Annotated in this window: 51 protein-coding genes, 3 pseudogenes and 1 riboswitch; of the genes and pseudogenes, 14 read left to right on the top strand and 40 right to left on the bottom strand. The window is 62.9% G+C overall.

From position 1 onward, the window contains the following. Window positions 1-111, top strand: a pseudogene (locus O7A61_RS11390) (IS630 family transposase); the annotation flags it as partial. Window positions 112-123: 12 nt separating this feature from the next. On the opposite strand, the gene O7A61_RS11385 reads toward O7A61_RS11390, so the two are convergent. Together O7A61_RS11385 and O7A61_RS11380 are read right to left on the bottom strand one after the other, a co-directional pair. Beyond that, window positions 124-675 carry a hypothetical protein gene (locus O7A61_RS11385; RefSeq protein ID WP_337129858.1) on the bottom strand — a complete coding sequence of 184 codons (552 nt, stop codon included), beginning with the start codon at window positions 673-675 and terminating at the stop codon, window positions 124-126. A gap of 32 nt (window positions 676-707) precedes the next feature. After that, window positions 708-2,150 (bottom strand): DUF6035 family protein, encoded by a 1,443-nt coding sequence (locus O7A61_RS11380; protein ID WP_337129857.1) that lies wholly within the window; start codon window positions 2,148-2,150, stop codon window positions 708-710. Between the two features lie 126 nt (window positions 2,151-2,276). Here O7A61_RS11380 and O7A61_RS11375 point away from each other — a divergent pair. Next, window positions 2,277-2,749: pseudogene (locus tag O7A61_RS11375) on the top strand (DUF2938 domain-containing protein). A 2-nt stretch (window positions 2,750-2,751) separates the two neighbouring features. On the opposite strand, the gene O7A61_RS11370 reads toward O7A61_RS11375, so the two are convergent. The 13 genes from O7A61_RS11370 to coxB form a co-directional block, all read right to left on the bottom strand. Then, window positions 2,752-3,336 (bottom strand): histidine phosphatase family protein, encoded by a 585-nt coding sequence (locus O7A61_RS11370; protein WP_337129856.1) that lies wholly within the window; start codon window positions 3,334-3,336, stop codon window positions 2,752-2,754. Between the two features lie 41 nt (window positions 3,337-3,377). Continuing rightward, entirely contained in the window at window positions 3,378-3,911 is a 534-nt protein-coding gene (rnhA, locus tag O7A61_RS11365) for a ribonuclease HI (RefSeq protein ID WP_337129855.1), read from the bottom strand. Further along, window positions 3,908-4,870, bottom strand: a complete 963-nt coding sequence (locus tag O7A61_RS11360; protein WP_337129854.1) for a homoserine kinase — start codon at window positions 4,868-4,870, stop codon at window positions 3,908-3,910. The genes rnhA and O7A61_RS11360 overlap by 4 nt, the downstream gene beginning before the upstream one ends. A 6-nt stretch (window positions 4,871-4,876) precedes the next feature. After that, window positions 4,877-5,887 carry a 4-hydroxy-3-methylbut-2-enyl diphosphate reductase gene (ispH, locus tag O7A61_RS11355; protein ID WP_337129853.1) on the bottom strand — a complete coding sequence of 337 codons (1,011 nt, stop codon included), beginning with the start codon at window positions 5,885-5,887 and terminating at the stop codon, window positions 4,877-4,879. 70 nt (window positions 5,888-5,957) lie between these two features. Next, window positions 5,958-6,713: an SURF1 family protein gene (locus O7A61_RS11350; RefSeq protein ID WP_337129852.1), complete on the bottom strand. Its 756-nt coding sequence runs from the start codon at window positions 6,711-6,713 to the stop codon at window positions 5,958-5,960. Continuing rightward, window positions 6,710-7,096, bottom strand: coding sequence for a DUF983 domain-containing protein (locus tag O7A61_RS11345; protein WP_337129851.1), 387 nt, complete (start codon window positions 7,094-7,096; stop codon window positions 6,710-6,712). The genes O7A61_RS11350 and O7A61_RS11345 overlap by 4 nt, the downstream gene beginning before the upstream one ends. Continuing rightward, entirely contained in the window at window positions 7,089-7,469 is a 381-nt protein-coding gene (locus O7A61_RS11340) for a L,D-transpeptidase family protein (protein WP_337129850.1), read from the bottom strand. Before O7A61_RS11340 ends, O7A61_RS11345 begins: the two co-directional genes overlap by 8 nt. A gap of 81 nt (window positions 7,470-7,550) precedes the next feature. Further along, window positions 7,551-8,432 (bottom strand): cytochrome c oxidase subunit 3, encoded by an 882-nt coding sequence (locus tag O7A61_RS11335; protein WP_337129848.1) that lies wholly within the window; start codon window positions 8,430-8,432, stop codon window positions 7,551-7,553. 1 nt (window position 8,433) lies between these two features. After that, the gene (locus O7A61_RS11330; RefSeq protein ID WP_337107917.1) at window positions 8,434-9,066 is read right to left on the bottom strand and encodes a cytochrome c oxidase assembly protein; all 633 of its coding nucleotides are present in this window, start codon (window positions 9,064-9,066) and stop codon (window positions 8,434-8,436) included. Beyond that, the gene (locus tag O7A61_RS11325; RefSeq protein WP_084636429.1) at window positions 9,066-9,227 is read right to left on the bottom strand and encodes a hypothetical protein; all 162 of its coding nucleotides are present in this window, start codon (window positions 9,225-9,227) and stop codon (window positions 9,066-9,068) included. The genes O7A61_RS11330 and O7A61_RS11325 overlap by 1 nt, the downstream gene beginning before the upstream one ends. A gap of 2 nt (window positions 9,228-9,229) precedes the next feature. Continuing rightward, on the bottom strand, window positions 9,230-10,174 hold the full coding sequence (locus O7A61_RS11320; RefSeq protein ID WP_337129847.1) for a heme o synthase: 945 nt from the start codon (window positions 10,172-10,174) through the stop codon (window positions 9,230-9,232). Window positions 10,175-10,248: 74 nt separating this feature from the next. Next, complete coding sequence (gene ctaD, locus O7A61_RS11315) at window positions 10,249-11,901, bottom strand: cytochrome c oxidase subunit I (protein ID WP_027142356.1); 1,653 nt, start codon at window positions 11,899-11,901, stop codon at window positions 10,249-10,251. A gap of 38 nt (window positions 11,902-11,939) precedes the next feature. Next, the gene (gene coxB / locus O7A61_RS11310) at window positions 11,940-12,956 is read right to left on the bottom strand and encodes a cytochrome c oxidase subunit II (RefSeq protein WP_337129846.1); all 1,017 of its coding nucleotides are present in this window, start codon (window positions 12,954-12,956) and stop codon (window positions 11,940-11,942) included. A gap of 259 nt (window positions 12,957-13,215) precedes the next feature. Here coxB and O7A61_RS11305 point away from each other — a divergent pair, with 259 nt between their 5' ends. From O7A61_RS11305 to O7A61_RS11295, 3 genes are all read left to right on the top strand, one after another. Further along, window positions 13,216-13,776, top strand: coding sequence for an invasion associated locus B family protein (locus O7A61_RS11305; protein WP_337107914.1), 561 nt, complete (start codon window positions 13,216-13,218; stop codon window positions 13,774-13,776). A 168-nt stretch (window positions 13,777-13,944) separates the two neighbouring features. Continuing rightward, window positions 13,945-15,357, top strand: coding sequence for a metalloprotease TldD (gene tldD / locus O7A61_RS11300; protein WP_337129845.1), 1,413 nt, complete (start codon window positions 13,945-13,947; stop codon window positions 15,355-15,357). Window positions 15,358-15,631: 274 nt separating this feature from the next. Further along, the gene (locus O7A61_RS11295) at window positions 15,632-16,294 is read left to right on the top strand and encodes a transglutaminase-like cysteine peptidase (RefSeq protein ID WP_337129844.1); all 663 of its coding nucleotides are present in this window, start codon (window positions 15,632-15,634) and stop codon (window positions 16,292-16,294) included. A 145-nt stretch (window positions 16,295-16,439) separates the two neighbouring features. On the opposite strand, the gene O7A61_RS11290 is transcribed toward O7A61_RS11295, so the two are convergent. From O7A61_RS11290 to O7A61_RS11280, 3 genes are all read right to left on the bottom strand, one after another. After that, the gene (locus O7A61_RS11290) at window positions 16,440-19,139 is read right to left on the bottom strand and encodes a caspase family protein (protein WP_337129843.1); all 2,700 of its coding nucleotides are present in this window, start codon (window positions 19,137-19,139) and stop codon (window positions 16,440-16,442) included. A gap of 157 nt (window positions 19,140-19,296) precedes the next feature. Continuing rightward, the gene (locus O7A61_RS11285) at window positions 19,297-20,538 is read right to left on the bottom strand and encodes a class I SAM-dependent RNA methyltransferase (protein WP_337129842.1); all 1,242 of its coding nucleotides are present in this window, start codon (window positions 20,536-20,538) and stop codon (window positions 19,297-19,299) included. Continuing rightward, window positions 20,535-21,299, bottom strand: a complete 765-nt coding sequence (locus O7A61_RS11280) for a TlyA family RNA methyltransferase (protein ID WP_337129841.1) — start codon at window positions 21,297-21,299, stop codon at window positions 20,535-20,537. The genes O7A61_RS11285 and O7A61_RS11280 overlap by 4 nt, the downstream gene beginning before the upstream one ends. Window positions 21,300-21,470: 171 nt before the next feature. Between O7A61_RS11280 and O7A61_RS11275 the strand changes: the two genes are divergently transcribed. Then, the gene (locus O7A61_RS11275; protein ID WP_337129840.1) at window positions 21,471-21,872 is read left to right on the top strand and encodes a GFA family protein; all 402 of its coding nucleotides are present in this window, start codon (window positions 21,471-21,473) and stop codon (window positions 21,870-21,872) included. On the opposite strand, the gene O7A61_RS11270 is transcribed toward O7A61_RS11275, so the two are convergent. The 6 genes from O7A61_RS11270 to O7A61_RS11245 form a co-directional block, all read right to left on the bottom strand. Beyond that, window positions 21,869-22,162, bottom strand: coding sequence for a hypothetical protein (locus O7A61_RS11270; RefSeq protein ID WP_337129839.1), 294 nt, complete (start codon window positions 22,160-22,162; stop codon window positions 21,869-21,871). The genes O7A61_RS11275 and O7A61_RS11270 overlap by 4 nt on opposite strands. 148 nt (window positions 22,163-22,310) lie before the next feature. Then, window positions 22,311-24,248, bottom strand: coding sequence for a 1-deoxy-D-xylulose-5-phosphate synthase (dxs, locus tag O7A61_RS11265; RefSeq protein ID WP_337129838.1), 1,938 nt, complete (start codon window positions 24,246-24,248; stop codon window positions 22,311-22,313). Window positions 24,249-24,318: 70 nt separating this feature from the next. Continuing rightward, window positions 24,319-25,239: a pirin family protein gene (locus O7A61_RS11260; RefSeq protein WP_337129837.1), complete on the bottom strand. Its 921-nt coding sequence runs from the start codon at window positions 25,237-25,239 to the stop codon at window positions 24,319-24,321. A gap of 40 nt (window positions 25,240-25,279) precedes the next feature. Beyond that, window positions 25,280-25,546 (bottom strand): DUF2277 domain-containing protein, encoded by a 267-nt coding sequence (locus O7A61_RS11255; protein WP_027035955.1) that lies wholly within the window; start codon window positions 25,544-25,546, stop codon window positions 25,280-25,282. 92 nt (window positions 25,547-25,638) lie between these two features. Continuing rightward, the gene (locus O7A61_RS11250) at window positions 25,639-25,890 is read right to left on the bottom strand and encodes an exodeoxyribonuclease VII small subunit (RefSeq protein ID WP_015318808.1); all 252 of its coding nucleotides are present in this window, start codon (window positions 25,888-25,890) and stop codon (window positions 25,639-25,641) included. Window positions 25,891-25,893: 3 nt separating this feature from the next. Further along, window positions 25,894-26,820 (bottom strand): histone deacetylase family protein, encoded by a 927-nt coding sequence (locus tag O7A61_RS11245; RefSeq protein ID WP_337129836.1) that lies wholly within the window; start codon window positions 26,818-26,820, stop codon window positions 25,894-25,896. 167 nt (window positions 26,821-26,987) lie between these two features. Next, a riboswitch (cobalamin riboswitch) is annotated at window positions 26,988-27,181 on the top strand. Window positions 27,182-27,281: 100 nt separating this feature from the next. Between O7A61_RS11245 and bluB the strand changes: the two are divergent. Further along, window positions 27,282-27,941 (top strand): annotated as a pseudogene (gene bluB, locus O7A61_RS11240) (5,6-dimethylbenzimidazole synthase); the annotation flags it as partial. A gap of 86 nt (window positions 27,942-28,027) precedes the next feature. Here bluB and O7A61_RS11235 read toward each other — a convergent pair. Both O7A61_RS11235 and O7A61_RS11230 read right to left on the bottom strand, forming a co-directional pair. Beyond that, the gene (locus O7A61_RS11235) at window positions 28,028-29,011 is read right to left on the bottom strand and encodes a hypothetical protein (protein WP_337129835.1); all 984 of its coding nucleotides are present in this window, start codon (window positions 29,009-29,011) and stop codon (window positions 28,028-28,030) included. Between the two features lie 86 nt (window positions 29,012-29,097). Further along, a complete protein-coding gene (locus O7A61_RS11230; protein WP_337129834.1) occupies window positions 29,098-29,706 on the bottom strand; it encodes a TetR/AcrR family transcriptional regulator in 609 nt (202 codons plus the stop codon). 119 nt (window positions 29,707-29,825) lie between these two features. Here O7A61_RS11230 and O7A61_RS11225 point away from each other — a divergent pair, with 119 nt between their 5' ends. Further along, complete coding sequence (locus O7A61_RS11225; protein ID WP_337129833.1) at window positions 29,826-31,046, top strand: MFS transporter; 1,221 nt, start codon at window positions 29,826-29,828, stop codon at window positions 31,044-31,046. Window positions 31,047-31,065: 19 nt separating this feature from the next. On the opposite strand, the gene ribB is transcribed toward O7A61_RS11225, so the two are convergent. Then, entirely contained in the window at window positions 31,066-32,166 is a 1,101-nt protein-coding gene (ribB, locus tag O7A61_RS11220) for a 3,4-dihydroxy-2-butanone-4-phosphate synthase (RefSeq protein ID WP_337129832.1), read from the bottom strand. Window positions 32,167-32,267: 101 nt separating this feature from the next. Then, on the bottom strand, window positions 32,268-33,368 hold the full coding sequence (aroC, locus tag O7A61_RS11215; RefSeq protein WP_337129831.1) for a chorismate synthase: 1,101 nt from the start codon (window positions 33,366-33,368) through the stop codon (window positions 32,268-32,270). 183 nt (window positions 33,369-33,551) lie between these two features. Between aroC and O7A61_RS11210 the strand changes: the two genes are divergently transcribed. Further along, the gene (locus O7A61_RS11210) at window positions 33,552-33,815 is read left to right on the top strand and encodes a DUF1344 domain-containing protein (protein WP_023783490.1); all 264 of its coding nucleotides are present in this window, start codon (window positions 33,552-33,554) and stop codon (window positions 33,813-33,815) included. Window positions 33,816-33,939: 124 nt separating this feature from the next. Here the strand turns inward: O7A61_RS11210 and O7A61_RS11205 are convergent, their stop codons facing one another. The 4 genes from O7A61_RS11205 to O7A61_RS11190 all read right to left on the bottom strand — a co-directional run bounded on the left by O7A61_RS11205 (window position 33,940) and on the right by O7A61_RS11190 (window position 36,997). After that, window positions 33,940-34,527 carry a histidine phosphatase family protein gene (locus O7A61_RS11205; protein ID WP_337129830.1) on the bottom strand — a complete coding sequence of 196 codons (588 nt, stop codon included), beginning with the start codon at window positions 34,525-34,527 and terminating at the stop codon, window positions 33,940-33,942. Between the two features lie 51 nt (window positions 34,528-34,578). Further along, window positions 34,579-35,397, bottom strand: coding sequence for an enoyl-ACP reductase FabI (fabI, locus tag O7A61_RS11200; RefSeq protein WP_015318818.1), 819 nt, complete (start codon window positions 35,395-35,397; stop codon window positions 34,579-34,581). Window positions 35,398-35,502: 105 nt separating this feature from the next. After that, window positions 35,503-36,435, bottom strand: coding sequence for a J domain-containing protein (locus O7A61_RS11195; protein WP_337129829.1), 933 nt, complete (start codon window positions 36,433-36,435; stop codon window positions 35,503-35,505). Window positions 36,436-36,535: 100 nt separating this feature from the next. Next, on the bottom strand, window positions 36,536-36,997 hold the full coding sequence (locus O7A61_RS11190; RefSeq protein WP_337129828.1) for an RT0821/Lpp0805 family surface protein: 462 nt from the start codon (window positions 36,995-36,997) through the stop codon (window positions 36,536-36,538). A gap of 40 nt (window positions 36,998-37,037) precedes the next feature. Here O7A61_RS11190 and pdxH point away from each other — a divergent pair, with 40 nt between their 5' ends. Beyond that, entirely contained in the window at window positions 37,038-37,655 is a 618-nt protein-coding gene (gene pdxH / locus O7A61_RS11185; protein WP_337129827.1) for a pyridoxamine 5'-phosphate oxidase, read from the top strand. An 11-nt stretch (window positions 37,656-37,666) separates the two neighbouring features. Here the strand turns inward: pdxH and O7A61_RS11180 are convergent, their stop codons facing one another. The 3 genes from O7A61_RS11180 to O7A61_RS11170 all read right to left on the bottom strand — a co-directional run bounded on the left by O7A61_RS11180 (window position 37,667) and on the right by O7A61_RS11170 (window position 40,819). Then, entirely contained in the window at window positions 37,667-38,419 is a 753-nt protein-coding gene (locus O7A61_RS11180) for a crotonase/enoyl-CoA hydratase family protein (RefSeq protein WP_337129826.1), read from the bottom strand. Window positions 38,420-38,438: 19 nt separating this feature from the next. Continuing rightward, window positions 38,439-40,208: an acyl-CoA dehydrogenase family protein gene (locus O7A61_RS11175; RefSeq protein WP_337129825.1), complete on the bottom strand. Its 1,770-nt coding sequence runs from the start codon at window positions 40,206-40,208 to the stop codon at window positions 38,439-38,441. A 161-nt stretch (window positions 40,209-40,369) separates the two neighbouring features. Continuing rightward, on the bottom strand, window positions 40,370-40,819 hold the full coding sequence (locus tag O7A61_RS11170) for a hypothetical protein (protein WP_337129824.1): 450 nt from the start codon (window positions 40,817-40,819) through the stop codon (window positions 40,370-40,372). 237 nt (window positions 40,820-41,056) lie between these two features. On the opposite strand from O7A61_RS11170, the gene O7A61_RS11165 reads away from it, so the two are divergent. After that, window positions 41,057-42,169: a glycoside hydrolase family 25 protein gene (locus tag O7A61_RS11165; protein WP_337129862.1), complete on the top strand. Its 1,113-nt coding sequence runs from the start codon at window positions 41,057-41,059 to the stop codon at window positions 42,167-42,169. A gap of 18 nt (window positions 42,170-42,187) precedes the next feature. Here O7A61_RS11165 and purD read toward each other — a convergent pair whose 3' ends face one another. Both purD and O7A61_RS11155 read right to left on the bottom strand, forming a co-directional pair. Continuing rightward, a complete protein-coding gene (gene purD, locus O7A61_RS11160; protein ID WP_337129823.1) occupies window positions 42,188-43,465 on the bottom strand; it encodes a phosphoribosylamine--glycine ligase in 1,278 nt (425 codons plus the stop codon). Between the two features lie 163 nt (window positions 43,466-43,628). After that, window positions 43,629-44,450 (bottom strand): phytanoyl-CoA dioxygenase family protein, encoded by an 822-nt coding sequence (locus tag O7A61_RS11155; protein WP_337129822.1) that lies wholly within the window; start codon window positions 44,448-44,450, stop codon window positions 43,629-43,631. A gap of 91 nt (window positions 44,451-44,541) precedes the next feature. Between O7A61_RS11155 and O7A61_RS11150 the strand changes: the two genes are divergently transcribed. Both O7A61_RS11150 and ubiA read left to right on the top strand, forming a co-directional pair. After that, entirely contained in the window at window positions 44,542-45,453 is a 912-nt protein-coding gene (locus tag O7A61_RS11150; RefSeq protein ID WP_337129821.1) for a LysR family transcriptional regulator, read from the top strand. A gap of 67 nt (window positions 45,454-45,520) precedes the next feature. Then, a complete protein-coding gene (ubiA, locus tag O7A61_RS11145; RefSeq protein WP_337129861.1) occupies window positions 45,521-46,504 on the top strand; it encodes a 4-hydroxybenzoate octaprenyltransferase in 984 nt (327 codons plus the stop codon). Window positions 46,505-46,551: 47 nt separating this feature from the next. On the opposite strand, the gene O7A61_RS11140 is transcribed toward ubiA, so the two are convergent. From O7A61_RS11140 to O7A61_RS11130, 3 genes are all read right to left on the bottom strand, one after another. Continuing rightward, window positions 46,552-47,118, bottom strand: a complete 567-nt coding sequence (locus tag O7A61_RS11140; RefSeq protein ID WP_149904078.1) for a DUF6101 family protein — start codon at window positions 47,116-47,118, stop codon at window positions 46,552-46,554. Between the two features lie 190 nt (window positions 47,119-47,308). Then, window positions 47,309-48,739, bottom strand: a complete 1,431-nt coding sequence (locus O7A61_RS11135; protein WP_337129820.1) for an FAD-binding oxidoreductase — start codon at window positions 48,737-48,739, stop codon at window positions 47,309-47,311. A 9-nt stretch (window positions 48,740-48,748) separates the two neighbouring features. Continuing rightward, window positions 48,749-49,723 (bottom strand): L-threonylcarbamoyladenylate synthase, encoded by a 975-nt coding sequence (locus O7A61_RS11130; protein WP_337129860.1) that lies wholly within the window; start codon window positions 49,721-49,723, stop codon window positions 48,749-48,751. Between the two features lie 166 nt (window positions 49,724-49,889). Here O7A61_RS11130 and O7A61_RS11125 point away from each other — a divergent pair. Continuing rightward, on the top strand, window positions 49,890-50,212 hold a 323-nt coding region (locus O7A61_RS11125; protein ID WP_337129859.1), incomplete at its 3' end, for a hypothetical protein.

The following is a 50,212-nucleotide window of genomic DNA, read 5'->3' as shown; positions in this document are numbered from 1 at the left end:
GCCATCAGGACCATCGACGCCCTGTGGCAGGCCATTGGCGATATCTGCAATCTCTTCTCCCCAACAGAATGCAGAAACTACTTCGCTGCCGCAGGATATGGACTCACATGAAAGTCCGCCGCTCTAGCTTCGCACCCCCATGAGTGGCAGCGTTGGGTCCCTAGCCTTCCATCGGCGCCAAAATTCTCTGCACGTCGCAACGCCAAGCTCAGTAAGGGCGAAGCGCACACCGGGTTCGTTTGTTTGCTCGAGCAGCGCGAGCTTGATGAGAGGCGTGACACCGCCGTCCGAAAAAGGTCGCGCATACTGGTCATCGTTACCGACAACCCGCCAGCGGTTGCGGCCGCTAACAAGAACGCGTTCAAGCAAGTGCGGCGACGCGGCCCCTTGCTTCGAGTGGTCGCCGAGTCCTGCGCTGATTGAGAACAGTGTTTGACGGGCACGAGGTGATATCTCGATCCAATCGACGAAATCCTTGCCCTGATGTCCGCTTGGCGGCATGGCTTCGCCCCCATTGCGCCCGAGCAGGAACGTCTCCGTCAGCGCACGTTCGATCTCGCCGATGGTATTCTGAGACTGCCCGTATTTGCGCGCCATTCGATCACGCGCAATGATCCCGCGTGCCCGTTCCTTGAAATGCGCACGGAGATGTTTGTCGATCTTGGACGTTGTCATTCGTGCCACTCCGTGTCGCCCCAACAGATTTCTCACATTATTTCGACAGTGTTCTCTGCTGCCAGCAGTGCATCGGGTTGCACGCCGCGCTCAAATTTTAGCCTTGCCAAAAACCGGGTGACTCGAGATCCCACCTCTGGGAACAAGAAGCAAAGTGCTGGCAGCCATTCCTGATCGGGCATGAGCCGCGGGTCTGCCACCTTCAGCCTTTGCTTCAGTTTCTTGCTTCGATCCCGCCAGCGACCCTTGGTGTCCTGGCCATCGATTTTGTCCTGGTGGTTCGCAATCCCGAGTGCATGGCCGAAAGCTAGGACGTGCTGCGGATACATCTCTGCGACGTGATGTGCGACCTGCACCAGTTTCTGGAATTGCCAGCCAACCGGCTCACCCTTGAACGCGCTGAGCACCCCATGAATCATGGTGGAGAAGCTGCTGTTGCCGTCGGGCCGCTCGGGGATTGAAACACCGCGCGCGGCTAGCTTCCGGCGGAGGGATGCCCAAGGCTTCCCCGCATCTGACTCGGGGGGCACGTTTGCTGTCCATAAGGCGAAGAAGTCCGCTCGCAATTCTTCATCCATTGTCGAGCACAGTTCTTTTTCTGCCTTCTCAAAGTCGAAGAAGTAGGTGCGCTGTGTGTCCGCCTCCATCGTTAGCTCGGCAAACCGAACAACTCGCTCGGCCCATCGCTCCTTGTGCGTTTCGCCTTCACGATAGGGATCGCGAAAAAAACAGCGCAGATGAAACTCCCCGTTCGTTTCCGAAAGGCGGCAGGTTTCGTCATCGACGACGAAGACATTGGAGTTGTTGGAAAATAGAATGTCGTCGGTCGTCAGGCGGCGATAGTCGGGATGGAAACCGGCCATGATCCAGACGAGTTGCGCGCCGCCTTTGCGGTAGTCGTCTCGCCGTCCGACCACGACATCGAGAAATGTTGTCGAAAGCTGCGCCTCGAACGCGACGCGTTGCTCACCGCGCAATGCCTGGATGTCCGGTTGTCGCCACTGCGTCCGGTCCTCCGTGACATACCATCGCCTCTCTTGAAGAATAGATTCTGCGCGGAAGGTCGGGTCCGCCAGCAAGCTGCGTTCAATCAGATGTTTGATACGTCTGTGAGGCTCACTTTCCCGTAGCCCGTGATACTTGCGCGCTCGTATGTCGTCCCGAGAAAGGGCACTCCGCGTCTGTGCCGGGCACGACCCGTCCTCATGTCGATGCCGAAAGAAGAAGCGTTTCCCCGGACTGGAGACGAGATAAACGGCCGAAGGGCAGAGGGCGCATTTATAGAGCGGTGTGGAATGCAAGGCCGAGCGCACTTTGACGCGTTCTTCAATCAGGTGGTCGTAGCGAAATGAACGGATCAACTCATTTGCAGATCGATATTCGCCCGCGGCCAGGTCCAAGACCTCTATGATTTCGGGTTTTTCGACCGGCGACGCCAAGGAAAGCGGGTCGATGGTGATGTTGCTTTGCACCATGGCAGTCTAGTCTCTCCAGCCAAACTTGCAGCGAATCAAATAATAGCACCTAATAGTTGCCACCATCGATTGAGACCTTGCTTTGTTCGCGAATCGTCCCCGCCGGCTCCCGGAGGGGATTCCAACATGTTTGATATCTTGTGGCGCGCTATCGCGATCGGCGTCGGCGCTACCGTTCTGATGGATATCTGGGCGTTCTTCCTGCACAAGGCGTTTGGCCAGCCACGGCCGAACTGGGGGCCGGTCGGGCGCTGGGTCTGGCACCTCGGCGACAAGGTGTTTCATGACGATATCGGTGATGCGGCGCCCTACGCCCATGAGAAGGCGCTGGGCTGGGCTTTCCATTACTTCGTCGGCATCGTCTACGGCATCATCCTGGTGGTGCTGGCGGGCGCCGGCTGGCTGGCCTCCCCGACCTTCCGGCCTTCATCCTCGGCATCGTCACCGTCGGCGCCGGGTGGTTCCTGCTGGCGCCAGGCATGGGCGCCGGCTGGGCGGCTTCAAAGCGGCCGAACCCGATGCAGATCCGCGCCTTCAATCTGGTCTCGCACACGGTGTTCGCGCTCGGCCTTTGGGTTACGGCGCTGCTGATCCGCTAAAATCAGGGCTGTTCCAGCCTGTCGATCGGCTGCCATCCATGGATAACGTGGCGCGCACCGATATTGTAAGCAAAATAATTGCCGCCGCCCGACGGCTGATCCGCTTCGCGGCTGATCTGCCTGCCACTCAGCGACAGCAGCAGGAGTGTTCCCACGCCTCCATGGCCCACAACAGCAATGTTGCCGGCGCCGCCGGCATCGAGTACGGCCTCGACCTCGCTCACGATGCGCTGCTGCGCGTCGATGGCCCGCTCCCAGCCTCGAATGCTTTCGTGCGGATTGGCGAAGAACTGATCGGCGACCGCCTCGAACTCCGGAGGCGGCAGGAAACCCGTCGCCGACCGGTCGTTCTCATGCATCCGCGGCCTCACCTCTACGGCAAGATTTAGATGCCGCCCGAGCACTTCGGCGGTTTCGATGGCCTTGCGTTCGCCCGACGACACCACATGTCCGATCGATGCGATCCACGGCTGGTTCAGCATTGCGTGCGCCCTGGCCCGGCCGATGTCGGACAGGCCCCAATCCGGTACCGGAATGGTGGCGTCGATCTGAACCTGAGGATGGGTGATGTAGTAGGCGATCGGCATGACAGAAATTCTCCGGCCGGTCAGCCGCCGCGAACAGAAGCTCAATAGCTCTGGGTCGAACGACGTGCTTTCGTGACCAGCGGCTGCTTTGCCTGGATATCGGGCTTCGGTGCCGACACCGCCGGACTGAAAGGCCCCTTCTTGAACGGCGCCATGCCTTCCCTTGCCAGTTCGTCGGCACGCTCGTTCTCGGTATGGCCGGCATGGCCCTTCACCCAGTTCCAGGTGACCTTGTGGCGCCGGTTGGCCTCGTCCAGCGCCTGCCAGAGCTCGCCATTCTTGACCGGCTTCTTGTCGGCGGTCTTCCAGCCGTTCTTCTTCCAGCCATGGATCCATTTGGAAATGCCGTCCATGACGTATTTGCTGTCGGTATGAAGCTCGACCGTGCAAGGCTCTTTCAACGCGTTCAGCGCTGAAATGGCCGCCAGCAATTCCATGCGGTTGTTGGTGGTCTCGGCCTCGCCGCCGAAAAGCTCCTTGGTGGTGCCGTTGAAGCGCAGGATGGCGCCCCAGCCGCCGGGGCCGGGATTGCCAGAACAGGCGCCATCGGTAAAGATTTCAACCTGCTTGCTCATGCCAATCCATATTCCGAAGGAGACCTGATCGCCCGATGGAACCGCATCCTTCTGATGTATTCGGTCGGGTCGCGTTTCATCACCAGCCCGCCATCGGGGACGGTCAGCCAATCGTAAAGCCGGGTCAGCATGAAGCGCAGCGCCGAGCCGCGCGACAGCATCGGCAGCGCCGCCTTCTCCTCCGCGCTCAGGGGGCGCACGCTCTGATAACCGGCAAGCAATGCCTTGCCCTTGGTGAGATTGAAGGAAAAATCCTTCTCGAAGCACCAGGCATTGAGGCAGGTGGCGACATCGTAGGCGTAGAGATCGTCACAGGCGAAATAGAAATCGATCAGCCCCGATAGCTTCTCGCCCAGGAAAAAGACATTGTCCGGGAAAAGATCGGCATGGATGATGCCCTCGGGAAGGCCCTTGGGCCAGTTCTGCTCGAAATCGGCGAAGTCGGCATCGACCTCGGCCGCAAGGCCCGGCTCGACCTCGTCGGCGCGGTCGCGAGACGCATCCCAAAGCTTGCGCCAGCCATCGAGAGCGAGCGCGTTCGGGCGCCTCATGGAAAAATCGGCGCCGGCCAGATGCAGCGCGGCCAGCGCCTTGCCGACCTCGGCGCAATGCGTCGCGGCCGGTCGCCGCAGCGAAAGCCCTTCGAGGAAGGTGATGATGACCGCCGGCCGGCCGGCCAGCGTGCCGATGACGCTGCCGTCATGCGCGGTCACCGGCAGCGGGCAGGACACCCCCTTGTTTGCGAGGTGGCCCATCAATCCGAGGAAGAACGGCAGATCCTTCTTCTCGACCCGCTTTTCATAGAGCGTCAGGATGTAGGAGCCGCTGGAGGTGTGCAGCAGGAAGTTCGAATTCTCGGTTCCCTCGGCGATGCCCTTGTAGGACAGGAGATCGCCGACCGGGTAGTGCTTCAGGAAAGCGCCGAGTTCGCCCTCCGCAACGTCTGTATAGACCGCCATGGCCGTTCACGCGGCCCCGTTGACGAAGGCCATGTCGGCCGGCGTCAGTTCGACATCGCGCAATACCCGCATGACCGGAAAATCCTCTGTTTCGGTGGCCGTGATGGCCAGGTCGATGGTCACATCGAAACGCTGGCGGAACGCGTCGATGATCTCGTCGACGATGATCTCGGGCGCCGATGCTCCCGCCGACAGGCCGAGCGTCGAAATGCCGCCGATCTCATTCCACGGAATTTCAGCGGCGCGCTGCACGAGAAGCGACATGGCGGCGCCGGCGCGTTCCGCAACTTCGACGAGGCGGCGCGAATTCGAGGAATTGGGGGCGCCGACGATCAGATAAAGGTCAGAACCCGGGGCGGTGTCCTTGACCGCCTCCTGGCGGTTGGTGGTGGCGTAGCAGATCGATTCCGCCGCCGGCGCCTGCAAGTCCGGAAAGCGCTCCTGCAGCGCGCGGATGATGCCGGCGGTATCCTCGACCGAGAGCGTGGTCTGGGTGACGAAACCGAGTGCCTTGGGATCGGCCGGCACAAGCCGGGCAGCATCGGCTTCGGTCTCGATCAGCGTTACCGCGCCTTCCGGCAACTGCCCCATGGTGCCGATCACCTCGGGGTGCCCGGCATGGCCGATCAGCAGAACGTGGCGGCCAAGCCGCTGGTGACGCATCGCCTGTTTGTGGACCTTGGAGACCAGCGGACAGGTTGCGTCGAGATAGAACAGGTTGCGCGCCTGCGCGTCCGCCGGCACCGACTTGGGCACGCCGTGCGCCGAAAAGACGACCGGCGACTGCCGGTGTTCGGCCGGAATTTCGGAAAGTTCCTCGATGAAGACGGCGCCGAGGCTTTGCAGCCCCTCGACGACATAGCGGTTGTGCACGATCTCGTGGCGGACATAGACCGGCGCGCCATATTTCTTCAGTGCCAGCACGACAATCTGGATGGCACGGTCGACGCCTGCGCAAAAACCGCGCGGCTGGCAGAGCCGGATCGTCAGAGGAGGCTTGGCGATTGTGTGAAGCATTAAATCCTGCCGGTTCGTCAGCGCCGAAATGAGGTGCCCACCCCTGCCCTGTCAAGGGTATCGCTCGTATTCAGTCCTCTTTCGCCGGCCGGCGAAGCCGTAGGATGAGTACGGCGGCAAGCGCCGCGGCAAGCCCGTACCAGGTGACAGCATATTGCAGATGGCTGTTCGGCAGATCGATGATGGTGACGCCTCCGACCGGCAGGCCGCCTGGATTTGGCGTCTTGTCGGCATCGATGAAGATCGGCACCAGCGTGAAGCCGGCAGGCAGGCCGGCGCTCGCGGCCATGACGTCGCGGTCCTTCCAGTAGAAGATGTTCTTGGCCACGTCATTGTCGGGAAGCATCATGGAGGGCTTTGCCGGAAGCGGGTTGCGGGCAAGCCCGGTGACCGTGATCTTGCCCGCCACCTGTCCCTTGGTGCGCTTGGCGGCGTCCTTGAGGTCGTAGGGCACAAAGCCACGGTTGATCAGAACGAAACGGCCATCGTCGAGGGCTAGCGGTGTGTATACATTGAAGCCGGCATCCCCTTCCCAGGTCGCGTAGAAATGCCGTTCGCCGGAATGCAGGAAAGTGCCGGTAACCGTGACCGGCGTGTAGTCGACGTCGCCGGTCGAGGCGAATTCTTTCTCGACCTCGGCCAGCGGCAGCGGCGCCGAATGCGTGCGCTGGTCGATGGTCTCCAGCAGGCCTTCCTTCCAGTGCAGGCGCTGGATCTGCCATGTACCGAGCGCCAGCAGGACCAAGAACAGCACAAGGCCAAGGGCGAACAACAGTGCCGATCTCGGCCGCGAACGGCCGCCGGCCTCGACGGAAGCGTCGCTCATTCGCTGCGGTCCAGCCGGCCCTCGGCCGCTTTGTTGCGGTATTGCAGGGTGAGCAGCACGCCCTTGATCAACCGTAGCGCCGTCAGGCACAGCACCAGGGCCAATGGAATCCATATCAGCAGATGCAGCCACAGCGGAGGGCTCAGCGTCACCTCGACCCAGAGCGCCAGGCCGACGATGATGAAGCCGATGATCAGGATGACGAAGACCGCCGGCCCGTCGCCGGCATCGGCGTAGGAATAGTCGAGGCCGCAATTGACGCAGCGCTTGCCGACGGTGAGAAAGCCGGAAAACAGCCGTCCCTCGCCGCAACGCGGGCAACGGCCGTGCAGGCCGGCCGAGATCGGATCGATCGGAGGCCAGATCGCCCTATCTTCACTCATGGTTGTCTTCATTCACGGTCATTGCCCGATCGATCGGCGTCCAATCGGCCACCATTGCCCAGATTTCATCCATGTCGGAGTCCGTAACCCCAATGCAGCCATCGGTCCAGTCGACCAATTGAAGCAGCCAGCCCCACCAGCCGAAGCCATTGGATGGCCGTGGATCATGATCATGCCGCCGGGATCGACATTGCGTGCCTTCGCGGCCGCCAGATCCTTGGCACATGGATCGACTTGTGCGCGATGCTGGATTGCGCCAGTCGAGGATATAACGCCCCTCGGGCGTGCGCTGATCGCCCTCCTGGTGCTTGTGGCCGAAGGGATCCCCACCGAGCGAAACGCGAAAATTACCGAGATCAGCCGCATCTTCCATCGATCGATGATCATAGCGCCGAAAAGAAGAAGGCGGCCACGTCGCCGAGGCCGCCTCCCTAAATCGAATCCCAAGGCGGGATCAGTGACCTTCGATCACCGCGCCGACCGATCCCCAGACGTAGATCGAGGCAAACAGGAACAGCCAGACCACGTCGACGAAGTGCCAGTACCAGGCGGCCGCCTCGAAGCCGAAATGCTGCTTGGGGGTGAAGTCGCCCTTCATCGCGCGGATCAGACAGACCAGCAGGAAGATGGTGCCGATGATGACATGGAAGCCATGGAAGCCGGTTGCCATGAAAAAAGTGGCGCCGTAGATGGAATCCTTGAAGCCGAACGGCGCGTGCATGTACTCGTAGGCCTGCACCATGGTGAACAGCATGCCGAGGCCGACGGTCAGCACCAGGCCGTTGACCAGCCCCTTGCGGTCGCCATGGAGGAGCGAGTGATGCGCCCAGGTGACCGTGGTGCCCGACAGCAGCAGGATGACGGTGTTGTAAAGCGGCAGATGGAAGGGATCGAGAACGTCCATGCCCTTCGGCGGCCAGACACCACCGGTAAACGTGTGGCGCGCGTAGTTCTGCACCTCCCCGGCAAAAAGGCTGGCATCGAAATAGGCCCAGAACCAGGCGACGAAGAACATCACCTCCGAGGCGATGAACATGATCATGCCGTAGCGCAGGTGGAGCGACACGACGCGCGTGTGGTGGCCCTCATGCGCTTCCTTGATCGTGTCAGACCACCAGGCGAACATGGTATACAGGACGATCACGATGCCAATGAAGAACAGCCACGGATTGGCGATGTTGAAGCCGAAGATCGGGAAGGAGCCGCCCTTCAGGTATTCCATGAGGCAGACACCGCCAAAAGCGGTGACAAGCGCCCCGACCGATCCCACGAAAGGCCACGGGCTAGGGTCGACGAGATGGTAGTCATGGTGTGGTTTTGCGTGCGCGTCTGCCATATCAACCCCCGAGATTTCCTTCGGTATCTGAAACTGTCTTGCTTTTGCCCTTGGCCGGCTCCGAGGAGGCGACCGGCTTGTTCTTCTCGACCGGGAACATCGTATAGGACAGGGTGATCGTCTTGATGTCCTTCAGTTCCGGCACATTCACGATGTCGGGGTCCACATAGAACAGGACCGGCATGTCCAGCGTCTCGCCGGGCTTCAGCGTCGTGTCGGTAAAGCAGAAGCATTCGACCTTGTTGAAGTACGGACCGGCCAGTTCCGGCTGCACGTTGAAGGTGGCGCGGCCTGTGACGGGGCGATTGAACTTGTTGGTCGCCTGATAGTGCGCCTGCACGGTCTGCCCGATGTTCATGGTCATCGAGCGCTGGACCGGCTGGAACTCCCAAGGCACGCCGGCAATGTTGGCGTCGAAGCGGACGGTGACCTCGCGGTCAAGCACGCGGCCGGCATACTGCCTCTCGACACGCTGCGTGGTACCACCGTAACCGGTCGCCCGGCAGAACATCTTGTAGAGCGGCACGGCGGCATAGGCCATGCCGATCATGCCGGTGAAGAAGGCGAGGCAGACGGCCGCGACGACGCGGTTGCTGGTCTTGCCGGCCGTCTTTCTGGGCGTCTCGACGCTCATCACATCTTGCCCGACAAATTGTGGCCGAACTTCACGATCGTGGCGATGTAGAAAATCACGACCAGCAGAGCCAGCGCTACGCCTATCGCAATGGAACGGCTGCGCTGGGCCTTCTTCTGGCGATCGGTCAAGGTGACCATCTCGAGTTCTTTCTCGACCATAGTCATGCCCCACCCATGGCAAGCGCGCGTTCGACGACACAGTCGGCCAGATAGGCGGCGAAGATGGCGAAGAGATAGAGCAGCGAATAGGCGAACAGGGCCTTGGCCGGCTTCATGGCGCGGTCGTCGTCGGCCATGCCAAGCACTTTCCAGGCATACCAGACGAAACCAACGCCCAGCAGCAGAGCGGCCACGCCATAGAATGGCGTCGTGTAGCCGAGCAGCCAGGGCAGCACGCCGACCGGGGCCAGCACCAGTGCGTAGGCGAAAATCTGACGGCGGGTCGATGCATGGCCGGCAACGTTCGGCATCATCGGGATGCCGGCGCGGCCATAGTCCTCGGACTTGAACAGCGCGAGCGCCCAGAAATGCGGCGGCGTCCACAGGAAAATGATCAGGAACAGGATGATGCTTTCGAGGCTGACCGATCCGGTCGCCGCGGCCCAGCCGATAACCGGCGGGATGGCGCCCGCGGCGCCGCCGATGACAATGTTCTGCGGCGTCGAGCGTTTCAGCCACATCGTGTACACGACGGCATAGAAGAAGATGGTGAAGGCCAGCAGCGTCGCGGCCAGCCAGTTGACCAGCACGCCGAGCGTCATCACCGACAGGACCGAAAGGACCAGGCCGAAGCTGAGCGCCTCGTGCGGCTGGATACGACCGGACGGGATTGGGCGGCTGGCGGTCCTGGTCATCACCGCGTCGATGTCGGCGTCGTACCACATGTTGAGAGCACCCGAGGCGCCGGCGCCAATCGCAATAGCCAGGATGGCTATCACCGCCAGCAGCGGGTTGATGGTCACCGGTGCCGCGACCAGCCCGACAAAGGCGGTGAACACCACCAGCGACATGACGCGCGGCTTCAGGAGGGCGAAGAAATCGCCCGCCGTCGCTTCCGACATGCGGAAGCCCGCTTCGTCAATGCTGGTTTTGTCGACTAGGGCCATGCGTACTCAAGTCCATTATTCCGTTGGCCAAAACCGGCGGCGGACCGGCGGTTTTGCATTCGAGGGGAGCCGCCTTACCTGATCTTCGGCAGCTGCTCCCACTGGTGGAAGGGCGGCGGCGAAGGCAGCTGCCATTCGAGAGTCGTTGCGCCCTCGCCCCATGGGTTGGCTCCGGCCACCCGCTTCTTCTGGAACGCTTCGAACACGCAGTAGAGGAAGATCAGGACGCCGACGGCCGAGATATAAGAACCGATGGACGACACATAGTTCCAGCCCGCAAACGCGTCGGGATAGTCGATGGTGCGGCGCGGCATGCCGGCGAGGCCGAGGAAATGCTGCGGGAAGAAGATCAGGTTGACGCCGACGAAGGTGACCCAGAAGTGGGTGTTCGCGATGACAGGCGAATACATGTAGCCGGTCATCTTCGGAAACCAATAATACCAGCCCGCGAAGATGGCGAACACCGCGCCCAGCGACAGCACGTAGTGGAAGTGGGCAATGACGAAATAGGTGTCATGCAGCGACCGGTCGAGGCCGGCATTGGCCAGCTGGACGCCGGTGACACCGCCGATGGTGAACAGGAAGATGAAGCCCAGCGCCCACAGCATCGGCGTCTTGAACGAGATCGACCCGCCCCACATCGTTGCGATCCAGGAGAAGATCTTCACGCCCGTCGGCACCGCGATGACCATGGTGGCGAAGACGAAATAGCGCTGCGTGTCGAGCGACAGGCCGGTCGTGTACATGTGGTGCGCCCAGACGATGAAGCCGACGGCGCCGATCGCGACCATCGCGTAAGCCATGCCGAGATAACCGAACACCGGCTTGCGCGAAAAGGTCGAGATGACGTGGCTGATGATGCCGAAGCCGGGCAGGATCAGGATGTAGACTTCCGGGTGACCGAAGAACCAGAACAGATGCTGGAACAGGATCGGGTCACCACCGCCATCAGGCGCGAAGAACGTCGTGCCGAAGTTGCGGTCGGTGAGCAGCATGGTGATGCCACCGGCCAGAACCGGCAAGGACAACAGCAGCAGGAATGCGGTGATCAGCACCGACCATGCAAACAGCGGCATCTTGTGCAGGGTCATGCCGGGCGCGCGCATGTTGAAGATGGTGGTGATAAAGTTGATGGCGCCGAGGATCGAGGAGGCGCCGGCGATGTGGATCGACAGGATCGCCAGATCCATGGCCGGTCCGGGCTGGCCCGAAGTCGACAGCGGCGGATAGAGCGTCCAGCCGCCGCCCACGCCAAAGGCGCCAGGCGCACTCGGAACGAACATCGAGGTGAGCAGCAGGATGAACGCCGGCGGCAGCAGCCAGAACGAAATGTTGTTCATGCGCGGGAATGCCATGTCGGGAGCGCCAATCATGATCGGCACCATCCAGTTGGCAAAACCGCCGATAAGTGCCGGCATGACCATGAAGAAGATCATGATCAGGGCGTGCGCGGTGGCGAAGGCATTATACATGCTCTTGCCGCCGTCGATCGCGGCGTCACCATTCATGCCGTAGACCATCTGCGCCAGGCCGCTGAAGATCTGGATGCCAGGCTCCTGCAGCTCCATGCGGATGGCGACCGAAAGCGCGGCGCCGATGATGCCGGCCATGATCGCGAAGATCAGGTAGAGCGTACCGATGTCCTTGTGGTTGGTCGAATAAACCCACCGCACCCAGCCATGATACGGCTTATGGTCGTGCCCGTCGTGAGCTGCAGCGTCTGCCATGTTCCGCTCCGTTCCCTAAATCTTGCTAACCCGCGACATCAATTGCCGGCGGCCGCTACCTTGTTCTGGCCGTCGACCTCGGCCATGAGCGTCTTGTTGGCGCCCGGCAGATTGGTCTTGGCTGCCGCCAGCCAGGTCTTGAACTGCGCATCCGAGACGACACGGATGGCGATCGGCATGAAGGCGTGGTCCTTGCCGCAGAGCTGCGAGCACTGACCATAATACAGGCCTTCCTTCTCCGCCTTGAACCAGGTCTCGTTGGTGCGGCCCGGAACGGCGTCGATCTTGATGCCGAAGGACGGCATGGCGAAGGAGTGGATCACGTCGGTCGCGGTGACGAGCACGCGGGTCATCGTGTTGACCGGCACCACCAGCTCATTGTCGACAGCGAGCAGGCGCGGATAGACCTTGCGGTCCTCCTTGCCGGCGGCGCCGCGGTCACCGTCCTGGAGGATCGCGGAGTTGAAGGCGAGCGTGTTGTCGGTCTGGTATTCGTAATCCCAGTTCCACTGGTTGCCGGTCGCCTTGACCGTCAGCTTGGCCTCTTCCGGCGGAGTGTACTGCGCGGTCAAGAGCTGGAACGAGGGAATGGCGAGACAGAGCAGGACGACGACCGGGCCGACGGTCCAGATCACCTCGATCAGCGTGTTGTGGCTGGTGTTGGAGGGAACCGGGTTGGCGCTCGCGCGGAACCTCACGATGCAGTAGGCGAGGAGAAGCAGCACCAGAATGGTGATCGGAACGATGAACCACATCGTGTAGTTTCCGAACCACTCGATCTGCCGCATCATGTCGGTCGCCGGCGCCTGGAAGGTGGTCTCCCACTCCACGGGCTGATCGGCATGGGCGGATGTGCCTGCAAAAATCGTGGCAGCGGCACAAGCACTCAGAAACTTGGCACTTGCTGGAAACCTGGCGCTAGCTAGGAAATTTCTCATCGCCCTCTTCGTCTCCCAGTCCCTCGCGGCGGTGCCAACGAGAATAACGAACAATGCCGGGACGGGAATCCCGACAGTCTCAAGCTGGTTCAAACCATACTCTTTTTCCCTCCGCAAGAAAGGAGCGGTCGAAACCGTGCGGCATTTTTGCGCGCAAGCTGACATAGCTCTTCCAGGGCGATGGCCATGGTAGCGAATCGGGTAAGTTCGGCAGTCTGTCCGCCCTATGCTGGCGGCGCCCGCAAAGCGTCGTAATTCAGGCGAATTTGGCAGGGAAAAGCGCTGTATTGCCTGTTTCGGGACAGTCCGGCCGCGGTCTCGTCCTTTACTTGGTATTGGCGCGGCTTAAAGTGCCGTGATTCGCAATGGAGCCGTCATGAACTCTTGGCTTTCGAGACTGAGGCATACGCGACCGGGACTTTCGAGAACCCTGGCGAACGCCGTGTTTCTCGCCGTCCTGTCCGCGGCCGGCCTGTTCGTCGCCGGTCAGGCCAATGCCGCCCAGCCGAGCGGCACGGTGCGCTCGACGCATGGCGCCTGGTCGATCATCTGCGACACGCCGGCCGGCGCCACTGCGGAACAATGCGTGATGATGCAGAACGTCGTCGCCGAGGACCGTCCGGAGATGGGGCTTTCGGTCGTCGTGCTGCGCACCGCCGACAACAAGGCCGAGATCCTGCGCGTGCTGGCGCCGCTCGGCGTGCTGTTGCCGAACGGGCTCGGCCTCAACGTCGACGGCAAGGACATCGGCCGCGCCTATTTCGTGCGCTGCTTCCAGGACGGCTGCTACGCCGAGGTCATTCTCGAAAAGCCGCTGCTCGACACGCTGAAGACCGGCACGTCGGCAACGTTCATCGTCTTCCAGACGCCTGAGGAAGGCATCGGCATCCCGGTCGACCTCAAGGGTTTCGCCGACGGCTTTGCCGCCCTGCCCTGATCGCGGCTCTGCCCAACCAGACCTGGACGCGGCTTTTGCTGACCCAGAAGCATGGCTTGCATCAACCCCACGATGTCATTCGTCGGCACTGATCTTCATTGCCGATTGTGCGGGCGCGGCTTCACGCCTACATCGGGGAAAAGCAATCATCCCACGGACGGACGCGCCATGAACAGCCTGATCGGCCAATTCGAAATTTCAGACGACCGCATCAAGCAGATCGTCGCCGACACCATCAAGGGTACCGACGACGGCGAGCTTTTCCTCGAATACAGCGAAAGCGAAGCGCTGATGTTCGACAACGGCCGGCTCAAGACCGCTAATTTCAACACCGACCAGGGCTTTGGCCTGCGCGCGGTCGCCGGTGAAGCCAGTGGCTACGCCCATTCCAGCGATCTGTCCGAGGCTTCGCTGCTGCGCGCGGCCGAAGCCGTGTCGACCGTCAAGGGTGGCTATTCCGGTACGCTTGCCGCAGCCCCCGCCCGCACCAACCGCCATCTCTATGGCGACGAGAACCCGATCCCCTCGCCTTCGTTCGAGGCCAAGGGCAAGCTGCTGCAGGAAATCGACGCCTGGCTGCGCGTTGAGGATCCACGCGTGCGCCAGGTGACGGCCTCGATCGCCTCATCCTGGCAACATGTCGAGATCGTTCGTGCCGACGGCCAGGTGGTGCGCGATATCAGGCCGCTGGTCCGCGTCAACGTCTCGGTCGTCGTCGGCGATGGCGACCGCCAGGAGAGCGGCTCCTATGGCATGGGCGGACGCAAGGCGTTCGGCGACTTCCTCGTCGAGGATAGCTGGAAGCACGCCGCCAGGGAGGCGCTCCGGCAGGCGCTGGTCAATTTGGAGGCGATCCCGGCACCGGCCGGCACTTTCGACATCGTACTTTCCAGCGGCTGGCCGGGCGTGATGCTTCACGAAGCCGTCGGGCACGGACTGGAAGGCGACTTCAACCGCAAGAAGACCTCGGCCTTCGCCGGCCTGATGGGCCAGCAGGTCGCCGCCAAGGGCGTCACCGTCGTTGACGACGGCACCATCCCCGAACGGCGCGGGTCGCTCACCGTCGACGATGAAGGCACACCTTCGGCCCGCAACGTTTTGATCGAGGACGGCAAGCTGGTCGGCTACATGCAGGATCGGCAGAACGCACGGCTGATGGGCATGAAAGCCACCGGCAATGGCCGGCGCGAAGGCTATGCGCACCAGCCGATGCCGCGCATGACCAACACCTACATGACCTCAGGCGACATGGAGCCGGACGAGATCATCGCTTCCGTCAAGAACGGCATCTATGCCGTCTCCTTCGGCGGCGGCCAGGTCGATATCACGTCGGGCAAATTCGTGTTCGGCTGCACCGAGGCCTACATGATCGAGAACGGCAAGGTGACGCAGCCGATCAAGGGCGCCATGCTGATCGGCAACGGGCCTGACGCCATGCACCGCGTCACGATGGTCGGCAACGACATGAAGCTCGACAATGGCATCGGCATGTGCGGCAAGGCCGGCCAGGGCGTGCCCGTCGGCGTCGGCCAGCCGCATCTGAGGATGAACCAGATGACAGTCGGCGGCACGAGGGTCTGAGGCGTCGGGGCGTTCTGGAATCAATCGCCTGCCAGCGATGTTTTCCGGACGTGCAGCCATCGCATCCTGGCAGGCCAAAACATTGTAGGATATGGACCCGGTGTACGTGCCGAAGCGCAGCAGGGCCATGCTCGCGATTGATGCCAACCTACGGCGGCAACCTCTGCCTTGTGCGAAACACAATCGTGTTAGGATATTATTAATTGTTCAATTGCCCGAACTGGCGTTTGCGCATTAGCTTGTCGCCAGTCTTCTCGTTGTGGTGGTGTTGACAGTGCTGCGTTTCCCTCACGTCCTGACCTCTTCCTTCCTCTTTGGCGTCGTTTCGTTGGTTGGTGTTTCGGCGTTCTGTGTCAGTCCGGCGGCGGCGCAGTGGACATGGTTCAAGCGAACATCGACGCAACCCGCGGCCGGTGCAAACTCGGTCGCGGTCGGGGGACGCACCAGCGTTCCGTATGGCTGGGTCGATTTCTGCCATCGCCGGCCGAAAGAGTGCAAGGTGCCGGCCCTGCCCGCCACGAGCGTCAAGCTGACAGCGCAGAACCTGAGCATCCTCAAACGGATAAACCAAAAGGCGAACCGCTCCATCAAGCCCGTCAGCAACTACGATCACTGGGGCACGACGATGGACCACTGGGACTATCCGGTGGACGGCAAGGGCGACTGCAAGATCTACGCGCTCTACAAGCGCAAGCTTCTTCGGGAGGCGGGATTTCCCCGGCAGGCGCTGCTGATGACGGTGGTGCGCGACCTGAACAATGAGGGTCACACCATCCTGACGGTGAAGACCGACAAGGGCGATCTCATCCTGGACAATATGGTCGACGAAATCCGCCCCTGGAATGCAACCGGCTATTATTTCCTGAAACGCCAATCGCAACAGAACCCGAACATCTGGGTTTCGCTCAACCAGCGAGGCGGCACGCCAAAAACCTGACGGATGCCGCCAAGCTCGTAGTTTGAGCGGCCGGAGCGAACCGCCCTTGACGGGCTGACGCGCCACAAAGCAGCGATCCACTCTCTCGCTAGGTCACGGGCGGGTTGCGCCCGGCGAACGGGAAGGTGACCCCCGCCGCGACAGCTTACTGGTTGCAGGCCGGTTCGCCTTGCTGTCCGCAAGACGGCTTCTTCTTGACCTGCTGTGGCGGCTGCTCCTGCGGGAGACGCCGCTCTTGCATCCGCTGTCTCGGCTGCGCGCGAAATTCCGACTTCGGCTCCGATCTCTGCGGCCGGAGCACCTGCTCGTTAGGCCTTTCCGGCCTCAACTGACGCTGCGCATTCTCGTTCGGCCTGATCCTGAGGTTGCGCTGGACGTTAACCTCCGGGCCGGCGGCGCCCTGTTCGCTGTTCTGCAGCCGGCGCAACGTCCTGCCCCTGTCGTTCCTGCTGACAGAGCCCTGATTCTCGTCGGAGAACACGGCCGGATTGTTCCTCCTGAACCGTTTTTGCACGCCCGATCCGTTGTCGGTTGGCTCATCGCTGACGGTCGGCAGTCTGCGGAACTTCCTACTCTTGTCGTTTCCGCTGGCCGGGCCTTGATCCTGGTTGGAGAACACCTCCGGATTGTTCTTCCTGAGCCGCTCCTGCACGCCAGGCCGATTTTCGGCCGGCGCACCGTTGACGGTCGGCACCTTGCGCAACTTCCTGCCCTTGTCCTTTCCACCGGCCAAGCCCTGATCGTTTGGTTCGACAGCGGACTGGCCGGCGGACAAGTCCCTGCGCGTCAGCTTTTTCGGTTTGCCGGTGTTCTGGTCGGAGAAGGCGTTCGGATTGTTTTTCCTGAACCTCTCCTCGGCACTCAGCCTGTTCTCGGCCGGAGCACCGTTGACGGTCGGCAGCTTGCGGAACTTCTTGCCCTTCTGCTGAGCCGTGCCCTGCTCTCCGGTAACAGCAGCACCGGCATTTCCGGTCGCCTCTTGGTTGCCGCCCACGATGCCTTGCTTGCCAAGCTGCTTCCTGGACTTATTGCTGGGCAAATTCTCACCGTTCAGCGCCGGCTTACCGTTGACGAGCGGCAGCTTTTTACCGTTGGCTCCTGGCAGGGCGTGGTCGGTTTCAAGCTTGCCGGTCGAAAAGTCCTTCGACAGCGGAGTCGCGGCACCAGGCTGCTGGCCCTGTATCACACGCTGGCCAGGCTTCTGCGGCAAGCCACCCTGTTGCTGACTGGACGGAGTCTGATCGGACATGGCGTGACCGGACATGGCCGCTCTCTTTTTCAGCAGCGGCGGCAGCGCGACCCTGGCCGCCAGTGCAGCCGAGCCGGCCCCAACCGTGCCTCCGGCCGTGTTCTGGCCTGTAGTGAGGCCACCCTGAGCATTGTGATTGATGGTCTCGTTTTTGATCGTCGTGTTGATGTTGTTGATGACGGTCGTGTTGTGGATGTTGTTGAAGATGATGTCGTTCGGCGGCGGCACGATGTGACGCGGCGGGTTGATGAACGCAGGTATCGGCACGAACACCGGCGTTGGCAGGACGAAAACGTCGACCGGCGGCGGCGGCGCCACCAGCACGACGAAATCCGGCGGCGGCGGCGGCAGGAAGATCACCGCGATCGGCGGTGGCGGCTCGAAGTCGAAATCGGGATCGTCGAAATAGAGCACCGGCCTGTCGACGTAGACGATTTCCTCCTCCGGCGGCGGCGGCAAATCATACTCATAGACGGTGAATTCCTCCGGCGGCTCCAGGGCCGCATCGAAATGTTCGAGCCGCCGGCGCGCGTCCCAAGCATGCGGACCATGCGGATAGCGCCGCAGATAAGACCAATAGGCTTCCGGCGTGTCCTGTAGCCAGGTCTCGCGCCACGTCATCGCCTCGCGCCGCGCGGCGATGATGGCGCGCACGCGCTTGGCCATCGGATCGTGTGGATAAGCGCCGAGGAAATCCTCGTAGCCGCGCATCGTGTCGCGGTCGAGAGCCGCGACATAGGCGTCATGAGCGTTGAAGTCGCGGATCGCCCTGGTCCGATTGGACCGGGATTCGGCCTCCGAAACCTTGGGTGCGGGGGCGTCCGCGGCACGGTCGAAGAAGACGAACGGCGTGGTGATTTTCGAGGCATTCCACGGCACTTCCGCACCTTGCGTCACCTCGTTGACGCGCAGTCGTGTGCGGTCGAACACGTCGTCAAGCGACAATCCGCCCGCGCGTATCATCTCGGCCAGCGCCTGGGCATAGGCGCCGTAGGGGCCTTTGCTTTCGGGCGCGACCGTTCCGGGAGCGGCGTTGAAGGCAATCAGCATGTTCGGATCGGGATCGACCAACGCAAGGCCGCCGGCCAGCGGCTCTTTCCACTTCGGGAAGGGATTTGGCCGCGCCGCGTCCAGCACGACGATGTTGACCTTCGTCGGCAATCCGGCCAGCGACCTGGTGACATCGGAGAGCCGCATCGCCTGAAGCGGCACGTCGGCTGGACTGGCAATCTGGGCATCGATCGGCAAGTAGTAATTCTCGCCTTCGAACTGCACGCCGTGGCCGGCGAGATAGACGAAGACAATCGCGTCGGGACCGGCGGCGGAGACCTTGCCGAGGAAATCACGCAATGCGCCGCGCAGCGATTCCTGATCGACATCGCGCGCCCCGACCACATCGAACCCGGCCGCCTGCAAGGTCTGCGCGATCAGGCCCGCATCATTGGCGGCGGTGGCGAGCTCGCCGGACTGATACGCGCCGTTGCCGATGACGAACGCCAGGCGCTTTTCACCTTGGGCGAGGGCCCCCGTCGCGGAGCTGACCGCGAAAAAGACAAGAGTGACGATGAGGCCGATGAATTTCTGAAGCGTCTGCATGTCCGCTATCGCCATCGATTCATATTAGTAACGACGAATAGGTCGAAATGTTTCCCAAAGATGCGAAATTAGAAACCCGCACAAAGGCGGCTTTAGGGTGCAATTTCGTCGAAAGAACAGAGGCTTCAGAAATTTCCTGCGAACCGGCGGTCGTGACCTACCGCCGCCGCTTCGGCTTCCCCAGCAACGCGACGGCCTCGACATGGGGCGACCACAGGAACTGGTCGATCGGCGTCACGCTTTTCAAGGTGTAGCCGCCGTCGATGAGGATGCGCAGGTCGCGAGCCAGCGTTACCGGGTTGCAGGATACCGCGGCAATGAATGGAACATCCGAGCGGGCGATCTGCTTCGACTGGTCCTCGGCACCGGCGCGCGGCGGATCGAAGACCAAGCCGTCGAAGGCGTCCAACTCCTTGAACGTCAGTGGCCGGCGAAACAGGTCGCGTCGCTCGCCCGTCACCCGCTTGATGCCTGTCGCGAAGCGGGATCCCCGGTCGAGCGCCGAAAGTGCGGCCGCATCGCCTTCGACCGCGTGCACTTCCGACGTCGCGGCCAACCGCAAGGCGAAGCTGCCGCAACCGGCAAAAAGGTCGGCGACCCTTTTTGCACGCTTCAGATGTCCGCCGACGATCTCGGCCATGGTCTGTTCGGCTGCCTCGGTCGCCTGCAGGAAGGCGCCCGGCGGTAGCGCCACCGCGACGCTGCCGAACATGACGACCGGCTTCCTTGGCTCAATGACGATCTCGTCATCGATGGACAGTCTGGCAAAGCCCTGTGCAATGACAAAATTGGCGGCGATACGGCGCTGGTGCTCGCCGAGCTTGCCGGACTCATGCACCGCGATGTCGAGGCCGGAACCCGTAACGGTTACCGCCATCCGGAATGATTTGGTGGTGGCGCATATCAATTCGGCCAGCGCCCTCAGTTGGCCGAGTGCCGCGACGATCTCGGGCAGTGAGATCGGGCATTCGGATATGGAGATGATCTCCGGCGACAGATGGCGATTGAAGCCGAGCAACATGCCTGTTTCGGTGCGCCGGGCGGCAAGCACCACACGGCGGCGCGACTGCGGTGCGCAGCCGACCAACTCTCCGATTTCGCACTCGATGTCCTTGCCCTTCAATGCGTGCACCACCTTTTCACGCTTCCACTGTCGGTAGGCTTCGGCTTCCAGATGCTGGAGGGCACAACCGCCGCATTCGGTGAAGTGGCGGCAGGCGGGTTCGATGCGCAGCGGCGAGGCCTCCAGCACCGCCATCAGCGCCGCACGATCCCTTTCGCGCGCGGCGGTGACGGTCTCGCCCGGCAGCGTGAAGGGAATGAACAGATCGCCGCTTTCGGTTTCGGCGATACCGTCGCCCTGCGATCCGAGCTTTCGTATTGTGAAGCGTGCGCTCATCGGTCCTTGACCCCACCGAGCAGGAATTCGCGATTGCCGTCGCCACCTTCGATCGGCGACAGATGCAGGCCGAGCGAACGCCAGCCGGGAACGGCATCCAGCCAATCCTGCAGCCGGCCCGCGACCCGGGCGGCATCGAAAGGATCCTTCAACAGACCCCCTTTGCCGATCGCCTCGCGGCCCGCCTCGAATTGGGGTTTGACCAGAAAGACCGCGCCGGCACCGGGCTTGGCAAGAGCAAGTGCCGGCGGCAGCGCAAGTTTCAGCGAGATGAAACTGACGTCGGAAACGATGAAATCCGGACTGCGACCGGCAAGATCGGCGGCCGTGAGATCGCGTGCGTTCAGGCCTTCGATCACGGTTACGCGCGGATCAGCGCCGACATCAGGATGCATCTGGCCGTGCCCGACATCGATTGCCGTGACATGGGAGGCGCCGCGTTCGAGCAACACCTGGGTGAACCCGCCTGTCGAGGCGCCGATGTCGAGGGCTTCGCGGCCAGCGGGGTCGAGGCCGAAATGGTCCAGTCCGCCGATAAGTTTGAGCGCCGCGCGCGAGACATAGCCTTGCGCCGGATCATCGATGACAACAAGGCATTGCGGCGAAACGTTCTGACCGGGCTTGCGGGCAATGGCGCCGTCAACCGTCACCGTGCCGCGCTCGACCGCGTCGCGGGCACGCGAGCGGCTGGCGAACAGCCCGCGCTGGACGAGCAGGTCGTCGAGCCGCTGGCGTGTGCTGGCTGGCAGAGGCGAATTCATCGGCCTTCTCTGACGAAAGCCTGCGGTGAAGGCAAGAACATTACACCGAACAAGGTGACGGTGTGCGAGAGCGGCTGGTGCAGCGAGCCAAGCCGCGGCTTGCGCGCATCGCATCGGGTCCGGCAGAATATCAGTCGAGGAGGACCACTGTTGTCGCAACACGGAGGACGAATGCTGACGGGAACCTGCCACTGTGGCGCGGCCCACTGGACCCTGGAAGGCGATCCCGGCCCGGTGACGGCCTGCAACTGCACGCTTTGCCGCCGCTATGGCGCGCTGTGGGCCTATGATTATGTCAACGAACGTATTCGCGTTTCAGGGCGGACGGCCAGCTATACGCGCGCCGGCAAGGACGCGCCGTCACTTGAAATCCTGTTCTGCCCGATATGCGCCTGCGTGCTGGCATGGCGCGGCTTGCGCGCCAGCGATTCTGGCCGAATACGGATCGCAGTCAATGTGCGGCTGGCACCACCCGAAGCCGTCGCCGACTTGCCGATCGACCATTTCGATGGCCTCGACACTTACGACGATCTGCCCCGCGATGGCCGCTGTGTGCGCGACATGTGGTTTTAAAAGATGGTCCGTAAAACCTGGCGCTCGACAGCGGGAGACAGACCATCGTCCCGGTTCCCCGACGCCTGTTCACCTGGATGTTCGGTCACAACAGCGGACGGAGGTGCGGGGTCCGGCAGCACCACAAGCTGCGGCACCTGCTTGTAGGAAAAGCCGCCGCGAATATCGCCAATCTTGCCGGCGACAATGCCTAACGCCGCCTTTTCAAGATTGCGGTCGTAGGGTGTTTCGGCCGCAGCCGGCAAGACCATCACGGCCAAGAAGGCCGCGCCGCACAGAAGCGTCTTCATTGTTGTTGTCTCCTTGCCTGACGCCGGTCTAGCAGGGTGCCGTTGAAAAACGGCCAAGGGACACAGTAAGCGAAACGCCAAACGGCAGCGTTAACAACGCGTTACAAAATAAAGCCGGCAAACTGATCCAAGCTGTTCAGGTTTTGATTCAGGCGCGCTGGGCGCGGACCGTATGGCCGAGGGCCGTGAAAACAGTGCGCACGATCCCGGCGGCGTCGAGGCCGGCGTCGGCATACATCTTCTCCGGCTTGGCGTGGTCGGTGAAGGCGTCCGGCAGTACCAGCGGGCGTACCTTCAGGCCATTTTCCAGCAGTCCTTCATGGGCAAGGAACTGCAGTACATGGCTGGCGAAGCCTCCAATAGCGCCCTCCTCCACCGTCACCAGCACCTCATGCGAGCGGGCCAGCCGGCGGATCAAGTCCTGGTCGAGCGGCTTGGCGAAGCGGGCGTCGGCAACGGTGGTGGAAAGCCCGGCCGCGCCGAGCTCTTCGGCGGCGATGAGGCAATCCTGCAAGCGCGTGCCGAAGGACAGCAGGGCAACCTTGCTGCCTTCCCGGACGATGCGGCCCTTGCCGATATCGAGAACCGAGCCGCGCTCGGGCATGTCGACGCCGACGCCGTTGCCGCGCGGATAGCGGAAGGCGATCGGCCCATCGTCATAGCTGGCGGCGGTGCGCACCATGTGGCGCAACTCCGCTTCGTCGGCGGCGGCCATCACGACAAAGCCCGGCAGGCTTGCCAGGAAGGTGGTGTCGAACGCGCCGCAATGGGTGGCTCCATCGGCGCCGACAAAGCCGGCGCGATCGATGGGGAAACGCACCGGCAGTTTCTGGATCGCGACATCATGGACGACCTGATCGTAGGCGCGCTGCAGGAAAGTCGAATAGATCGCCGCGAAGGGCTTGTAGCCTTCCGTCGCCAGGCCGGCGGCGAAGGTCACCGCATGCTGCTCGGCGATGCCGACATCGAAGGTCCTCGACGGGAACACCTCGCCGAACAGATCGAGGCCGGTGCCGCTCGGCATGGCGGCGGTGACGGCGACGATGCGGTCGTCATCGCGGCCCTCCTGGATCAGGCTTTCGGCGAACACCTTGGTGTAGGCCGGCGCATTGGCCGGCGCCTTGGCCTGCGCGCCGGTGATGACGTCGAATTTGTTGACGCCATGGTATTTGTCGGCGGCCGCTTCCGCCGGCGCGTACCCCTTGCCCTTCTGGGTGACGACATGGATCAGCACCGGACCCTTGCCGTTGTCGCGGACATTTTTCAGGACCGGGATCAGATGCTCCAGATTGTGACCGTCGATCGGGCCGATGTGATAGAAGCCGAGTTCCTCGAACAAAGTGCCGCCGGTGACGTAGCCGCGCGCATGTTCGACCGCGCGGGTGATGGCTCGATCGGCCCGCTTGCCGAGATAGGAGGTCAGTTTCTTGCCAAAGTCGCGCAAGCCGATATAGGCCTTGCCGGAAGCCAGGCGCGCCAGATAGGCGCTCATGGCGCCGGTCGGCGGCGCAATCGACATGTCGTTGTCGTTGAGGATGACGATGAGGCGGGCATCGAGCGCGCCCGCATTGTTCATCGCTTCATAGGCCATGCCGGCCGACATTGCGCCGTCGCCGATGACTGAAATGACATTGTTGCGGCCGCCTGAGAGGTCGCGGGCGGCGGCCATGCCGAGACCAGCCGATATGGACGTCGAGGAGTGGGCGGCGCCGAACGGGTCATACTCGCTCTCGGCTCGGCGGGTGAAGCCCGACAAGCCGCCTTCCTGGCGCAAGGTGCGGATGCGGTCCCGGCGTCCGGTCAGGATCTTGTGCGGATAGGCCTGATGGCCGACATCCCAGATCAGCCGGTCATCGGGTGTGTTGAAGACATAATGCAGCGCCACTGTCAGTTCGACCACGCCAAGGCCGGCACCGAGGTGGCCGCCGGTGTGGGAGACAGCATCGACCAGTTCGGTGCGCAGCTCGGCCGCCAGTTGCGGCAATTCGCTCTCGGCCAGCGTGCGCAGGTCGGCCGGGACGCGAACCTTGTCGAGAAGCGGCGTATGCGGCGTTGCGTTCACGTTGGGCCCAGACTCTCTTTTCATCGGCGGGATAGGCCGCCGGCTGGCGAAAGTAAATGCGTGTCGGTGACGCGGATGGTCAGCCCCTCACCGCTCAGCCTTCCGGCAGCGGAATGAATTCTTTCTCATCGCCAGGAACGATATCGAAGCGGCCGGTCTTCCATTCCTGCTTGGCCTGCTCGATGCGCTCCTTCGACGAAGAGACGAAATTCCACCAGATGTAGCGCTTCGAACCGAGCGAGGCGCCGCCGAACAGCATGAAATGCGCACCGGTTTGCGACGATATGACGATCTCGTCGCCGGGCCGGAACACCAGCAGCCGTTCGGCCGGAAAGACGTCGCCCGAAATCGAGACTTCGCCCTCCAGCGTGTAGATGGCGCGCTCTTCCGCATCGGCCGGGATTTTGACGCTGGCACCGGGCCCCAGCCGCAAATCGGCGTAGAGCGTGTCGGAATCTGCCCGCACCGGGGACCGCAACCCTTGGAAGTCACCGATGACGACGCGGCCGCTGACGCCTTCGGCATCGATCTCTGGAAGCCGCAGCGCCGCTGTGTTCTCGAACACCGGTGCAACCTCTTCCTTGCCGTCCGGCAGAGCCAGCCAGGTCTGCAGGCCGGAGATCGACATCGGCGCGCCGCGCAATTCCTGCGGCGTGCGCTCGGAGTGGACGATGCCACGGCCCGCGGTCATCAGGTTCACGTCGCCGGGCTCGATCACCATTTCGGTGCCGAGCGAATCGCGATGCCTGATCTTACCATCGAACAGATAGGTCACTGTCGACAGGCCGATATGCGGGTGCGGACGAACATCGAGCGCCTGGCCGGCGCGCATGATCGCGGGGCCCATGCGATCGAAGAAAATGAACGGCCCGACCAGCCTTCTCTTGGCGGTCGGCAAGGCGCGGCGCACCTCGAAGCCGCCAATATCCTTGGCGTTGGGGATGACCATCAGTTCGATCTGGTCGCTGGCGAAGGCATCGCCGGCCTCAGGGTCTTCCCCCGGGAAGAAGCTCATGAACTCTCCTGGTCAGCGCTCGGTGGCCGCTTTGGACATGTCAGGCGAACCGGATCGCCGCCTTTGCTCTCAGTTTGGCTGCCACCTCTTCGCGATTGCGCGGATGCTGGTGGGTTTCCAGGGAATCAAGCAATTCGCGTGCGGATGCCGCGATGGCTTCGACCGCATGATCGAACGCATGCTGGTTCTGTTTCGACGGTCGCGTCGTTCCGCTGAGCTTGCGGACAAACTGGAGTGCCGCGTCGCGGACTTCGTCATTGGTTGCCGGCGGATCAAAATTGAACAGGGTCTTGATGTTTCTGCACATCGCTTCCGTATCTCCTCTTGTCCGTTTCAATCGGGACGAGTTGTATCCTCAATCATGATCGTGTCCAAAAGTCGGTAAGCCTGCTCCGGACCTCAGTCCGCGTCGAGCGGCTCGGTTCCAACCGGCTTGCCGTCGCGCGACAGCCTGATCTTCTCGACCTTGTCCTCGGCGGCCTTCAGCAACCGGTCGCAATGCACCTTCAGCGCCTCGCCGCGTTCGTAGATCCGGATCGACTGGTCGAGCGGCACGTCGCCACGCTCCAGATCATCGACGATCTTCTCCAGCGCGTCGAGTGCCTGCTCGAAGCTCATCGCCTTGACGTCTTCGTTGATCTCACCAGTCATCATTCATCCTTTCATCAGTCGCCCGACATGGGCGCCGACCGAAAATGCCAATCCCTGCAGATCGTAGCCGCCCTCGAGCACGCTGACGAGCCGGTTGCCGCTATGGCGTGCGGCGCGCTGCATCAGTTGGCCGGTCGCCCAGTCGAAATCGTCCTCGGTAAGATTGATCTCCGCCAGCGGGTCGCGATGGTGCGCGTCGAAGCCGGCCGAAACGATGATCAAATCGGGCGCGAAATTGTCGAGTGCCGGGAGCACGCGCGACAGGAAAGCATCGCGAAAAACCTCGCTGCCGGTCTGCGGCGCCAGCGGCGCGTTGACGATATTGCCGGCGCCGGTCTCGTTCTTCGCGCCGGTGCCGGGATAGAGCGGCATCTGGTGCGTCGAGCAATAGAGCACCGAGGGATCGTCCCAGAAAATATCCTGCGTGCCGTTGCCGTGGTGCACGTCCCAATCGACGACGGCGACACGCTCCGCACCATGCTTCTTCTGCGCATAGCGGGCAGCGATAGCCGCAGTGTTGAAGAAGCAGAAGCCCATGGCCGTGGTCTTTTCGGCATGGTGGCCGGGCGGACGAGCCGCGACGAAGACATTGTCGGCGCGGCCCGCAAAGACGTCGTCGACGGCGGCATTGGCGGCGCCGATCGCGGTGATCACCGCCTGCCAGCTCTTCGGGCTGGCGGTGGTGTCGGCGTCGATGCGGGCGAGGCCTTCAGCGGGAATGGCGGCACGCACGCGCGCGACGAAATCGGCGGGATGCGCATAGAGGATGGTCGCCTCGTCGCCTTGCGGTGCCTCGGCGCGGTCAAGCGCGGCAAAAGCTTCGTCGTCGAGCACGCGCTCGATGGCGCGCAAGCGGTCGGGCCGCTCGGGGTGACCTGGCGGGGTGATGTGTTCGAGGAAGATCGGGTGCGTGTAGAGACGAGTGGCCATGTCCCCCTTATCTAGTGCCCCGGCGCCGTGATGGCCATGCGTTGCGGCTTGATCGCTGGGGAAAATCACGCCTGCGTCCATTCATGTCGCTGCGGGCATTGGCGTCGCCGGCGCTTCGGCGTAAGGTCGCCGCCACTGCCTGGTGCCTGCCGGAGGTTTGTTTTAGCCGCATTTCTGCGACGCCAAGTGATTCCACTTGGGAGCAAATGCTCTGGCGGGAGAATCGGGAACACGGTTTGATGCCGTGGCGTGCCCAACGCTGTGAGGGGGACCGCGCCGGTAAATGCCACTGTCGATGACGGGAAGGCACCGGACGTGGGTTGATCCCGAGCCAGAAGACCGGCCTGGCAGGCATCGTCATCCGCATGGTCAGGCGGATGATATCAGAGCGACGTGCGCCCTCCTGGACGCACAAGTACGCTCTGAGAATTTGAACTGCTGCAATCGCAAGGGGACAAGCGATGCCGGAAGCTATGACCGCTCCAACGGCCGATGGATTTGATCAGATCGCGCGCGACGCGGTTTACCGCGCCATGTTCACGCGGCGCGACGTCCGCAGCCATTTTACATCGGAAGCGATCGACGACGAGGTGCTGGCGCGGCTTTTGCTCGCCGCCCATCACGCGCCGTCAGTCGGCTTCATGCAGCCTTGGAATTTCATCGTCATCCGCGATGCCGCGCGACGGGCGGAGGTGCGCGATCTGTTCTTGGCGGCGCGCGAACAGGAACTGCCGGCAATCGAGGCGGACCGGCGGGCGCTTTACCGCAAGCTCAAGCTCGAAGGCATCTGCGAAAGCGCATTGAACATCTGCATCACCTGCGACCGCGAGCGCTCGAAAGCCTCGCCGCTGGGACGCTGGCACAATCCGGAAATGGATCTCTACAGCACGGTCTGCGCGGTGCAGAATTTTTGGCTGGCGGCACGCGCCGAGGGAGTCGGCGTCGGCTGGGTCAGCATCATCGAGGCGCAAGCGCTGAAGAGCCTGCTGTCCATCCCCGATCACGTGACGCCGATCGCCTATCTCTGCGTCGGCCGTGTCTCGGAGTTCGCGCCAAAACCGGATCTCGAAACGCATGGCTGGGGCCGACGGCTGCCGTTGCCCGACCTGATCATGAGCGAGACTTTTTGTGGGCAAGGCGAAGCGCCGCTCAAATCGACAGTGGCCCGCTTCAGCACTGTTGCCGGTGGGCCCGCCAGCCCAACCGATCAGCGTGTCGCGCCGGCCGTGCCCCAGCGCGAACCGTCGAAGGTGGAGAGCGCCTTGCGCTTGAGTTCCCGGAACTTCGACGAGGCATCGGCCAGCCTGGCGTCCCAGGCGGCATCGGGCACCTGACCCTCGATGGTCTTGAAATAGACCTGCATCAGGCAGGCGATGGCGAACGGCTCGATGAACGCCGCCTTAAAGGCCCAGGCAAAGACGATGGCCAGAACGAAGGCCCAACCGGCGAGCTGTCCTGGCATGACGTAAAGAATGGCGGCTGCCGGGGCCAGCATCAGCAGGAAGATGACGAAGGAGACCCCCCACATGATCACGGCCAGCCAGACGGCGTTCTTGAGCATGATCTTGCCGTTCTGGGCGTAGAGCACAACGCCTTGCCGCGCGGTCTCGAAGGGCGAGGACGAATTGATGCGGATGTTGTAGCCGAGAATGATCTCGTCGACATAGGTCAGCGACAGGCGGATCACCGTGTTGAGGAACGAGACCAGGCCGCTCAGGCCCGGAATGGGCAGGAAAGCCGCGATGCCGCCCAGCAGGCCGGTGATGGCGCGGATGGCGCCCTTGACCAGCTGGTCGACGACGAAAAGGATGTTCGCCTCGGCAAAACGCTCGGTCACAACCCCTTTCGCATAGGCGATCTGGTTCTGGCCGTCGGGTACGTCGTGGCCGTCGATCAGATGCACCATGACGGCGATATGGCCTGCCTTGACGACGTAGAGGATGTATTCGCGAATCCAGTAGACAGCGATCGAGACGAGGCCGAAACCGACAATCCCGCCCCACATGGCAAAGGACAACGGCCCGTCGGGATCGGTGGAGATATGGCCGACGCCATAGCCGACCGAGGCACCGGTGCCGGTGGCCATGATATAGGCCAGCGTGATGCCGAAATAGACGATCATACGAAAGACGATGAAAGGCCAGGTCCGCATCATGATGGACACCGACCTGCCGATATCGAAATCCCACATACCCCGAATCCCCCAGAGGTGGCTGTGGAGGATGCGCCCAAACCGTCTATTGTCAATTGCGAGCGGTGGCGGAGCCCGATTGCGGGTCAGTTTGGCCGCGCCTCCGGCTTCTCGAGCAGGCCTTCGAGCAATTGCTTGAACGCTGCCACCACCTTCCTCGACGTCGCTTCGGGATCGTTCGAGTTGGCGATCCGCTGCGCGGCCTGGCTGCTCGCCCCGTTGATCAGCCGCGCCGCGGTCTCGGGATCGAGGCCCGGCACGACCACCCCGTCCTGTTGCAGCGCGGTCAGATGATCGGTCATTGAACCGACGCAGGCATTGGCATTCGACCACTGTGCCGGGTCGCCCAGCACGGCCGGACCGTCCCGGAACATGATGCGCTGGATTTCCGGCTCCAGCGCCATTTCGATGTAGGTCGTGCATTCGTCGACGAAATGCTGCCAGCGGGTCGGCGCCCTCGACGCGACCTCATTCACCCGCGCGGCCATTTCCGCATCAATTTGCGCGATAACCGCCTGCAGCAGTCCCTTCTTGTCGCCGAAGTGATGATAGAGGGCGCCGCGCGTCAGTCCGGCCGATGCCGTGAAATCGTCCATCGACGCTTCGGCATAACCGATGGTGCCAAAGGCTTGGCGCGCCGCGGCGATCAGCTTGGCACGCGTCTCGGCGATCATCTCCTTGCGGGGTCGGTGCATGCTCTGGCCTTATCTACATACGCTCCGTATGCCAATTGACATACGCGACGTATGGTCTATCTAACACTTATACGTCTCGTATGTAATTGTCGAATCGCCCCTTGTCGAGGAACAGGATCATGCAAAACCCCTACTCGGAAATCTTTCGCGCTCCTGGCGCCAGGGGCTTTGCCGCCGCCGGCTTCATGGCGCGCCTGCCGATCGCCATGGCGCCGATCGGCATCGTGGCGATGCTGTCGCAGACGCGTGGCGAATACTGGCTGGCGGGTGCGGTTTCGGCGACGTTCGCCTTGGCCAATGCTTTCCTGGCGCCGCAAATATCGAGGTTGGTCGACCGCCTCGGCCAGACGCGGGTTGTCGTCCCCACCACCATCATCTCCGTGCTCGCATTCGCGGCCCTGATCGCATCGGCCAATCAGGACTGGCCGGTATGGACGCTATTCGTGTCGGCATTGCTGGCCGCGGCGATGCCAAGCATGCCGGCCATGGTACGCGCGCGCTGGACCGAGATTTTCCGGGGCCGGCCCGAGATGAACACCGCCTTCGCCTTCGAGTCGGCGGCCGACGAACTGGTCTACATCGCCGGCGCATCGCTGTCGGTTGGTCTCAGCGCCGCGCTGTTCCCGGAAGCGGGCGTGCTCGTCAGCACGCTGTTCCTGGCCCTGGGCTCGACAGCCTTCATCCTGCAGCGTTCGACCGAACCGCAGGTGCGACCGGTGGACCATGGCTCAACCGGCTCGGCTATCCGCCTGGGGCCGGTTCAAATCATCACCTTCGCCATGATCTTCATCGGCGCGACTTTCGCGACGACGGAGGTGAGCACGGTGGCGATCACCAAGGAACTCGGCCAGCCAGGCGCCGCAAGTCTCGTCATCGGCGTCTATGCGCTGGGCTCCTTCGTGCTCGGCATCATCATCGGCGCGCTCAACCTGAAAGCACCGCTGCAGCGCCAGCTCGCCATCGCGGTCGCGTTGGTCGCGCTCGGCACACTGCTGCCGCTTACCGCCAGCACCGTGCCCGTGCTCGCGCTGACTGTCTTCATCAGCGGCGTGGCGATCTCGCCGACCTTCATCACCGCCTTCGGCCTGATCGAACGGCATGTGCCTGAGACGATGCTGACCGAAGGCATCACCTGGGTGACCACCGGCATCGGCATCGGCATGGCGCTCGGTTCGTTCGCTGCCGGCGCGATGGTGGATGCGTTCGGCGCCCAGAACGGGTTCTGGGTTTCGGTGGCATCGGGCGTTATCGCACTGGTCACGGTGCTGCTCGGCCAGCGCAGCCTCGCCACCCACGAATGCGAGTGGGAAGGATGCGAGGCGGCAATCCCGGCCGAGTGACAGCCAGGATTTCTTGAGCTCAGATAATCTCGGTCTTGGCGATGTGGATGCCAAACCCTTCGAGACCGACATAATGGCGTTCGCGCGAGGCGATCAGGTTGATGGAGGAAATGCCGAGATCCTTCAGGATCTGCGCACCAAGGCCGATCTCGCGCCATTCGCTCTCGCGCCGGCGCGCCTCTTCATGGTCCTCGCGATCGCCCGGCGCCGGCCGGTTGCGCTCCTGGTGGGCGACGCCGACCGAGCCCTCGCGCAGATAGACGATGACACCGCGCTTGCGTTCGCCCATCGCCTTCATGATGCCGTCGAGGCGGTGGCTGGTGCCGAACACGTCGGTTACGACGTCCTCCGAATGCAGTCGCACCGGCACGTCCTCGCCGTCGCGGATATCGCCGAAGACGATGGCGACGTGATGCATCGTGTCCCAGGGCAGCGTGTAGGTGAAGACCTGCGCCTTGCCACCCAGCGTCTCGATGTCGGAACAGGCGACGCGCTCGACCAGCGTTTCCTTGCGCTGCCGGTAAGCGATGAGGTCGGCGACCGATACCTGCTTGAGACCGTGCTCCTCGGCGAAGGCCGCGACCTGCGGGCCGCGCTTGACGGTGCCGTCATCATTGACCAGTTCCGAGATCACGCCGATCGGCGGCAGGCCGGCGAGCTTGCAGAGGTCGACCGCGGCCTCGGTGTGACCCGAGCGCATCAAGACGCCGCCTTCGCGCGCGATGAGCGGAAAGATGTGGCCGGGGCGGACGAAATCGGAGGCGCCGACATTGCCGTTGGCAAGGTTGCGAACGGTCAGCGTGCGGTCTTCGGCTGAAATTCCTGTCGTGGTGCCATGCTTGAAGTCGACGCTGACGGTGAAGGCGGTCGTGTGGGCCGAATCATTGTCGGCCACCATCGGCGCGAGGTTCAGCCGCTTGGCCTCCTCGCGCGGCATCGGCGTACAGACGATGCCCGACGTGTTGCGCACGATGAAGGCCATCTTCTCCGGCGTGCAGTGGACGGCGGCGACAATCAGGTCGCCCTCGTTCTCACGCCCGTCATCGTCCATGACGACGACGATCTCGCCGCGTTCGAAGGCCCGAATTGCTTCGACGATTTTCTTCTGGTCGTAAGGCATAAAGCGCTCGTTTCACTCGCAGGGAGTAGGGGAATAGGGTAGTGCGGGAGTAGGGAAAAGGAAAATTTGGCCGTTTCGGCGTGGCAGCCAAGCTTAGTCCCCTATCCCCTTCCTGTCTGTCCTCGGTGCCGCAGATAGTGGTCGGCGATGGCGCAGGTAACCATGGCCTCGCCGATCGGCACGGCGCGGATGCCGACGCAAGGGTCGTGGCGACCCTTGGTCATCACCTCCACGTCGTTGCCGTCCTTGTCGATCGATTTGCGCGGCGTCAGGATCGACGACGTCGGCTTCACGGCAAAGCGCGCGACGATGGCCTGGCCGGTGGAGATGCCGCCGAGGATGCCGCCGGCATTGTTGGACAGGAACACCGGCTTGCCGTCATTGCCCATGCGCATCTCGTCGGCGTTCTGCTCCCCGGTGATGCGGGCGGCCTCGAAGCCGTTGCCGATCTCGACGCCCTTGACGGCGTTGATCGACATCAGGCCGGAGGCAATGTCCTGGTCGAGCTTGGCGTAGATCGGCGCGCCGAGGCCGGGAGGCACGCCGTCAGCGACGATCTCGATCACCGCGCCGACCGAGGAGCCGGCCTTGCGGATGCCGTCGAGATATTGCGTGAAAACAGGAACGGAAGCGGGATCGGGGGTGAAGAACGGATTTTCCGCGTCGCCGATGAAATTCCAGTTCCAGTTGGCGCGATCGATCGACTTTTCGCCCATCGACACCAACGCGCCGCGCACCACCATGCCCGGCACCACCTTGCGGGCGAGCGCGCCGGCGGCGACCCTGGCTGCGGTCTCGCGCGCCGAAGAGCGGCCGCCACCGCGATAGTCGCGTATGCCGTATTTGACGTCGTAGGTGTAGTCGGCATGGCCCGGCCGGAACTGGCGGGCGATCTCACCATAGTCCTTCGACCGCTGATCGACATTCTCGATCAGCATCGACACCGGCGTGCCGGTGGTGATCATTGTCGCGCCGTCCTCGTCCAGGACGAAGCCCGAGAGGATCTTCACTTCGTCCGGCTCGCGGCGTTGGGTGACGAAGCGCGACTGGCCGGGTCGGCGCTTGTCGAGTTCGGCCTGGATTTCATCGCGCGTGAAACGAATACCCGGCGGACAGCCATCGACCACGCAGCCGAGCGCCGCGCCATGGCTCTCGCCCCAGGTGGTGACGCGGAAAAGATGGCCAAACGTGTTGTGAGACATGGAAAGTGCCCTGCCCGGCATCGAAACCGGCTGAAGCCAGCCTTCTATTGGCGTTTTCCACAGTGGTCAAACTGTGATCTGGCGGATTTAGTTTTGACACATTCGGTTGGTTTCTGCTCTGCTCCATTCGCCGTTGAGGATCCGCCGCCACCCAGGCCGGCGCAATGACCAAAGAGGACGATTATGCGTACCCTGATTGGCGCTGTTGCCGCCACGCTGCTGCTCTCCACCGCCGCCTTTGCCGGCCAGACCGAAGGCCTGATCAAGAAGGTCGACAAGGACGCGTTGACGCTGACGCTTGATGACGGCAAATCCTACAAGCTGAACGCCGAGACCGATCTCGACGCGCTGAAGCCAGGCATGGACATCGTCATCGCTTACGATGTGACCGATGGCGAAAACGTCGTCACCGACATGCAGTTGCCGGGAGACAGCGACACGAACTAAAGCGCGTCGCGTCGAAATGGATTCATGCGACACGCTTTAGGTCTTGTTTTTGTGCATGTCGTCTTCCCCAAAACCGAGGTCACTTTTGGGCGACATGCATTAGGAATTGGCCTTTGCCAGCATCCTACAGCCACTCCAGGCTGTTGCCTTCAAGTTTGAGCACGCGATCGTGCGGTATCTCCAGGTTCGCGGCCTCGTCCTCGGGCCTATCAAGCACGAAGCGAAACAGGGCGCGCATGACACCGCCATGCGTGACACAGATCGTCTTGCGGTCGATCTCGTCGAACCATGGCTTCACCCGCTCAAGCAGCATCTGGTAGCTCTCGGCACCTTCGCCCGGCGGCTGAAAATTCCATTTGTCGCGAGCACGCGTCCTGCTTGCCCCGGGAGACCGCGTATCGAGTTCGGCAAATGTAAAGCCCTGCCAATCGCCGAAATTGACTTCAATGAGCCTGATATCGGTTCGATAGGCGAGCGGATCGAGCTTCATGGCGGCGCGGATGCGTTCCATCGTCTCGCGCGTCCGCCTCATTGGGCTGGCGACGAAGTCGAACTCGTTGGGATCGCCGATGAGTTCGGTCAGCCGATGGCCGTTTCCGGTCGCCTGCTCGCGGCCGAGGGCATTGAGATCGGTGTCGGCCTGGCCCTGAAGCCGGAACTCGGCGTTCCACGCGGTCTGGCCGTGGCGCACGATATAAACCAGCGGGTACATCAGCTCTTCCGAAGATCGGCCCAGGGCCTGGATGGAGGATAGCGGAGAGAACTAATCCTTGACCGTCGAAATATCCGGCGCGTCGACCGCCTTCATGCCGACGACGTGATAGCCGGAATCGACATGGTGCACCTCGCCGGTGACGCCACGCGACAGGTCGGACAGGAAATAGACGCCGGAATCGCCGACTTCTTCCTGCGTGACTGTCTGCTTCAGCGGGGAATTGTATTCGTTCCACTTCAGGATGTAGCGGAAATCGCCGATGCCGGAGGCGGCAAGCGTCTTGATCGGCCCGGCGGAAATCGCGTTGACGCGGATCTTCTTGGCGCCGAGATCAACCGCGAGGTAACGCACGCTGGCCTCGAGCGCCGCCTTGGCGACGCCCATGACGTTATAGTGCGGCATCACCTTCTCGGCGCCGTAATAGGTCAGCGTCAGCAGCGAACCGCCCTCGGTCATCAGCGCTTCGGCGCGCTTGGCGATGGTGGTGAAGGAATAGACCGAAATGTCCATGGTGCGCAGGAAATTGTCGCGCGTCGTCTCGACATAGCGGCCGGTCAGCTCGTCCTTGTCGGAAAAAGCGATGGCGTGGACGAGGAAGTCGAGCTTGCCCCAATGCTTGGCGACATTGGCGAAAACCTCGTCCAAGCTCGCAGGATCGGTGACGTCGCAATGGCCGGCGACAAAGGCGCCCAGTTCCGCCGCCAGCGGCTCGACGCGCTTCTTGAAGGCTTCGCCCTGATAGGTCAGTGCGATCTCGGCGCCATGATCGACGCAGGCCTTGGCAATGCCATAGGCGATCGACCTATTATTGGCGACGCCAAGAATAAGGCCGCGCTTGCCGGCCATTAGGCCCTGTCCACCCGCCATGTCAGCGCTCTCCGCAAGGTTTCTGCTTTGTGGAGTGCCTATCGCACAGGCACACAGCCCCTTCAAGCGTTCAAACCGGACAGTTCGGGGGACAAAAGCTCTTGATCAGCCTTTTTGGCCGCGCAACAGCGATTCCAGCGCGCTGTCACCGCCTTCCGGCAGCATGATGCGCACATGGGCATAGAGGTCGCCATGGCCGCCGGCTTTCTCCGGCAAGCCCCTGCCCTTGAGCCGCAGGACCTTGTCGGAACTCGACCAGGCGGGAACGTTGACAGCGAGCCTGCCGGTCGGCGTCTCGACCGGCACCTTGGCGCCCAGCACCGCATCGGCCAGCGAAACCGGCAGGTCGGCGTGCAGGTCGCGACCCTCGATGCGGTAGCGCGGATGGCGGCGGATGTGGATCTTGACCAGTGCGTCGCCGGGCTGACCCGGTCCCTGCTCGCCCTGGCCTTTCAACCGGATGGTCTGGCCATCCTCGACATAGGCCGGCAGCTTGACCGCCACCTTGCGGCCATCCGGGAACATCGCCGTGACCTTTTCGGCGTTCGCAGCTTCCTCGATGGTGACGTCGAGCGTGACGTTCAGGTCAGCTGATGTCGCCGGCTGGCGGCGGTCGCCTGCGCCTGGCCCGCGCGCGCCTGAAAAGGCATCGCCGAAAATCTGGCTGAAGATGTCGCTGTTGCCGTCGAACGGATCGCCACCGGGGCGGCCCGAGCGGAACTCGAATCGCGAGCCGCCGGCGCCCTGTTGCTGGCGGCGAAACCCGGCAAAGGGGTCGCCGCCGCCGGCCGCACCTTCAAAACCCTGGAAACGCGGCTTGCCGTCGGCATCGATCTCGCCACGATCGAAAGCGGCACGGCTCTTCTCGTCGCCGATGACCTCGTAGGCCTGATTGGCCGCGGCAAAACGGTCCTTCGCCTTGGGATCATTCGGATTCTGGTCCGGATGATGCTTCTTGGCGAGTTTCCGGTACGCCGATTTTATGTCCTTGGCCGATGCGTTCTTTGCAACGCCCAGCACCTCATAGGGGTCGCGCATGCTTCCTGCCCTGGAAAAGGAGTGAGTCCATACTTGCCCCCTATATGCGCTCGCATAGGAAGAAATTCCAGTAGCGGTGCGTCATATCAAGGCCGGAAAATCAGAGTGCCTTGAAGCCCTGCATGCGCCAGCCGCCGGCACTGGCAAGACAGAGTTCGCCCTCGAACATGGCAACGCCGTCAAAGCTCTCGCGCGAAGCCCTGAAGCGGCGGCAGGTCTGGCCGCTGTCCTTCAATTCCGCCAGTTCCGTGATGGAGCCGCGCGAGCCGGTGCCGGCATTCGCCCAAGGCACTGCCTGGCCACTGAGTTGCTCGATGTCGGCGGAGGATACCGCATTGCCGATCGTCGTCTGGTCGGAGTCGCGATCCGAATCGGCCGGCTTGGCCGAAGCCGATGTGCTGCTGGTCAGGATCGAGCGGTCGACTTCGGCTTTGTCCAGGCTGAAGCCGCCCGCACCGCAGCCAGCAAGCGGCAGGGCGATTGCCACGATCGCCGCTTTCGCGCTGGCTGAAGCGATAACGCTCCATTGCCTGCTGTCAAAAGCTTGCGCGATACGCGACAATCGGCAACCTCCCTGATCTCGTGACAATTTGAGAAAAACTATGAGTGACACAGCGTTAACAACCAGTGACTTTACCGAAGCGGCCGAGCCGTTTCGCCTCTTTGCCGCTTGGCTGGACGACGCCACCAAGAGCGAAATCAACGATGCCAACGGCGTGGCGCTGGCGACCGTCGATGCCGAGGGCATGCCGGACGTACGGATGGTGCTGCTCAAGGGGTTCGATGAAAGCGGCTTTGTGTTCTACACGAATTTCGAAAGCGCCAAGGGCCAGGAGATTCTAGGCAGCATGAAGGCGGCGATGTGTTTCCACTGGAAATCGTTGCGCCGCCAGATCCGCATTCGCGGTCCGGTGGAAATCGTCAGCGACGCCGAGGCCGACAGCTATTACGCGACGCGGCCCCGCGGCAGCCGCATCGGCGCCTGGGCCTCGAAGCAGTCGCGGCCGCTGGAAAGCCGCTTTGCCCTGGAAAAGGCGGTCGCGGAATACACAGCGCGCTACGCGATCGGCGAGATTCCACGGCCCAAGCACTGGTCGGGCTTCCGCATCGTGCCGAAGACGATCGAATTCTGGCACGACAGGCCGTTCCGGCTGCATGACCGAGTGGTCTTCTCACGCGACGCCGATGGTGGTTGGAGCAAGACGAGGCTTTATCCCTGAAAGGGTAAGGTTCAGCCCTTTTTCCTGGTCATGAATGCCGTGAGGGCCGCGCGCGCCTCATCGGATTTCAGCCGCTCACGGAAATGCTCGCTCTCCACTCCGATGCGTGCAACCAGATCGTCGCGTGAGCCGCGCATCAGGTCGCGCGCGATCTTGAGAGCCTGCGGGGGCTTGGCCGCGATCTGGCCGGCTGCCGAGAGGACCGAGGCCTCCAGAGCGCCCTCCTCGACCACCTCGTAGATCACTCCAGCGGCCTTCGCGCGCTCGGCCGAGAAGCCTTCGCCGAGGGCAAGCAGCGCAAACGCAGCTTGCTGACCCAGGATGCGCGGCGCCAAAAGGCTCGATCCAGCCTCCGGCACGAGGCCGAGATCGACGAAGGGCGTGCGGAACACGGTGCGTGGCGTGGCGAAGGTCAGATCGCAATGCAGGTTGATCGTGGTGCCGATGCCGACCGCGATGCCGTCGACGCCAGAGACGATGGGTTTTTCGACCCGGGCCAATGCCAGCAGGAAATCCCAGACTTCCGTGCCACCATCGCCGCCGGTGGCCACCACCATGAAGTCGGCAAGGTCGTTGCCGGATGAGAAGGCGCCGGGCACACCGAGAAAGACATGAACGCGGACCGCCGGATCGGCGTCTCCTTCGGCAAGGGCCGTCGACATCTTGGCATACATGGCGCGCGTCAGGGCGTTCTTCTTGTCCGGGCGGTTCATGCGGATGATCTGGATGGCGCCCTGGCGCTCGACGAGGATGTGGTCTGTCACGGTCTTTTCCTTGTGAAGGTCAGGCAGAAATCAGCGCCTTGCCGGCAGCAGCCAGGCTTTCGGCGCCGCCGATGACGCGCTCCTTCAAAGCGCTGACTTCGCCAAGCAGGTTTTCGGCGAAGAAGCGGCAAAGCGCGATGCGGCCCTGGTCGGCAAGAGCGGCCCGCGCCAGATAGGCGCCGCCGGCGGCCAGCGAGATCAGCCTGAGATAAGGCGTCGCACCCGCCAGCGCCTCCTCCGTCCGGCCGTCGGCCGACGATTTCTGCAGGAAGCGCGTTGCTTGCGTTAAATCGGAGAGCGCCTTATCGAGAGCGTCAGCGGTGCGGCCAAACCCTTCGAGGTTCGACGTTCGCACCGCATTGGCAATACCAGCCAGTTCGTCGATATAGCCATGCACGTGCTCGCCGCCACCAAGCGGCAGCTTGCGCATCATCAGATCGATCGCCTGGATGCCGTTGGTGCCTTCATAGATCGGCGCGATACGGGCGTCGCGATAGAGGGCTGCCGCACCCGTTTCCTCGATGAAGCCCATGCCGCCATGCACCTGGACGCCAAGCGAGGCGACCTCTACGCCGATATCGGTGGAAAAGGCCTTGGCGAGCGGCGTCAAGAGATTGGCACGGTCGCGCCAATGCGCCGCCTCGTCGTCGGACGTTGCGCGCGCGAGATCGATGGCGTGGGCGCAGGAATAGCTGATGGCGCGGGCGATCTGTGTCAGCGCCTTCATGGTCAGGAGATTGCGCTGCACGTCCGGGTGATGGACGATCGGCGCCATGCCGGTGCCACCAAAGCTTGCCGCCTTGCCCTGACGGCGCTCATTGGCATAGGCGATCGCTTTCTGGGTCGCGGCTTCCGCGACAGCGACGCCCTGCATGCCGACGCAAAGCCGCGCATTGTTCATCATGGTGAACATGCAGGCGAGGCCTTTGTTCTCCTCGCCGATCAGCCAGCCAATGGCGCCGGGTTGGGCACCCTGGAAACCGTCGCCATAGATCATGGTGCAGGTCGGCGAGGCATGGATGCCGAGCTTGTGCTCGAGCCCGGAACAGAAGACGTCGTTGCGCGCACCCAGCGTGCCATCGTCGCCGACCAGGAATTTCGGCACCAGGAACAGCGAGATGCCGCGCGTTCCGGCCGGTGCATCGGGCAGCCGCGCCAGCACCAGGTGGACGATGTTGTCGGTGAAATCGTGCTCGCCATAGGTGATGAATATCTTCTGGCCGAAGATGCGGTAGGTGCCGTCGCCGGCCGGCTCGGCGCGGCTGCGCAGGGCGGCGAGGTCCGATCCGGCCTGCGCCTCGGTCAGGTTCATCGTGCCCATCCATTCGCCGGAGACGAGCTTTGCGAGATATTTGGCCTTGAGGTCCTCAGAGGCGTGTTTATCGAGCGCTTCGACCGCACCCATGGTCAGCGTCGGACCGATGCCGAAGGCCATGGCGGCCGAATTCCACATTTCGAGCGCGGCGACGCCGAGCATGGTCGGCAGGGCCTGACCGCCATACTCTTCCGGCCCGGAGAGCGCGTTCCAGCCGCCTTCGATCCAGCGGCGATAGAGTTCCTTCCAGCCCGGCGGGGTGGTGACGACCGCGTCCTTCAACACGGCGCCTCGTTCGTCGCCGATCTTATAAAGGGGTGCCACCTCCTCGGTGGCGAAGCGGCCGGCTTCGCCAAGGACGGCATCGACCAGATCCTCGCCGAGATCGCCGAACGCACCGGCATCGATGGCCGATTTCATGCCGGCGACGTGCTTCAGGGTGAACGCAATATCCCCGACCGGTGCTCGATACATGCCGCTCGATCCTCCTGATGCACCGGCCTTACCGACCCTAGAGCCAGTGCCGCCGCAAAACCATCCGCCTTTGGGCGGCCTCCATTTTCTTTTTACGTAAACGTCAAAATTTGTCACGCGAATTTTGCGTTGCGACTGCGTTGGCCGGCAAGGCTTCAAACTTACCGAGGCTGTCCGAGACGATGCCAAGCATTGCGCGCCTCGACCATCTCGTAATCTGATCCGGGGGTATAATAGCGACGGTGCAGCCAGAAGAGCCGCTGGTGTTCAGGTTTCCCTGATCGGATACCCGGATCGCGTCCCATGCGATCGCGAATCTCTGCTAACGAAATCACGTAGCACACCGGTTCTGGGCTAAGCGCAAACGCTATAAAGACCCACCACGGTGTAATATAGCTCTCCGGCTCAAGGCCTAAATGTGTATCCTGTGGCTTTTTTGCGTGGGCCTTGACCTGAATCGGACGCATGATGCTCTCGTCTGCCGAAATAGCAAACAAGTCAGCTCCTTTGGCGTTGCGGACCGTAAGCATGACGTTCCAACCGGACCTCGACAATTCACGGGCCGCATGAAAAACGCCAATATTACCTGTTATTTGCTTGTCATTGCTCAATGGTGCTGCCTCCTCTATGCATCAATTCGACTTTGCTGCTCATACTAGTTGGTAAATTGCCGAACCACCATTGGCCGAGAATGGCCGCGCTTCCCCTCCAGCCGGACACCAATCTCCCGAGAAGCATTTCCTTAACCATAGCGGTCCAGGATTTGCCTTTGATCAACGGGGATTCCCTGTTTGAAAAGGACGGCGTGTTTCCTTCGCCGCACAGCGCTTCTCGCTCTTGCGGCGACGATGGGGCTGTCGACGGCGGCAAAGGCTTCGGACTTTTCCGAGCCGTGGAAGAGTGCCGACCGTGCCCTGGTGGTCGATGCCTACGAGTACAATTCCATCGACTGGGCCCGGCTTGCCACCGACAAACGCATCGTCGCTTTCATCAACAAGGCGTCCGACGGCATGCCGCCGCCCTACTTCTGTTTCGGCGGCGACACCGACGTGAAGCTGTGCAAGGCGCTGTGGAAACGCCACGCGGTGACGCGCGAATTGTTCCAGACACGCAGGGTCGTGGCCAAGGCGCTCGGCATGAAATGGGGCGCCTATCATCTCGCCCGTCCCGGCAATCCGGTCGAGCAGGCCAACAATTTCCTCGATTTCGCCGACCCCGCGCCGGATGATCTGATGGCTCTCGACCTCGAGGGCAACGATCCCTCGCAATGGATGTCGCTCGATGACGCCGAGGAGTTCGCGCGCCAGGTGCATCGGCGCGTCGGACGCTTCCCGGTGCTCTACACCAATGGCAAGACCGCCCAATATATCGCCGACAACCGCTACAAATACCGGCTCCTGTCGCGGCTGCCTCTGTGGTACGCGCGCTACAAGCCCGACATCGACGTGCATTTTCCGATGGGCAACTGGCAAGGCTACGCGCTCTGGCAGTTTTCGGCGCAGGCCAATTGCGGGCGCTTCCGTTGCCCCTACAGGGTTGCCGGCACGCCCGACAACATCGACGTCAACGTGGCGCCCACGGATGCCGTCACGCTGCGCCAGCAATGGCCTTTCGGCGGCCTGATCGACGTGCCTCCCGATTATCTTGCCAACGTGCCGGTGCCGCTCTCGCGGGAAGCTGCCCTGGCCGGCAAAGCGACCATCATCTATGCCGATGTGGCGATGCCGCCGACATTCGAGGAAATGGCCGCCGTGCTCGGTTCGCGCTGGTCGAAATTCCGCGACGGATTCCGCATGCCTGTCGTGAAGACGGTGCCGCGACGGCCGGGCTTCGGTATTGTCCAATATGTCGCCTGGAAGCGGGCCGGGCAGCGTTCACCCGAGCAACTCGACGCCGCTTTCGCAGCGGCCGCCGACCCGGTCAGCACCGCTTCGACAACCCTCGACCGCGGCCAGCGGTAGCCGCCACCCGGTCGGAGTTCAGCCTGCCTGCTCGCGCGCCACGGCCTGCCAGCCGATGTCGCCGCGACAGAACCCGTCAGGCCAGTCGATCCGGTCAAGCGCGGCATAGGCCCGCGCCTGCGCCTCGCCAACGGTGGCGCCGGTCGCCGTCACGTTGAGCACACGGCCGCCATTGGCGACCAGCGCGCCGCCATTGATGGCTGTACCGGCATGGAAAATCTGGACGCCTTCCCCCGCGGCGTCCTCGACGCCGCGGATGACGGAGCCTTTCTCCGGCGTGCCGGGATACCCCCTCGCCGCCATCACAACGGTCAGCGCCGCCTCGTCGCGCCAGCGCACGGAGGTATGCGCAAGCTGGCCGTCGACGGCGGCATTGAGCAGCACCACAAGATCGTCCTTCAGCCGCATCATCAACACCTGGCATTCAGGATCGCCGAAGCGGGTGTTGTATTCGATCAGCTTCGGCCCGTTTTCCGTGATCATCAGCCCGGCGAACAGAATGCCGGCGAAAGGCGCGCCGAGATCGGCCATGCCGCGCATGGTCGGGTCGATGATCTCGCGCATGGTGCGCTCGATCATGTCAGGCGTCATCACCGGGGCCGGCGAATAGGCGCCCATGCCGCCGGTGTTGGGACCGACATCGCCGTCGCCGACGCGCTTGTGGTCCTGCGCGGTGCCGAAGGGAAGCGCCGTTGTGCCGTCGCAGAGGCAGAAGAAACTCGCCTCCTCGCCGGTCATGAATTCCTCGATCACCACCTCCGCGCCTGCGGCGCCGAACGACCCATCGAAACAGGCATCGAGTGCCGCCTGTGCTTCATCCATTGTCATGGCGACGGTGACACCCTTGCCGGCTGCGAGCCCGTCGGCCTTGATGACGATCGGCGCACCCATCTTCTCGACATAGGCCTTGGCGGAGGCCAGATCGCCGAACCGGCCATAGGCGGCGGTCGGGATGTTGTAGCGGGCGCAGAGATCCTTGGTGAAACCCTTCGAGCCTTCCAGGCGCGCGGCGGCCTTCGAAGGCCCGAAGACGCGGATGTTTTCGGCGCGCAGATCATCTGCGATACCGGCCACCAGCGGCCCTTCCGGACCGACCACGACGAGATCGATTTTTTTCTCGCCGCAGAAGGCCGCTACGGCGGCATGATCGGCGATATCGAGCTTCACCAGTTCGGCCTCGGCGCCGATGCCCGGATTGCCTGGAGCCGCATGGAGCTTGGTCAGCAGCGGCGAAGCGGCGATCTTCCAGGCCAGCGCATGTTCGCGGCCGCCGGAGCCGAGAAGAAGAACGTTCATGGCCACCTCTTGATGCCGACTATCCCATAGAGAAAACAACCCGCTATTGCTCTCTGAACGACGGGTCAAGGCATCAGGGTGGATTGATCTGAATTGCGCACGGAAACGTTATGCCTGTCGAATAGGGGGCGCAGGCCGCCAGCGCCCCTATTCTGGCTCTCGTTCAGCCCTGGTGGACCACCGGGAACCAATCCTCGCGCAGCTTCTGCCCCGGCTGCATGCCATGACCATGGTAGGGCGGCGAGGTGCGGCCCGGCCGCTCGACATAATGGGCATCGTCGCCGACCCAACGCAGCGACAGCGCCCGGCGCCGGGCCGCGGTCATATTGCCACGCGCGCCGTGCGCCGTCCTGAAGTCGAACAGGATGGCGTCGCCCGGCTCCATCTCCCACTCGATGACTTTCATCGATGGATCGTTGTCGGGATCGGGCACCGGACGATAATCACCCTCGGCGCCGTAGAAATTGCCGTCGTCCAGCCAGCGTACCGGCAGGATCATCTTGTCCCATTTGTGCGAGCCGGCGATCAGACGCAGCGTCGCCTCCTTCACCGAATCGATAGGGATCCAGAAGCTCACCGTCTGCTGGCCGTCGACGAAATAATAGGGAATGTCCTGGTGCCACGGCGTCGGCTTCTGCGTGCCAGGTTCCTTGACCAGAACATGGTCGTGGAAGAACTGCGCGGTGCGCGACCGCATCACCGCGGCTGCCAGTCGCGCCGCGGGCGATTCTCGCACCACCTTTACGAATTCGGGGATGCGCTCCCAATTGCAGTAATCGTCGAAAAAGCTGCCGCGGCCATTGGCAATGTCGGACGCCGTGGCGCTGCGGTTCTGCATGTTGCGCTCGATGCCGGCGGCGATCGTGTCGACCCAGCCCTTGAAGGCGCCGCGGACACAGACCGCACCGTCGCGCTGGTAGTCGGAGATTGTCCGCGCATCGATGATTTCGGTGTCCATTGCCGGTGGAGCGGGTTGGGAAGCCATGTTGTCCTCACTTTCAGGATCGAGGCGACTATCGCAACGGCCGCTCATTCAGTAAAATAATAACTTCTCATCCGACACATAGGTTTGAACTATGAGTCTGACGCTCACCCAGCTACGCTATCTCGTCGCCGTCGCCCGCCATGGCAGCGTCACGGGCGCGGCCCGGGCGCTCAACATTTCGCAACCGTCTATTTCGGTGGCGATCGACGCCATCGAAAAGGATTTCGGCCAGAAACTGTTCGTGCGCCAGCGTGGAAGCGGTGTCTCGCTGACCTCCTTCGGTCGTGCCGCCGTGGCAAAGGCAAAGCAGGTTCTTGCCGAGACAGACGAACTCCTGGGCTTGGGGAAGGTCAACTCGGCGATCGGCGGCGAGCTGGTGCTCGGCTGCTTCGAGGATCTGGCGCCCTATTTCGCGCCGGGCCTCATCCGCGCCTTCTCCGAACGCCATCCAGCGGTCGCCGTCATCGTCCGCGACGAGACGTTCGAGACGCTCGGGCGACGCCTGGGGGACGCCGCCGTCGATCTCGGCCTCAGCTACGATCTCGGCCTGCCGTCGCATTTCGCCCGCATCCTGCTGCACGAGCTGCGGCCGCATGCGCTGTTGCCGGCGGGCCATGCGCTGGCGGACCGCCCGGAGGTCAGCCTAGCGGATCTGGCCGCCTACCCGCTGATCACGACCGACCAGCCGCATAGCTGGCAGCATATGCTTGACCTGTTCCGCAGCCGTGGCCTGTCACCCGTCGCCGACATGCGCACAAGCTCGTTCGAACTCCAGCGCAGCATGGTGGCGAACGGCTTCGGCGTCGCGGTCAGCTATACCCGCCCGCATGGCGACCACAGCTATGACGGCTTGCGCCTCGTCTGCAAACCGCTATCGGATCCGCTGCCCATGCAGCGCATCATCCTCACCCACGATACGCATCAGCGCGTGTCGAATGCGGCGCTAGCTTTCATCGAGGTGGCGAAAGTCTGGTTTTCCACACGCGACATCTTCACCTCCTGACGGGTGGACGGACGCTCTGCCCTGCTTGCCGCTTGACGGTTTCCGCCGCTGCTGCCACTCCATGCCAATGGAACCTGTCCAGTCGAAAGCGTCCCAGGGCCGCGTCTCCGATGCGCCGAACCGCCATTGGGTCTACCGCGTGCTGCCGCGCGCGGTCTGGCCTTATGCACAGCTTGCACGGTGGGACAGGCCGATCGGCTGGCAGTTGCTTTTGTGGCCATGCTGGTGGTCGGCCGCACTGGCGGCGAGCGCCTATCCCCGGCCTGGCGACCCGCTGCTTTCGCTGTTGCCGGCGCCACTCTATCTCGTGCTGTTCCTGATTGGCGCCATTGCCATGCGTGGCGCCGGCTGCACCTATAACGACGTTGTCGACGAGGACATCGACAACCAGGTCGAACGCACCCGCTCACGCCCGCTGCCATCCGGCCAGACCACGCGCCGGCGGGCCTGGCTGTTTCTTGTCCTACAAGCCCTGGTCGGCCTGGCGGTGCTCCTGCAGTTCAACAGCTTCGCCATCCTGCTCGGCGTCTGCTCGCTCGCGATCGTGGCCGTCTACCCATTCATGAAGCGGATAACCAACTGGCCGCAACTGTTTCTCGGCTTTGCCTTTTCCTGGGGCGCGCTGATGGGATGGGCGGTCGAGTTCGGTGATCTCGATGGCCCCGCCATCATGCTCTATATCGGTTCGATCCTGTGGGTGATCGGCTACGACACGATCTATGCGCACCAGGACAAGGATGACGACGCCATTGTCGGCGTGCGTTCGACGGCGCGGTTGTTCGGCGACAACACCAAAGCGTGGCTCGCTGGGCTTTATGGCGGTACGCTGATCTGCTTCGCCATCGCCTTCGCCTCGGCGCAGACCCCGGTGGTGGCGCTGGCTGGCTTGATAGCGGCCGGTGCCCATATGGCCCGGCAGATCGCGGTGCTGGATATCGACGATCCGGACCAATGCCTGCGGCTGTTCCGGTCGAACAACCAGGTCGGCTGGCTGATCTTCCTCGGCCTGATCGGCGGCGCGCTATGGGTGGCGCTGAAGCCGCTGGTGTAGCGGCTTTTTCCCCTCCTCCCCGTTACGGGAAGAAGGGGAGCCAGGTCTCACTCGCGCGCAATGATCTCCTGGCCGTCGATGACCAGCCTGAGGCCGAGGTCACCAGCCCTGCGGCGGGCAAGGAAGCGCGGGCGGCGCATGGTCGAAACACGGCCTTTGCGGCGGTCCTGCGGCGGCAATGTCTTGATGGCGGCGCCGAGCGACTCTTCCAGGGTGCGGGCGACGCCGTCGGATTCGATCAACAGCATCGGCAGGCGGTAGGCATCGGCCCAGGCGCGCCAGTCGGCGGCGACGTCTTCGAGATCGTCAGCCACCAGCAGCGGCACCGACAACATCGGATCGTTGTGCAGGAGTTCAAGGGTCACCGTGACATTGCCTTCCGGATCCTCCATCGCACGAGCGGCGACACCGCGAAATGCATTGGCGGGCAGCACAATGATCGCCGGCAGGCCGCTCATCTCGAGCAGGCGGCGGATCACGGCGCCACGCTGGTCGATGGTAAAGGTCACGTCGCCATAATCGTCGCGTGTCGCGTAGCTCACCACCTGCGGCAGGCGGAATGGGTCGAGACGCATGTTGCGTCCCGCCCAGACTGGCTTCAGTCCAGTGTTCACGTTCATAGAGCGCCTTCCTGTCTGTCTCCTGAGAGCCGGTGTCCGGTTCTCTCCGGGCCAGTTTTCCCGGCCTCGTTATGGGGAAACAGTAGCGCCGGCTCCTTACCGCCGCGCTTAAGAAAGTCGGTTAAATTTTGCTGATCTCAGGGATGGTTATCGGAATGCCACCAGCCACAAGATGTTGAAAGGATCAGATAACCTTACCAGGATTCATGATGCCGGCCGGATCGAAGGCAGCCTTTACCCGGCGCATCAGATCGATGGCCATCGGCGGCGCGGTGGCGATCAGTTCGTCGCGCTTCAACTGACCGATGCCATGCTCTGCCGAGATCGAACCATGCAGGCTGCGCACCACGTCATGCACGGCCTTGTTCATGGCATGATAGAGCGCCAGAAACGCCTCGTCGTCGCCGTCGACGGGCCGCGAGATGTTATAGTGGAGGTTGCCGTCTCCCATATGGCCGAAACAGACCACTCTGGCGCCATCACTGACCGAGGCTACCGCGCCAGCGGCCTCCGCGATGAAGCGCGGTATCGATGCGATCGGCACTGAAATGTCGTGCTTGATCGAAGCGCCTTCCGGCTTCTGCGCCTCGGGCAACAGCTCGCGGAAATCCCAGAAGGCGTCGCCCTGCCCGAGGCTGGCGGCGATGACCGCGTCGCCGACGAATTCCTGCTCGAGGCCCGCGGAAAGCACGTCCTCGATCAGCGCCCGAGAATCCTCCGATGAGCGGCCGGACGATATCTGCATCAGCACATACCAGGGCCAATCCTCCATCAGCGGCCGCGTCACGCCCGGGGCATGCGCCAGCGTGAAATCGTATGGCCGCTTGCCGATCAGTTCGAAGGCGGTGAGCGCTGCCCCGGCGCGGTCCATGGCCAGGCTGAACAGGGAAAGAGCGGCCTCGGGCGACGACAGGCCGACGAAGGCGACGTCGCGCCCCTTCGGCTTCGGAAACAGTTTGAGCACGGCGGCGGTGATGATACCGAGCGTGCCTTCGGCGCCGACGAACAGGTTCTTGAGGTCGTAGCCGGTATTGTCCTTCTTCAGCTTGCGCAAATCGTCGAACACCTCGCCGGTCGGCAGCACCACCTCGACGCCGAGGCAGAGTTCGCGCGCATTGCCATAGGCAAGCACGCCGGTGCCGCCGGCATTGGACGACAGATTGCCGCCGATCTGGCAGGAGCCTTGCGCGGCGAGCGAGAGCGGGAACAGCCGGTCGGCGGCGCCGGCCGCTTCCTGCAAGGTCTGCAGGATGACACCGGCCTCGACCGTGACCGTGTTCGACAGGACATCGATCTCGCGGATGCGGTTCAGCCGTGCCAGCGACAGGACGATTTCATGGCCGGATTTGTCCGGCACCTGCGCGCCGACCAGCCCGGTGTTGCCGCTTTGCGGCACGATTGGCGTTCCGGTCTCTGTCGCCAGCCGCATGATCCGGCTGACCTCGTCGACGCTGCCCGGCCGCAGCACCAGGGACGTCGCGCCATGCCAGAGGCCGCGTCGCTCGATCAGATAAGGCGCAATGTCCTGCTGGTCGCGCAGCGCATATTTCTCACCGACGATCGCCGCGAAACGATCGATGAGAGCGGGATCGAGTGTCTTTGCGGTCTCGGTCATGTGGCAAAACTACGTCGAGGGCTGTGCGTTGTCACGAGGAGCGGCGGCACGGGAGAGCCGGTCGTTGATCGCCTCGCCGAGCCCGTCAAAGGGAATCGGCTCGACCGCGATGGTGCGCGCGCCGCTGCGGTCGAGGTCCTGCATGTAGGCGAAGAGATTGCTTGCCGCTTCACGCAGGTCGCCTGAAACCGACAGGTTGAGGAAAGCGGTTGCGCCGCGCCAGCCTTCCGCTCTTTGGTCGCCAAAGCCGAGCAGCGCTTCGCCCTCGACGATCGCCCGCGCATTGAGCCGCACCGCGGCACCCGGCGCGTAGTGCGAGGCCAGCATGCCCGGCGCTTCGACGCCGGCAGCGCCGCCGCGCAGCAGGTCGATGCCGATGGCCGCCTCGATTTCCCCTGCGGCAATGCCACCGGGCCGAAGCAGGCGCAACCTCTCGCCTTCGGCCTTGACGATGGTCGATTCCAGCCCGACCGGTGTTGCGCCGCCATCGACCACCAGCTTGATACGCGCCCCTAAATCCGCCGCCACCGCTTGCGCCGTCGTCGCGCTGATCTTGCCGGATGAATTGGCGCTGGGTGCCGCAAGCGGTCGGCCAAGCCTGGCGATCAGGTCACCGCCAAAACCCCTCGGCATGCGCAAGGCGATCGTGTCGAGCCCGGCGGTGACCAGAGGATGAATGCCGTTGCCGGGGCGCTGCGGCAGCACCAGCGTCAGCGGACCCGGCCAGAAGGCAAGCGCGAGCTTCTTCGACAGCGGATCGAACGAGGCAATGCGCTGGGCCATCGCCATGTCGGCGACATGGGCGATCAGCGGATTGAAACGCGGCCGCCCCTTGGCTTCGAAAATGCGCGCCACGCCAATGCCGTTGGTGGCGTCGCCGGCCAGTCCATAGACGGTCTCGGTCGGAATGGCGACGACATCGCCGCCCTCAAGCAGCACCAACGCCGGTTCCATCGCTTCGCCGACGGCAAGTATTTCAGCCACTCTCGTCACCTCGCGGATGCCGGCTGCGTAGTACGACAGCGTCGCCGGGGCAAGCGGGCATTGGCAATTCATCAATTCCTAAAATGCTATGTTTCCATGAAAGCCGGTATCAATCGCCGGGCACTATCGTGCGGCTTCTGGGCAATGGGGAGCTATTTCAGTGTCTATGCGTATCTGGGGAACGCTTGCTATCAGTCTGGCTGCTACGGCTGGCGGGGCTCAGGCCTCGTCGCTGGTCTTTCCCGACGCGCCGGCCTCGACGCCCTCCATCCTTGCGCTGAAGGCGACCGACGGCAAGGCGAGCGACGTGGTGTCCGTCGTTGCGCTCGGTGAGCCTGACGTCACCGATGAAAAGGTGGCGGCAATTCCGGACAAGGCCGAGGCGAGGCACGTCCTCCCGCAGAGTCCGATGATCATTCGCGGCGGGGTCGTCGGCGGCGCCTTCTTGACACCGGTGCAGGCCAAAACCCCGGCAGCGGCAACCGCCCC

Origin of the sequence: Mesorhizobium sp. Cs1321R2N1 (assembly GCF_037179725.1) — a bacterium.
GTDB lineage: Bacteria > Pseudomonadota > Alphaproteobacteria > Rhizobiales > Rhizobiaceae > Mesorhizobium > Mesorhizobium salmacidum.
Note: the sequence above shows the minus strand (reverse complement) of the source record. Positions and strands in the feature narration are given on the sequence as shown.

Excerpts from the sequence above, each read along its gene's own strand:
- O7A61_RS11385 (WP_337129858.1), bottom strand. The coding sequence starts at position 675 with ATGACAACGTCCAAGATCGACAAACATCTCCGTGCGCATTTCAAGGAA.
- O7A61_RS11380 (WP_337129857.1), bottom strand. The coding sequence starts at position 2,150 with ATGGTGCAAAGCAACATCACCATCGACCCGCTTTCCTTGGCGTCGCCG.
- O7A61_RS11370 (WP_337129856.1), bottom strand. The coding sequence starts at position 3,336 with ATGCCGATCGCCTACTACATCACCCATCCTCAGGTTCAGATCGACGCC.
- rnhA (WP_337129855.1), bottom strand. The coding sequence starts at position 3,911 with ATGAGCAAGCAGGTTGAAATCTTTACCGATGGCGCCTGTTCTGGCAAT.
- O7A61_RS11360 (WP_337129854.1), bottom strand. The coding sequence starts at position 4,870 with ATGGCGGTCTATACAGACGTTGCGGAGGGCGAACTCGGCGCTTTCCTG.
- ispH (WP_337129853.1), bottom strand. The coding sequence starts at position 5,887 with ATGCTTCACACAATCGCCAAGCCTCCTCTGACGATCCGGCTCTGCCAG.
- O7A61_RS11350 (WP_337129852.1), bottom strand. The coding sequence starts at position 6,713 with ATGAGCGACGCTTCCGTCGAGGCCGGCGGCCGTTCGCGGCCGAGATCG.
- O7A61_RS11345 (WP_337129851.1), bottom strand. The coding sequence starts at position 7,096 with ATGAGTGAAGATAGGGCGATCTGGCCTCCGATCGATCCGATCTCGGCC.
- O7A61_RS11340 (WP_337129850.1), bottom strand. The coding sequence starts at position 7,469 with ATGGAAGATGCGGCTGATCTCGGTAATTTTCGCGTTTCGCTCGGTGGG.
- O7A61_RS11335 (WP_337129848.1), bottom strand. The coding sequence starts at position 8,432 with ATGGCAGACGCGCACGCAAAACCACACCATGACTACCATCTCGTCGAC.
- O7A61_RS11330 (WP_337107917.1), bottom strand. The coding sequence starts at position 9,066 with ATGAGCGTCGAGACGCCCAGAAAGACGGCCGGCAAGACCAGCAACCGC.
- O7A61_RS11325 (WP_084636429.1), bottom strand. The coding sequence starts at position 9,227 with ATGGTCGAGAAAGAACTCGAGATGGTCACCTTGACCGATCGCCAGAAG.
- O7A61_RS11320 (WP_337129847.1), bottom strand. The coding sequence starts at position 10,174 with ATGGCCCTAGTCGACAAAACCAGCATTGACGAAGCGGGCTTCCGCATG.
- ctaD (WP_027142356.1), bottom strand. The coding sequence starts at position 11,901 with ATGGCAGACGCTGCAGCTCACGACGGGCACGACCATAAGCCGTATCAT.
- O7A61_RS11305 (WP_337107914.1), top strand. The coding sequence starts at position 13,216 with ATGAACTCTTGGCTTTCGAGACTGAGGCATACGCGACCGGGACTTTCG.
- tldD (WP_337129845.1), top strand. The coding sequence starts at position 13,945 with ATGAACAGCCTGATCGGCCAATTCGAAATTTCAGACGACCGCATCAAG.
- O7A61_RS11290 (WP_337129843.1), bottom strand. The coding sequence starts at position 19,139 with ATGCAGACGCTTCAGAAATTCATCGGCCTCATCGTCACTCTTGTCTTT.
- O7A61_RS11285 (WP_337129842.1), bottom strand. The coding sequence starts at position 20,538 with ATGAGCGCACGCTTCACAATACGAAAGCTCGGATCGCAGGGCGACGGT.
- O7A61_RS11280 (WP_337129841.1), bottom strand. The coding sequence starts at position 21,299 with ATGAATTCGCCTCTGCCAGCCAGCACACGCCAGCGGCTCGACGACCTG.
- O7A61_RS11275 (WP_337129840.1), top strand. The coding sequence starts at position 21,471 with ATGCTGACGGGAACCTGCCACTGTGGCGCGGCCCACTGGACCCTGGAA.
- O7A61_RS11270 (WP_337129839.1), bottom strand. The coding sequence starts at position 22,162 with ATGAAGACGCTTCTGTGCGGCGCGGCCTTCTTGGCCGTGATGGTCTTG.
- dxs (WP_337129838.1), bottom strand. The coding sequence starts at position 24,248 with ATGAAAAGAGAGTCTGGGCCCAACGTGAACGCAACGCCGCATACGCCG.
- O7A61_RS11260 (WP_337129837.1), bottom strand. The coding sequence starts at position 25,239 with ATGAGCTTCTTCCCGGGGGAAGACCCTGAGGCCGGCGATGCCTTCGCC.
- O7A61_RS11255 (WP_027035955.1), bottom strand. The coding sequence starts at position 25,546 with ATGTGCAGAAACATCAAGACCCTGTTCAATTTTGATCCGCCGGCAACC.
- O7A61_RS11250 (WP_015318808.1), bottom strand. The coding sequence starts at position 25,890 with ATGACTGGTGAGATCAACGAAGACGTCAAGGCGATGAGCTTCGAGCAG.
- O7A61_RS11245 (WP_337129836.1), bottom strand. The coding sequence starts at position 26,820 with ATGGCCACTCGTCTCTACACGCACCCGATCTTCCTCGAACACATCACC.
- O7A61_RS11235 (WP_337129835.1), bottom strand. The coding sequence starts at position 29,011 with ATGTGGGATTTCGATATCGGCAGGTCGGTGTCCATCATGATGCGGACC.
- O7A61_RS11230 (WP_337129834.1), bottom strand. The coding sequence starts at position 29,706 with ATGCACCGACCCCGCAAGGAGATGATCGCCGAGACGCGTGCCAAGCTG.
- O7A61_RS11225 (WP_337129833.1), top strand. The coding sequence starts at position 29,826 with ATGCAAAACCCCTACTCGGAAATCTTTCGCGCTCCTGGCGCCAGGGGC.
- ribB (WP_337129832.1), bottom strand. The coding sequence starts at position 32,166 with ATGCCTTACGACCAGAAGAAAATCGTCGAAGCAATTCGGGCCTTCGAA.
- aroC (WP_337129831.1), bottom strand. The coding sequence starts at position 33,368 with ATGTCTCACAACACGTTTGGCCATCTTTTCCGCGTCACCACCTGGGGC.
- O7A61_RS11210 (WP_023783490.1), top strand. The coding sequence starts at position 33,552 with ATGCGTACCCTGATTGGCGCTGTTGCCGCCACGCTGCTGCTCTCCACC.
- O7A61_RS11205 (WP_337129830.1), bottom strand. The coding sequence starts at position 34,527 with ATGTACCCGCTGGTTTATATCGTGCGCCACGGCCAGACCGCGTGGAAC.
- fabI (WP_015318818.1), bottom strand. The coding sequence starts at position 35,397 with ATGGCGGGTGGACAGGGCCTAATGGCCGGCAAGCGCGGCCTTATTCTT.
- O7A61_RS11195 (WP_337129829.1), bottom strand. The coding sequence starts at position 36,435 with ATGCGCGACCCCTATGAGGTGCTGGGCGTTGCAAAGAACGCATCGGCC.
- pdxH (WP_337129827.1), top strand. The coding sequence starts at position 37,038 with ATGAGTGACACAGCGTTAACAACCAGTGACTTTACCGAAGCGGCCGAG.
- O7A61_RS11175 (WP_337129825.1), bottom strand. The coding sequence starts at position 40,208 with ATGTATCGAGCACCGGTCGGGGATATTGCGTTCACCCTGAAGCACGTC.
- O7A61_RS11165 (WP_337129862.1), top strand. The coding sequence starts at position 41,057 with ATGGGGCTGTCGACGGCGGCAAAGGCTTCGGACTTTTCCGAGCCGTGG.
- purD (WP_337129823.1), bottom strand. The coding sequence starts at position 43,465 with ATGAACGTTCTTCTTCTCGGCTCCGGCGGCCGCGAACATGCGCTGGCC.
- O7A61_RS11155 (WP_337129822.1), bottom strand. The coding sequence starts at position 44,450 with ATGGCTTCCCAACCCGCTCCACCGGCAATGGACACCGAAATCATCGAT.
- O7A61_RS11150 (WP_337129821.1), top strand. The coding sequence starts at position 44,542 with ATGAGTCTGACGCTCACCCAGCTACGCTATCTCGTCGCCGTCGCCCGC.
- ubiA (WP_337129861.1), top strand. The coding sequence starts at position 45,521 with ATGGAACCTGTCCAGTCGAAAGCGTCCCAGGGCCGCGTCTCCGATGCG.
- O7A61_RS11135 (WP_337129820.1), bottom strand. The coding sequence starts at position 48,739 with ATGACCGAGACCGCAAAGACACTCGATCCCGCTCTCATCGATCGTTTC.